At 56.2% G+C, this 57,671-nt stretch carries 43 protein-coding genes, 1 other RNA gene and 1 pseudogene (2 of these 45 cut by a window edge); 21 read left to right on the forward strand and 24 right to left on the reverse strand.

The features are described from left to right. Positions 1-710, forward strand: partial view of a tellurite resistance/C4-dicarboxylate transporter family protein gene (locus tag EU557_RS00195; RefSeq protein ID WP_135528413.1) — the 3' portion only. 334 nt of this gene lie to the left of the window's left edge; 710 of the gene's 1,044 nt are visible here — the last part of the coding sequence; the start codon falls outside the window, past its left edge; it ends in the stop codon at positions 708-710. Positions 711-793: 83 nt separating this feature from the next. Here EU557_RS00195 and EU557_RS00200 read toward each other — a convergent pair whose 3' ends face one another. The 5 genes from EU557_RS00200 to EU557_RS00220 form a co-directional block, all read right to left on the reverse strand. After that, positions 794-1,252, reverse strand: coding sequence for a molybdopterin oxidoreductase (locus EU557_RS00200; RefSeq protein ID WP_135528414.1), 459 nt, complete (start codon positions 1,250-1,252; stop codon positions 794-796). Positions 1,253-1,263: 11 nt separating this feature from the next. Next, entirely contained in the window at positions 1,264-3,567 is a 2,304-nt protein-coding gene (locus EU557_RS00205; RefSeq protein ID WP_135528415.1) for a molybdopterin oxidoreductase family protein, read from the reverse strand. Between the two features lie 403 nt (positions 3,568-3,970). Continuing rightward, positions 3,971-5,011 carry a Gfo/Idh/MocA family protein gene (locus tag EU557_RS00210; RefSeq protein ID WP_135528416.1) on the reverse strand — a complete coding sequence of 347 codons (1,041 nt, stop codon included), beginning with the start codon at positions 5,009-5,011 and terminating at the stop codon, positions 3,971-3,973. 145 nt (positions 5,012-5,156) lie between these two features. Then, complete coding sequence (locus EU557_RS00215; protein ID WP_135528417.1) at positions 5,157-5,963, reverse strand: M48 family metalloprotease; 807 nt, start codon at positions 5,961-5,963, stop codon at positions 5,157-5,159. Between the two features lie 155 nt (positions 5,964-6,118). After that, entirely contained in the window at positions 6,119-7,270 is a 1,152-nt protein-coding gene (locus EU557_RS00220) for a DegT/DnrJ/EryC1/StrS family aminotransferase (RefSeq protein ID WP_245326130.1), read from the reverse strand. 155 nt (positions 7,271-7,425) lie between these two features. Here EU557_RS00220 and EU557_RS00225 point away from each other — a divergent pair, with 155 nt between their 5' ends. After that, on the forward strand, positions 7,426-8,337 hold the full coding sequence (locus EU557_RS00225) for a hypothetical protein (RefSeq protein WP_135528418.1): 912 nt from the start codon (positions 7,426-7,428) through the stop codon (positions 8,335-8,337). 95 nt (positions 8,338-8,432) lie between these two features. Here the strand turns inward: EU557_RS00225 and EU557_RS00230 are convergent, their stop codons facing one another. From EU557_RS00230 to EU557_RS00255, 6 genes are all read right to left on the reverse strand, one after another. Then, positions 8,433-9,332, reverse strand: a complete 900-nt coding sequence (locus EU557_RS00230) for a glycosyltransferase family 2 protein (RefSeq protein ID WP_167855036.1) — start codon at positions 9,330-9,332, stop codon at positions 8,433-8,435. A 48-nt stretch (positions 9,333-9,380) separates the two neighbouring features. Beyond that, complete coding sequence (locus tag EU557_RS00235; RefSeq protein WP_135528420.1) at positions 9,381-10,094, reverse strand: cell division ATP-binding protein FtsE; 714 nt, start codon at positions 10,092-10,094, stop codon at positions 9,381-9,383. 127 nt (positions 10,095-10,221) lie between these two features. Beyond that, a complete protein-coding gene (locus EU557_RS00240) occupies positions 10,222-10,425 on the reverse strand; it encodes a fructose-6-phosphate aldolase (RefSeq protein ID WP_135528421.1) in 204 nt (67 codons plus the stop codon). A 168-nt stretch (positions 10,426-10,593) separates the two neighbouring features. Next, positions 10,594-11,250 (reverse strand): fructose-6-phosphate aldolase, encoded by a 657-nt coding sequence (gene fsa / locus EU557_RS00245; RefSeq protein WP_135528422.1) that lies wholly within the window; start codon positions 11,248-11,250, stop codon positions 10,594-10,596. 205 nt (positions 11,251-11,455) lie between these two features. Further along, an RNA gene (gene ffs / locus EU557_RS00250) (signal recognition particle sRNA small type) lies at positions 11,456-11,552 on the reverse strand. A gap of 172 nt (positions 11,553-11,724) precedes the next feature. After that, positions 11,725-12,150, reverse strand: a complete 426-nt coding sequence (locus tag EU557_RS00255; protein WP_135528423.1) for a carboxypeptidase-like regulatory domain-containing protein — start codon at positions 12,148-12,150, stop codon at positions 11,725-11,727. Positions 12,151-12,386: 236 nt separating this feature from the next. On the opposite strand from EU557_RS00255, the gene guaA reads away from it, so the two are divergent. From guaA to EU557_RS00275, 4 genes are all read left to right on the forward strand, one after another. Next, a complete protein-coding gene (gene guaA / locus EU557_RS00260; protein ID WP_135528424.1) occupies positions 12,387-13,919 on the forward strand; it encodes a glutamine-hydrolyzing GMP synthase in 1,533 nt (510 codons plus the stop codon). Positions 13,920-14,021: 102 nt separating this feature from the next. Continuing rightward, positions 14,022-14,732, forward strand: coding sequence for a type 1 glutamine amidotransferase (locus tag EU557_RS00265; RefSeq protein ID WP_135528425.1), 711 nt, complete (start codon positions 14,022-14,024; stop codon positions 14,730-14,732). A gap of 97 nt (positions 14,733-14,829) precedes the next feature. Next, on the forward strand, positions 14,830-18,060 hold the full coding sequence (locus EU557_RS00270; protein WP_135528426.1) for an AsmA-like C-terminal region-containing protein: 3,231 nt from the start codon (positions 14,830-14,832) through the stop codon (positions 18,058-18,060). A gap of 94 nt (positions 18,061-18,154) precedes the next feature. Then, positions 18,155-19,408, forward strand: a complete 1,254-nt coding sequence (locus EU557_RS00275; RefSeq protein ID WP_135528427.1) for a M1 family aminopeptidase — start codon at positions 18,155-18,157, stop codon at positions 19,406-19,408. Positions 19,409-19,449: 41 nt separating this feature from the next. Here the strand turns inward: EU557_RS00275 and EU557_RS00280 are convergent, their stop codons facing one another. Continuing rightward, positions 19,450-20,469, reverse strand: a complete 1,020-nt coding sequence (locus EU557_RS00280) for a LacI family DNA-binding transcriptional regulator (protein ID WP_135528428.1) — start codon at positions 20,467-20,469, stop codon at positions 19,450-19,452. Between the two features lie 509 nt (positions 20,470-20,978). Between EU557_RS00280 and EU557_RS00285 the strand changes: the two genes are divergently transcribed. Continuing rightward, the gene (locus EU557_RS00285; protein ID WP_135528429.1) at positions 20,979-22,805 is read left to right on the forward strand and encodes a glycoside hydrolase family 2 protein; all 1,827 of its coding nucleotides are present in this window, start codon (positions 20,979-20,981) and stop codon (positions 22,803-22,805) included. Positions 22,806-22,883: 78 nt separating this feature from the next. Then, entirely contained in the window at positions 22,884-23,744 is an 861-nt protein-coding gene (locus EU557_RS00290) for a sialate O-acetylesterase (RefSeq protein ID WP_135528430.1), read from the forward strand. 3 nt (positions 23,745-23,747) lie between these two features. On the opposite strand, the gene EU557_RS00295 is transcribed toward EU557_RS00290, so the two are convergent. Both EU557_RS00295 and EU557_RS00300 read right to left on the reverse strand, forming a co-directional pair. Then, a complete protein-coding gene (locus tag EU557_RS00295) occupies positions 23,748-24,353 on the reverse strand; it encodes a DUF6134 family protein (RefSeq protein ID WP_135528431.1) in 606 nt (201 codons plus the stop codon). Between the two features lie 112 nt (positions 24,354-24,465). Further along, positions 24,466-25,266: a DUF547 domain-containing protein gene (locus EU557_RS00300; protein ID WP_135528432.1), complete on the reverse strand. Its 801-nt coding sequence runs from the start codon at positions 25,264-25,266 to the stop codon at positions 24,466-24,468. A gap of 227 nt (positions 25,267-25,493) precedes the next feature. On the opposite strand from EU557_RS00300, the gene EU557_RS00305 reads away from it, so the two are divergent. Genes EU557_RS00305 through EU557_RS00315 form a run of 3 tightly spaced genes read left to right on the forward strand, consistent with a single transcriptional unit; the run spans position 25,494 to position 28,070 of the window. Then, positions 25,494-26,180, forward strand: a complete 687-nt coding sequence (locus tag EU557_RS00305; RefSeq protein ID WP_135528433.1) for a TIGR04283 family arsenosugar biosynthesis glycosyltransferase — start codon at positions 25,494-25,496, stop codon at positions 26,178-26,180. A 5-nt stretch (positions 26,181-26,185) separates the two neighbouring features. Continuing rightward, complete coding sequence (locus EU557_RS00310; protein WP_135528434.1) at positions 26,186-27,190, forward strand: NAD-dependent epimerase/dehydratase family protein; 1,005 nt, start codon at positions 26,186-26,188, stop codon at positions 27,188-27,190. Next, the gene (locus tag EU557_RS00315) at positions 27,183-28,070 is read left to right on the forward strand and encodes an SDR family oxidoreductase (protein WP_135528435.1); all 888 of its coding nucleotides are present in this window, start codon (positions 27,183-27,185) and stop codon (positions 28,068-28,070) included. The genes EU557_RS00310 and EU557_RS00315 overlap by 8 nt, the downstream gene beginning before the upstream one ends. Positions 28,071-28,105: 35 nt before the next feature. Here EU557_RS00315 and EU557_RS00320 read toward each other — a convergent pair whose 3' ends face one another. Further along, positions 28,106-29,188, reverse strand: a complete 1,083-nt coding sequence (locus EU557_RS00320) for a LacI family DNA-binding transcriptional regulator (RefSeq protein WP_167855037.1) — start codon at positions 29,186-29,188, stop codon at positions 28,106-28,108. Between the two features lie 389 nt (positions 29,189-29,577). Between EU557_RS00320 and EU557_RS00325 the strand changes: the two genes are divergently transcribed. The 10 genes from EU557_RS00325 to EU557_RS00370 all read left to right on the forward strand — a co-directional run bounded on the left by EU557_RS00325 (position 29,578) and on the right by EU557_RS00370 (position 44,052). Continuing rightward, positions 29,578-31,689, forward strand: coding sequence for an alpha-L-arabinofuranosidase C-terminal domain-containing protein (locus tag EU557_RS00325; protein WP_135528437.1), 2,112 nt, complete (start codon positions 29,578-29,580; stop codon positions 31,687-31,689). A gap of 12 nt (positions 31,690-31,701) precedes the next feature. Beyond that, entirely contained in the window at positions 31,702-32,709 is a 1,008-nt protein-coding gene (locus EU557_RS00330; protein WP_135528438.1) for a glycoside hydrolase family 43 protein, read from the forward strand. 219 nt (positions 32,710-32,928) lie between these two features. After that, on the forward strand, positions 32,929-33,924 hold the full coding sequence (locus tag EU557_RS00335; RefSeq protein ID WP_135528439.1) for an arabinan endo-1,5-alpha-L-arabinosidase: 996 nt from the start codon (positions 32,929-32,931) through the stop codon (positions 33,922-33,924). A gap of 245 nt (positions 33,925-34,169) precedes the next feature. Further along, a complete protein-coding gene (gene tkt, locus EU557_RS00340; RefSeq protein ID WP_281062592.1) occupies positions 34,170-36,185 on the forward strand; it encodes a transketolase in 2,016 nt (671 codons plus the stop codon). A gap of 300 nt (positions 36,186-36,485) precedes the next feature. Then, positions 36,486-37,649: an MFS transporter gene (locus tag EU557_RS00345; RefSeq protein WP_135528441.1), complete on the forward strand. Its 1,164-nt coding sequence runs from the start codon at positions 36,486-36,488 to the stop codon at positions 37,647-37,649. 359 nt (positions 37,650-38,008) lie between these two features. After that, positions 38,009-38,581, forward strand: coding sequence for an RNA polymerase sigma factor (locus EU557_RS00350; RefSeq protein ID WP_425351899.1), 573 nt, complete (start codon positions 38,009-38,011; stop codon positions 38,579-38,581). Then, positions 38,556-39,488, forward strand: coding sequence for a zf-HC2 domain-containing protein (locus tag EU557_RS00355; RefSeq protein WP_135528442.1), 933 nt, complete (start codon positions 38,556-38,558; stop codon positions 39,486-39,488). Before EU557_RS00350 ends, EU557_RS00355 begins: the two co-directional genes overlap by 26 nt. Further along, positions 39,436-40,335 (forward strand): DUF4097 family beta strand repeat-containing protein, encoded by a 900-nt coding sequence (locus EU557_RS00360; RefSeq protein WP_135528443.1) that lies wholly within the window; start codon positions 39,436-39,438, stop codon positions 40,333-40,335. Before EU557_RS00355 ends, EU557_RS00360 begins: the two co-directional genes overlap by 53 nt. Further along, positions 40,332-41,165 carry a DUF4097 family beta strand repeat-containing protein gene (locus EU557_RS00365; RefSeq protein WP_135528444.1) on the forward strand — a complete coding sequence of 278 codons (834 nt, stop codon included), beginning with the start codon at positions 40,332-40,334 and terminating at the stop codon, positions 41,163-41,165. Before EU557_RS00360 ends, EU557_RS00365 begins: the two co-directional genes overlap by 4 nt. Before the next feature lie 334 nt (positions 41,166-41,499). Next, positions 41,500-44,052, forward strand: coding sequence for a DUF5916 domain-containing protein (locus EU557_RS00370; protein ID WP_135528445.1), 2,553 nt, complete (start codon positions 41,500-41,502; stop codon positions 44,050-44,052). 109 nt (positions 44,053-44,161) lie between these two features. On the opposite strand, the gene EU557_RS25355 is transcribed toward EU557_RS00370, so the two are convergent. From EU557_RS25355 to EU557_RS00415, 9 genes and pseudogenes are all read right to left on the reverse strand, one after another. Then, the gene (locus tag EU557_RS25355; protein WP_167855038.1) at positions 44,162-47,296 is read right to left on the reverse strand and encodes a T9SS type A sorting domain-containing protein; all 3,135 of its coding nucleotides are present in this window, start codon (positions 47,294-47,296) and stop codon (positions 44,162-44,164) included. Between the two features lie 3,098 nt (positions 47,297-50,394). Continuing rightward, positions 50,395-50,820: a hypothetical protein gene (locus EU557_RS00380; protein WP_342588206.1), complete on the reverse strand. Its 426-nt coding sequence runs from the start codon at positions 50,818-50,820 to the stop codon at positions 50,395-50,397. Continuing rightward, a pseudogene (locus EU557_RS26070) lies at positions 50,792-50,980 on the reverse strand (beta-L-arabinofuranosidase domain-containing protein); the annotation flags it as partial. The pseudogene EU557_RS26070 and the gene EU557_RS00380, both read right to left, overlap by 29 nt. A 204-nt stretch (positions 50,981-51,184) precedes the next feature. Beyond that, a complete protein-coding gene (locus EU557_RS00390; RefSeq protein WP_135528448.1) occupies positions 51,185-51,421 on the reverse strand; it encodes a hypothetical protein in 237 nt (78 codons plus the stop codon). 63 nt (positions 51,422-51,484) lie between these two features. Continuing rightward, on the reverse strand, positions 51,485-53,038 hold the full coding sequence (locus tag EU557_RS00395; protein WP_135528449.1) for an NPCBM/NEW2 domain-containing protein: 1,554 nt from the start codon (positions 53,036-53,038) through the stop codon (positions 51,485-51,487). Between the two features lie 99 nt (positions 53,039-53,137). Then, positions 53,138-54,838 (reverse strand): sodium:solute symporter family transporter, encoded by a 1,701-nt coding sequence (locus EU557_RS00400; protein ID WP_135528450.1) that lies wholly within the window; start codon positions 54,836-54,838, stop codon positions 53,138-53,140. A gap of 186 nt (positions 54,839-55,024) precedes the next feature. After that, entirely contained in the window at positions 55,025-56,515 is a 1,491-nt protein-coding gene (gene araA, locus EU557_RS00405; RefSeq protein WP_135528451.1) for an L-arabinose isomerase, read from the reverse strand. A 115-nt stretch (positions 56,516-56,630) separates the two neighbouring features. Further along, entirely contained in the window at positions 56,631-57,332 is a 702-nt protein-coding gene (locus EU557_RS00410) for an L-ribulose-5-phosphate 4-epimerase (protein ID WP_135528452.1), read from the reverse strand. Then, positions 57,329-57,671 carry the final stretch of a ribulokinase gene (locus EU557_RS00415; protein ID WP_135528453.1) on the reverse strand. Its footprint extends 1,364 nt past the window's final position, so only the last 343 of its 1,707 coding nucleotides appear in the window; its start codon lies off the right edge, out of view; the stop codon is at positions 57,329-57,331. Before EU557_RS00415 ends, EU557_RS00410 begins: the two co-directional genes overlap by 4 nt.

Consider the following 57,671-nt stretch of genomic DNA (forward strand, 5'->3'; position numbering starts at 1 on the left):
GCTGGATAGTGCTGCTTTATGTATTCCTGATTAGCGTAACGCTACGTCGCGAGAAACCACCGCTGGAAACTGGCCTAGGCGGTAACTGGCTGCTACTGGCAGTGTCTACCCAAGCGTTAGCCATTTTGGGAGCCGTTTTGCTGCCCTCAACTCCTCCTGGCACCGCCGATGTAGGCCAGTTCACTGTTTTGGGCTTGTTTCTGCTCGGCAGCTTGTTTTATATAGTTGTTAGTACGCTGCTGTTTTACCGCCTAACCTTTGTGCGCGTGGAGGAACAGGAAGTTGGAGCGCCTTATTGGATTAGTGTGGGAGGCAGCGCCATTACCGTTATGGCTGGGGCTACGTTACTTAGCTCCCTGTCCCAGGCTCCGGCCCTGGCCGATATAGCTGGGTTTGTGAAAGCTTGGTGCGTGCTGTTCTGGGTGGTAGGCACGTGGTGGCTTCCCTTTGTGGCCGCATTACGTGCGTGGCACCACCTGCGGGCCCGGCCGGCCTTCTCGTATAAACCGGCTTACTGGAGTATGGTCTTTCCGCTGGGTATGTACACAGCCTCTACAGGGCGGCTTGCCCAAGCCTTGCCGCTACCGGCGTTGCGTTCTATATCGGCTGGCTTTATTTGGATAGCTGTGCTAGCTTGGGCAGTTACGCTCATTGGTATGTTGGTGCACCTTTTCACCCCAGCCAAGAGTACAGATCCAGTGCTGGCTTAGCACTTACCCCAACAAACGGCCGGGTGGCCCCTGCTACATCAGGGGCCACCCGGCCGTTTGCTTTTATCTCAATGAATGTTGTTTTATTCAGCTACCAATAGCGTTTGGGGCGCGGCTTGCTTAATACGACTTAGCAGCCAATCGGCTTGGCGCTGCGTGCGGGCGTTGCAGAACTCATAGCAAGCCTTCAGGTCTTCGTCGCGTAGGCCTAGCGCTGCCTGCCGAATAACTACCCAGCACAGGTGCACCTCCTGGGTCAGCAGCCACAGGTCGTGCAGGTCGCGCAGTAACGCCAGGCTCCCCTTGCGCTTCTTCGCAAATAACTCGCGCTTTAGCTTATCGGGCTCGTCTTCTTTTTCTTCCGAGTACTTCGCCACGAATGCCTGGGTACGGCCGTGGTGCTCCCGCGACCAGGCGGAAAGCTTCTGGCACATTTGCTCAATATCGGGTTCGTCTTTGTGCTTATCGGCGACGTACTCAAACGCCTCCATGAGTTGCTTTTCGCTGTTCTCGAGCAGGCCTAGATAGTGAGGGAGTTGCATGGCGAGCAGGGTTAGGCATTGACTTTGCGAATGTGTACGGCGGCGTACTTATAGTGCGGCTGCTTGCTTACGGGGTCCCACTCGGTAAGAGTTAACTCGTTAACCGCGCGCGGACGGTCGGCCTTATCCCAGTAGCCGTAGTGGAAGGGAATAAATATCAGCCCCGGCTCAATGTCGCCCACCCGGGCGGGCTCCAGCACCTTGCCGCGGCGTGATACTACTTCTACCATGTCGCCATCGGCAATACCATAGCAGGCCGCGTCTTCGGTTGAAAGCTGCACGTAGCTATCCGGGGCGGCTTCTTGCAGCGCTTTAGAGCGGCCAGTTTTGGTGCGCGTGTGAAAGTGGAATACCACCCGGCCCGTGGTCAGCCACAGCGGATATTGTTTATCGGGTACTTCATGGGGTGGCTCGTAATCAATACCCTTCAGAAATGCCTTCCCCTTAGGGTCGATGAGCTTATAGTCGTCCTGATTGCGCGCTGCCCCGGTTTCCAGGTCGTGGCCATACGTCTCGCAATAGTCGATGTTGGTATTAAAAACGCCGTCTTCGTAGAGGTGCTTCTTGCCATCGGGGTACTGCTCGTTGCAGGGCCACTGAATACCCGAGCCGCCGGTAAGCTTGGCGTAGCTCAGACCGGTATAATCGCAGGGGCGGCCGCGGGTACACTCACGCCAGGCGTTAAAGGCGTCCTCCGTGGTTTGCCAGGTGCTGGTGAGCAGAGAGTTACCGTCTTGGTCGCGGAAATCCATGCGCCGGGAATAGTCCACGAAGATGTCGAAATCGGAACGCGCCTCGCCGGGTGGGTCAATGGCTTTGTGGGAGATGTGCACCGTGCGGCCTACGTTCGTGAAGCAGCCCGTTTTTTCACCCCAAATAGCGGCCGGCAGCACCACATCGGCTAAAGCTGTGGTTTCAGTAGGAAATGCATCCTGCACGATTACAAACAGGTCCTCCTTCGCCGGAATTTTGCGCGCCCGGTCCAAGTCAGGCAATGACACAAGCGGGTTGGTGCCGCTGATCCAGAGCAGCTTAATAGAGCCTTGCTCACAGTAGCGCCAGATTTGCATGGCGTGGGTGGGCGGCGCCCAGTGCGGTATTTGGTCGGGGTGTAGATTCCAAAGCGCGGCCAGTTCCTTAATATGGTCCTCGTTGCCCCAGTTGCGGAAACCCGGCAGGTCGCCGTCGGCCCCACACTCGCGCGTATTCTGGGCCGTAGGCTGCCCGTTCATCTGATAAATGCCGCTACCCGGGTGGCCTAGAAGCCCGCGCAGCAGGTGCAAGTTGTTTACCTGCACGGCCGCTGCCGTAGCCTGCATCGACTGATATACGCCCTGCAGGGCAGTAGATACGAGCGTTTTGCAGGTGCCCAGAATGTGCGCCGCTTCACGCAGTTTAGCTGCTGGCACCCCTGAAAGGTGCTCTACTCGCTCGGGTGTCCATTTAGCTACAATCTGCTTCAGTTCCTCGAAGCCAACCGTGTGCGCCTCAATGTACTCTTGGTTAATCTGCCCAGCCTGAATGATGAGGTTCAGAATCCCGTTCATCACCGGCACGTTGGTGCCCACGCGAGGAGCCAGGTGCACAGTAGCTTTTTCAGCTGTGTACGTGGCGCGTGGATCAATCACCACCAGCTTAGGCGGGTTAGGGCCAGCCAGCCGGTCGAGCACCCGCATCCATAGCACTGTTTGCTGGGAGGCAATATTGTGGCCTACGTGCAGAATGGCCTCGGTGGTATCCAGGTCGGAGTAGGAGCCGGGCTGCCCATCGGAGCCGAAGGATACTTTTAAGGCTGCCGCCGCTGTAGCTGTGCAGAGGCGGGTGTTGCCGTCCATGTGTGGTGTGCCTAGGCCCGCTTTACCCACAATGCCGAGCGCGTAGTATTCTTCCAGAAATAGCTGGCCGGAAGTGTAAAACCCAATGGAGCTGGCGGTGTGCTTCTCCACCAACTCTTTGGACTTCTGCACAATCAGGTCCATCGCCTCGTTCCAAGAGGCCTCTTCCAGCTTGCCGTTGCGGCGGATAAGTGGCCTAGTCAGCCGGTCTTGGCTGTTGTTGGCTACCCAGCCGTGCAGGCCCTTTGGCCCAAGCCGGCCGTGGTTAACACTATCCACTGCCCGACCGCGCACCCCCACAATACGCCCATCCTTCACGCCGATATCCATGCCGCAGCCGTTGGAGCACAACACGCAGGCCGATTGCACCCAGTGGTCGGGTTCTTCCTCAATACGTTCATCAACGCGCACGGGCCAGTCGCCTTCGTAACCAGTGCGCTGCCCCCAGATGTCTTGAATACTGTCGCGGGTTTCTTTCATAGCTCGCAGGAAAACGGGAGAATACTAGGCTAGTCGGTAGCTACCAAGGCCTACTCATAAGCAGCCATGAAGCTCACCTACTGCCCTACAGACTGCCTTACCCTACGGAAGTTGAGGCCACTAAGTCGAACTTATTTTAATCTTATCTTAATTTAAAAACCTGCTTTACGGCTCAGAAAGCCTGTTTATTGAGGAGCTTACCCGTCAGCGTAAGCTCCTTTGGCAACTTGCAGGTCAACGGGTTGGAAGAGAAAAAATGAAGACACTGTATCTGCTTTGCTAGGCCTATGCACTAGCACTCACGTGAATGCCACATCCTCTGCCAACAACTTCTGTAAGTAAGTTGGGTAGCCGCAAGCAGCGCCTTGGCAAAAAGCAGCTATTTTTCTGTGTGCCGTATTGGCTAAGCGTTAGCAGAAGCCCCTTTTAAACTGTAAATCCGCTCGATAATCTCAACTACTTTCAGGCCTTCTAGCGCGTTGGTAGTGGCATGGCTGCGCTTCTGCACGGTTTCCACCACGTTTTCAATTACCTGCACGTGGTTGGCGGCGCTGCCTTGGTAGGGGCCATAGTCGTTGGCGGGGTTGGTGGGCGGCAGTGCGGGGAGGGCGTAGTTACGCAGGTGGCAGTACTCCACTTTATCCATGTACTGCCCACCTATTTTGAGGCTGCCGTGCTCCGCAATGAGTGTTAGGGAGCTTTCGAGGTTCCGGTCCCAGACGGCAGTGCTATACTGCAAGGTGCCGCTGCCACCGCGCACCAGATCGAAGGTAACGAGGCCGGAATCTTCGAACTCTGTTGTTTCCCCGTGGTTGAAGTCACGGAAACGGGCTGAGATATTAGTGATGTCGCCGAAGACCCAATAGAGCAAATCCACAAAGTGACTAAACTGGGTGAAGAGAGTGCCGCCATCTTGCTGCTGAGTACCTTTCCAGCCACCGGCGTGATAATAGCGTGCGTCGCGGTTCCAGAAACAGTTGATCTGCACCAGATACACCTGGCCTAGCTGCCCTCCCTCCACGAGCTGCTTTAGCCAGGCGGCAGGCGGTGAGTATCGGTTTTGCATCACTCCAAATACCAGGCGGCCGGTTTGCTCAGCCATGCGCACTACGGCTTCGGCGTCGCGTGTGCGAAGAGCAATGGGCTTTTCAATTACTACATGTAAACCATGCGCCAAGCCAGCTATAGCTTGTGGAGTATGCTGGTCATTTGGTGTAGCTATAGTTAACACATCTGCCTCACAGTTAGCTAAAAAGCACGCTTCCAGTGAAGAAAAGAAAGGAATACCTGGAAATTCTAGGCTTAGCGCTGCGGCCAACTCCGTATTTGTATCTACTAAGCCAACCAGTTGAGCTCCGGGGTAACGCGCTACTAGCGTCGCGTGCCGGCGGCCGATGTGGCCTACACCGCAGATGACGAAACGAACGGGAAGGGAATCGGGCAAGGTGGCTTATAGTAAGGCAGGGAGCACAACCGCAAGCTCCGAAAAAATGCGCGTTTCTCCTGCACAAAACAAAACCCGTAACCTCCTCTTAGGAAGCTACGGGTCCGTTTATATGCTAGCCTTCTCGGCCAGAAGCGGTTATTGGTTACAGAAGCCTTTTCAGCTCTTCGAAGTTGGAATTGCTCACGTTGCGGTTGGTGCATCCAAGCTGCTGCGCGCTCTTCTGGATGTTGGCAATGCGTGAACCAGGGTTGGGGTGGGTGCTCAAGAATTCGGGCGTGCCCCCACTTCCCTGCTTCTCAGCCTTGATGAAAAAGCCGGCGGCTCCGTCGCAGGCATAGTAGCGGGTGCCATTGAGGTAGATAGTGGAATACTTATCGGCTTCCGTTTCGTAGCTGCGGCTGAATTTGAGCTGCCCTAAACCAGCGGCAATCTGCACGAGCTGGTTGGAGTTGTTGCCCAGCACAATGCCCGCCAGCAGGCTGATACCATACTGCTGCTGCAGCATTTGGGTGCTGTGGCGGCGGTCGGCGTGGGCAATTTCGTGGCCTAGCACGCCGGCCAGCTGATTTTCATTGTCCAGAAACTTAATCAAACCAGTAAACACATAAATGTGGCCGCCGGGAGTGGCAAAGGCGTTCTGGGTCTGGTCGTCTTTGATAATCTGCACATCCCAGGGGAATTGGGTGCGGTATTTCAGGTTGCCATTATCAAGCACGCGTTTCACTACCCCATTCAGCAAGGTATAAGCGCGGGCATTGCTGGATTTTTCAAGCAGCTGACCCTTGGCACGATATAATGAGTCGGTCTGGCGGGCTACTTGCGCACCCAGGGCAATATCCTGGTTAATAGAAAAGAGGTTGAAGCCCTGACGGGGGGCATTGATGGCTGCGGTAGTAACAACCGACACTACAGCCAAGGGCAGAAAGAGGGTTAAAAAGGGACGGCGCATATGCAGTAAAGAGAACAAGTAAGAGGGGAGTAATACGGCTCCAAGAAAAAACAGTGCCAGCAAAAGCAGCTTCCTGCACTTCTTGCCCCCAGAAGCGCCAGAAGATTAGCCATTCCGTAAGCTGCTCATGCAAGCCCAACGTGCTATTAACTGGCCTAGGCCCACGCTTGCAACACTTGGCAGATGTAGGCCACTTGCGCCATCGTGAGCATGGGGTGCATGGGCAGAGAAAGCACCGTGCGCGAGAGGCGTTCCGCCACCGGAAACTCTCCCAATTGGTGGCCTAGATAGGCATACGCTGGCTGCAGATGATTGGGCAGCGGATAGTATACTGCACTTGGAATACCGTGCGCCCCCAGGTATTGCTGCAGCTGCTCACGCTGACCAGGCAAATCGGGGCCTTGCACTGTGTATTGATGGAAAACGTGCGTGCTGCGTGGGTCTCGGCCTGGGGGCCGCAGGCTGGGGTGGCCTAGTAGGGCAGCATCGTACTGGGTTGCAATGTGCTGGCGGGCGGCGGTCCAGGCATCCAGATAGGGCAGCTTCACGCGCAAGAGAGCTGCCTGCAGGGTATCAAGGCGCGAGTTCAGGCCGATGAGTTCGTGGTGGTACTTGCGGGTTTGGCCATGGTTGGCAAGCTGGCGCAGTGTGTGGGCCCGCGCTGCATCTCGCGTAAAAAGAGCCCCACCATCACCAAAGCCCCCTAGGTTTTTGCTGGGAAAGAACGACGTGGTGCCTACCTCCCCCACTGTACCAGCCGCCCACACCTGCCCCGTAGAGAATGTAAACGTGGCTCCGATAGCTTGAGCATTGTCTTCCAACAAAGGCACATTGTGCTGGTTGGCCAGCAGGCGGAGAACCTCCAAATCGGCACACTGCCCAAATAAATGCACCGCCAGAATAGCGCCCGTGCGGGAGGTTACAGCCGCCGCCACGGCTGCCGGATCCAGATTATATGTATCAGGGGCAACATCAACGGGCACAGGCACCAGGCCTAGCACAGCGGCCGCCTCCCATGTGGCCACGTAGGTAAATGCGGGCACCAGAATTTCGGTGCCGCGTGGTAGGCCTAGGCTCATGAGCGCCAATTGAAGCGCATCGGTGCCATTGGCGCAGGGAACTACGTGGGCACCACCCACATACTGGCCTAGCTCCGCAGCAAACTGCTGCACGGCACCGCCCTGAATAAAGGCGGCTTCGTGGAAGGTAGTGCGCACGGCTGCATCTAATTCAGGCTGAATGGGCGCATGCTGGGCACGCAGGTCCAGGAGCTGAATAGGCTGGGGCGGAAGCAGCGGAGCAGACAACAATGTAGAGCAAAAGATGGAGGAGCTTCAAAGATAGAATGCCTTGCAGAACCTGCCGCTGAGGCGTACGTAACCCGCTATATAGCCCTACCGTTAAGTAGGCTACTCCCCTCCCGCATAGTACTCTCTCTTTTTCCCGCCTATTCCCTACTGCCATGTTCAGGAAAACCCTAACTATCAACGCCCTTGCTGCCGTGCTTATGGCTGGCGGCCTCACCTTCACGCAGACTAGCTGCTCCAATGCCGACAAAAAAGAAGTGTCGGCGGAAAGCGACGAGGCCTACAATGATTTTAAAACCTTCGTATCGAATACTGAAGCTAAAGCCGAGAATGTAGCGGACGAAGCAGAAGCCGATTACGAAGCAGAGACCAACCAGCTGAAATCGGACTTTGACGCCAAAGTAGCAGCAGTAGACAAGTACTCGGATCAGTACGATGACACGCGCCGCCAAGAAATTGAGCAGTTGCGCACTCGTTACACCACGGCGTACGACAAGCGCGATATGGCTTGGAAAAACCGTCCTAATGCCGTTGCTACTACTAGCACTAGCTCTGCGAACCTGAAGCCCGGCAAATACTACAAGCCCATGTCGCCGGCGGCAAACATTACGGCGGCAAATGCCCGCGCTACTTACGAGTCGTTCGTGAAAAACATCAAGCAAAACGAAGACCGTTACGACATCGACGACTGGCGCTATATCAACTCAGAGTGGCGCGCGCTAGATGAGGCCTACGATAAGGTTAAGAAAGATATTCCGGCCCGTGACTTAGCTGAAATTCAGAAAGAGAAACTGAAGTACGCAGCCTTCAAATCGTTTGACAAGGCGGAAGCTCGCGCAGCACAGGGTGCTGATGCTGTGAGTGGTGAAGCTCAGGATGTAAAGGCTGGCACGGCTGATGAGCGCAGCAAAGTTGGGCAAGCGGCTAGCAATACAGCCCAAGATGTTAAAGAAGCCGGCAAAGACGTAGGCCAAGGTGCCGCTAAGGTTGGCAAGAAAGTAGGAGGCGCTGTAAAAGGTGCTTACAAAGAAGTGAAGTCAGAAGTAAAGAACACCGACAACGATTAGTCGCTTCCTTTCCAAAAATAGCAAAACCCGGCTCCTGCACAGGAGTCGGGTTTTTTGTTGCTCAACTTATGCCATAGCAACCCTCCAGCTCTGTACTAGGCTGTCAATTCGCGGAGTAGCCAGTAAAGCTTCAGAGCATCTAACTGACGGAGGCTGGGGCGTGTTGAGAGCAGATTCCGGCGCACTTGCTGCTGCCGCAACTTGAAGGCAACGCAAACCGGTTCGGCTAGCCCCCACCGCTGGAGCCGTAGTGCCGCTTGCAGCAGCTTCGTATCAGTACCAAGTCCCTCAGCACGGTACAGCTGCACCAGGTTACGGACGGCATCATGGGTTTTCTGCAGGAAGATGGCCGCTGGCTCCAGCCCATCGTGTAGCACGGGGTTGTCAAGGTGTAGTAAGGAGATGCCCGCCCGCCGCAGCAGCCACCCAAATTTTGTATCCTCGTGTCCGTAGCGTGTCAGACTTTCATCGAGGCCTAGCTGCCGAAATATCTCAGCCCGAATAAGCAGATTGTTGAGCGTGAGCTGCCCGTGCGGGGCGCGTTGTCGCACGGCGGCGGGTCGGGCTTCGCGGCGGCGGCCATACATCCAGCGTAAGAGCAAACCAGGACTGCTGGGCGGAGTGGCTTCGTAAGCAGTACCACCCACTAGTACTGGCGCCAGGTGGCAAGCCGCCGCGTAGCGTGCTAAGAATTGCGAGTCTGGCAATTGGCTGTCGTTATCAAGCAAAAGCAGCCACTCGTGCTGGGCCTGGGCTGCCAGTACGTTGCGAATAGCTGCCCGACCAATGTTCTGCGGTAACTCTTGGTAATGCACTGCCGCTAGGCCTGCCAGCGCCCGATTCTGCTTGCGCACTTCTTCTGAGGAGCCATCATCCAAACACCGGATTTCCACAGGGCCTCCCCAACTTGGCACTTGCTCTAGCAGCGCCCGTACCAGCGGCGTAACGTCGCGGTTGAAGACGGGAATCAGCACGGAAAGTGCGGGCGCGTTCAAGGTGATTGTGGTAGATTGCAGGTCAGGGCGCGGTACGTACTGGTGCCGTTAATACTCCATTTTCAGGTCGAAAGGCGTCCGCACGGAATCTACCAGGTTCCCTTGCTCGCACTTGAGCACCCGCTTAGGGTATTGCTTGATAATCTGGTAATTGTGCGTAGCCATTAGCACGGCTGTACCAGAGTTATTAATTTCTACGAACAGACGCATAATGCTATCGGCCACGTCGGGGTCGAGGTTACCCGTAGGCTCATCGGCGAGCAGCAGCAAGGGTTCGTTCAACAGCGCCCGCGCAATTACCACGCGCTGCTGCTCGCCACCCGACAGCTGATGAGGCATTTTGCTGGCCGAGTTAGCTAGGCCTACACGCATGAGCACTTCTGAAATTCGCTGCTGCTTGCGCGCTTTGCCTTTCCAACCGGTGGCATTCAGCACGAATAGCAGGTTATCCGCTACGGAGCGGTCAAAGAGCAGCTGAAAGTCTTGAAAGATGATGCCCAACTTCCGCCGCAGGTACGGTACCTTACTTCCTCCAGCCAGCTTAGGCAACGGAAAGCCTACTACAGTCCCGGAGCCGGCGGGCAGCGGCAAATCAGCGTAAAGCGTTTTAAGCAAGGAACTTTTGCCCGAGCCTGTGCGACCCACCAAGTAGGCAAACTCACCTTTCTCCAACGTAAACGTGACCTTTTGCAGCACGGTGTTTACGTCCTGCATAATGTAGGCGTCGTGCAGCTCAATAACCGGGGCGGACGAGGTAGGCATAGAAGCGAAGATACGGGCGGCGGGCAGTTCAAAAAAATAGCATTCCGAACGGAGTAAGAAGCCAAGTAGTGCCCAAGGGCAAACCACAGCTTCTCACTCCGTTCGGAATGACAGCAAACAAGACGGTTTAGATTTCCAGCTTCTGCAGCTTACCGAACTCTAGGCCTAGAATAACCCCAGCCAGCTCGGTCTCCTTGTTCTCCAGCCCATAACGGTGTAAATCCTTCAGGGGGCGGTCGGCGCGGAAGTAGGCAATGAGCACAAAGTTCTCATCGCGCAGCTGAATGTAATCGGGAATCTTGGCCTTGCCTTTTACTTTGATGATGTACATAGACGATGTGGGGATTGTTGATAGCCAGATGTGCCAGCTCCAAAACGCAGATTATAAAATAGGTTGCTATTCACAACTGCGAGTGCCCCTTGTAACGTCAGCAGCGCAGTCATTAACCTATCCTAAAATCAACTGATCAGCACACCTGCTCATCAGCACATCAAGTGACTAGCCGTTTACCTTTTTATGGTCGGCCAAGAACGTAGCCAGACCTTTATCTGTGAGGGGGTGGTTGAGTAGGCCGTTAATCACGCTCAGCGGGCAGGTCACTACATCGGCGCCCAACTCAGCGCACTGCAGCAGGTGCGGTACGTGGCGCACAGAAGCCGCTAGTACTTGCGTAGGATAGCCGTAGTTGGAGAAGATATCCACGATTTGCTGCACGAGCTGCAAACCATCCTGTCCGATATCATCGAGGCGGCCTACGAACGGCGACACGTATGTGGCACCGGCTTTAGCAGCCAGCAGTGCTTGTCCGGCCGAGAAGATGAGGGTGCAGTTGGTTTTAATGCCTTTCTCCGAGAAATATTTAATAGCCTTTACGCCGTCCTTGATCATGGGCACCTTCACCACAATGTTAGGGTGCAAGTCGGCCAGGGCTTCCCCCTCCCGGATGATTTCGTCGAACTCCGTAGCAATTACTTCCGCCGATACGTCGCCATCTACTATCTCGCAGATCTGGCGGTAATGGTTCATTACGGCGTCTAAGCCCTTGATGCCCTCTTTGGCCATCAGCGAAGGGTTAGTAGTTACACCATCAAGCACACCAAGCTCTACGGCTTCCTGAATTTCGGCAAGGTTAGCGGTATCGAGAAAGAATTTCATGCGAACAAGTTGAAAAGAAGATGCTCAAAGCTAATCACGGATTAGCCGGATTTGTCGGATTAACCAGATTTTATGGCTCTGGGTTAGGCACAGACTGGAAAGGGAATTACCTAAAATGCAAAAAGCGGCCCAAAGAGCCGCTTTTATATGCTAAGTAGGCTAGCCGATCCGGTTAACCAGATCCAGCTGTCTACATACGAGACAAAAAAAAGCGAGCCAAAATCGCACCGCTCAACCACCTACCCTTGCTACCTTCCGGTCCTGGGGGAGTTCAGCAGGAGCTGGTCGTTCTGACTCGCCGGGTGCAAAGATACAAAGCACTTCTGGCCAATCATCAACTCGCACCGCATTTTTCTGTCTTTTGTGGCCTAACGACAGATAATCAGCAAGATTTATTTTTTTATCAACTGCTGCTACTGCCATTTGGTCAACCTTCTTCTTGCTCTGTCAGCTACTAAACTGCCAAGGCATTTACTAGTTCTTGTATGCCTTCTCAGCAGCTTTGCTGCGCTTCTTAAGATCACGCTTATAATTCGCTACGGCCTCTAGCGTGAAAGACGTGGGCTGGGTGGCACTAACCGTCTGCTCCATGTCTTTATAGCCCGCGTAGGTTATGCGCAGTACCGGTTTTGCGGTTGTGGTGCGCAGTACGTACCCACCCACAGAATTGGTAGTAATTGTATTATTTTTATCTCCAACTACCGACACATTGGCACCAGCTAGTGGTTCTCCCATATCATTAAAAACAGTTCCGGTTAGAACTTTCACAGGTAACGACTCTGCCTTGGTTTCTTTGGGGTAAACAGGTTCTTGCATGCCTCCGGAAGTGGTTTGGGCATATAATGAAAACGCTGGAAGGATGCCTAGTAAGCTGAGCAGGATACGAACGAATGCTTTCATATGCGTGGGCGATTTGTGGTACACAAGGAGGGTTTGCCACTAGTTAGTGGGCACTAAATACTTTGTTCAAAGATATGATTTTACAAGTAAGCTGTTTTTATGCATTTGGGTTCATTTCTTTTGTCAAACTAAAAACGCCGCCATTTGAATTACCCTTATCCCTCGTTGAAATAACAAACCGGCCGAGATAGTGGCCACCGATTTTGTGCTCCACGGCGGGGTTCTTACCTTTGCCCATGCCTCAACAAATCCTGATTCTAGACTTTGGGTCGCAGTACACACAGCTCATTGCCCGGCGCATCCGGGAACTGAACGTTTACTGCGAAATCCATCCGTATAATCACGCCCCGGACCTCACTGAGGACATCCGGGGCGTTGTGCTTTCAGGCTCGCCGTGCTCCGTGCGGGACCCCGAAGCCCCCAACCCCGACCTCTCCAAGTACCTGGGCCACGTGCCGGTGCTGGGCGTTTGCTACGGCGCACAGCTGCTGGCCCACCAGCAGGGTGGCGAGGTAATGCCCGCTACCATTCGGGAGTATGGCCGGGCTCGCCTCAGCCACGTGCTCCACGCCTCGCCCCTGCTGCACGGCGTACCCACGGAGTCGCAGGTGTGGATGTCACACGGCGACACCATCAAGGACCTGCCTGCTGGGTTCGAGATTATTGCCGGTACGCCGGAAGTGGCCGTAGCTGCTTTCCACATTCAGGGGCAGCCTACCTATGGCATCCAGTTCCACCCCGAAGTAACGCACTCCACCGACGGCAAAACGCTGCTCCAGAACTTCGTGGTTACCATCTGTGGCCTAGACCAAAGCTGGACACCCGAGCACTTCGTGGATTCGATGGTGGAGACCCTCCAACGCACAATTGGTGAGGAAGACCAGGTGATTCTAGGCCTGTCGGGCGGGGTAGATTCTTCGGTGGCTGCCCTGCTGCTCCATCGCGCCATTGGCAAGCGTTTGCACGGCATTTTCGTGAACAATGGCTTGTTGCGCAAGGATGAGTACGAAGACGTTCTGCACTCCTACAAAGACCTCGGCCTGAACGTGCGTGGCGTAGATGCCTCGGATGAGTTCTATGCGGCTCTCACCGGCCTCACCGACCCCGAGCAGAAGCGCAAAGCCATTGGCCGCACATTTATCGAGGTTTTTGACCGCGAAGCCCAGAAAGTAGACGGCGCCCGTTGGCTGGCACAGGGCACCATTTACCCCGATGTAATCGAATCGGTGTCAGTGAAAGGCCCGGCCGTAACTATCAAGAGCCACCACAACGTGGGTGGCCTGCCGGAGAAAATGAACCTGCGTATTGTAGAGCCGCTGCGCGCTCTGTTCAAAGATGAAGTGCGCGAAGTAGGCCATACGCTAGGCCTGCCTACCAACATCTTGCACCGCCACCCCTTCCCCGGACCTGGCCTAGGCATCCGCATCCTCGGCGACATTACGCCCGAGAAGGTGGATTTGCTGCAGCGCGCCGACGCTATTTTCATCAATGGCCTGAAAAACTTCGGGCTCTACGACAAAGTATGGCAGGCAGGCGTGATGCTACTGCCCGTGCAAAGCGTGGGCGTGATGGGCGATGAGCGGACGTACGAGCGGGTAGTTGCCCTGCGCGCCGTAACCAGCGTTGACGGCATGACCGCCGACTGGGCACACCTTCCCTACGAGTTCCTGGCCGACGTTTCAAACCGCATTATCAACCAAGTGCGCGGCATCAACCGCGTGGTGTACGATATTAGCTCTAAGCCACCAGCAACTATTGAGTGGGAATAACTCCTCGCGCAACCAGTAGTAAGAAAGAGCCACTGAAGTAATTTGGTGGCTCTTTTTAGTGTTACCTAAAGTACCTTCCGGCCTTCTCATATTTCGCCGTTCATGCAGATCCATTGCTTTCAACATATGCCCGACGAGGGGCCGGGCCACATTGCTGCTTGGGCCACCGCTCGGGGCCATACCCTAATCATTACCTCTTGGGATGCTCCCGGCGTTGTGCCGCCAGACCTGACGCACGCTGACTTATTAGTGGTATTAGGCGGTGCCATGGGCGTGCACGATGAGGCGGAGTTTCCATGGCTGCGAAAAGAAAAGGCTGCCATTAAGGCCACCCTTGAGGCGGGAGTACCCGTGCTAGGCCTATGCCTGGGCTCCCAGCTGGTAGCGCAGCAGTTGGGTGGCACCGTGGGCCGCAACGCCCAGCCAGAAGTGGGGTTCTGGCCGGTTCAGTTTACTGCTGAGGCGCGCCAACACCCGCTTTTCCAGCACGTGCCTGAATTCGTTCCTGCGCTGCATTGGCATTATGATGCCTTTACCTTGCCGCCCGGCGCACAGTTGGTGGCCTACTCCCCTCCTACCAGTTGCCAGGGCTTTCTGTGGCGGGAGCGGGTAGTAGGCCTGCAGTTTCACCCGGAGGCAGATGCAGCGTGGTTGGCCTCAATAGTAGAGGCCGAAGGGCACTTGCTGAAGCCAGCGGCTTACGTGCAAACGGCGGAAGCTATTCAGGCCAAAGCGGCAACCGTAGATACTTCACCAGCCTTCCTCTATCCCCTTCTGGATGCCCTACTAGCTACAGTTGCTGATGGGGCCTAAAATCTGCCCTGCAACCGTAGACCGGCGCACTATATCACTGTCGTGTTTTCTGCGTAGATAGGATACTCCTTACTTTTCTGTCTCCCTTACCCACTGCATGAAACGCCCATCTCTCCGTCAGTTCCTGGCCATTGCTGCGCTAGGACTACTGCTGGCGGTTGGGGTGGCCGTATATTTCCTGGGTTCGGCCTGGGGGCGAAGGGAGTTGACCCGCAGGGCGCGCGAGCGTATTGCTCGCAACTCCGATCTGGTGCTGGCTCCTTTTGAGGTGGAGTTTTCCTGGCTGCGCGATTTCCCCCACATAACGGCTTCGCTGAGCCACTTCAGTCTTACTGATACGGCCTTTCACCAAGCGGTGCCCGTGCTACAGATTGGCCGCGCCGATGTACGCCTGCAAGCCAGCGAGCTACTGAGGGGGCGCCTGGTAATTAAGCACGTGGCGCTGCATGATGTGAGCTTTCGGCAGTTCACCGACTCCGTAGGCCACAACTGGGGATTGCACGGGAAGGGGCCACACCGGTCCGCCGCCTTCTCTCCCCCTGATTTTCAACTCAACTCCTTGCGCATCCACAACCTGCGCGTTACTGACCGGAACGAGTTACAAAACAGTGGCTTTTCGGCCTTTGTGCGGGAAGGTGAGCTGGCGGTGCAGGGCCGTGGGGGCGTAGGCCACGTGCGAGGCACGCTGCAGGGGCAACTAGAATACCTGCGCAGTGGCCGGGGGAATTTGTTTGAGCAAGAGCCCGTTACCGCCTGGGTGCGCTACCAATACGATTTCCGGCAGCGCCAAGGCACCTTTTTGCGCACCCACGCCACCCTCAACGGCGACACCGTGCTGATAAATGGCACGCACCAGGCCGCCGCTCCCGGCAAACCGCAGGGCACTACGCTCAACCTGCACTTTCAGGGAAAGCAGCCATTGGTGGAGGTGCTACACGTGGCCCTGCCCAGCAGTTTGCATCGCTATTTAAACGGGGCGGTAAGCACCAGCCGCGCCCGCATCGACTACACCATTCGGGGGTTGAGCGGCCCGTTAGCGCGCCCCCGGACCGTGCTTCGGTTTGGCTTGCAGAATGCCCAGATGCGGTGGCCAGGCTCGGAGCGCCAGATTAGGCGCTGGGATGCCCGCGGGGTGTTTGATAATGGTCCTGACCACTCTGCCAAGACCACTTACCTGGCGTTTGAGCAGTGCCGGCTGTTCTCAACGGCGGGTGAGCTAAATGCCACCGTTAAAGTGACCAACTTCACCCGCCCGGTGCTTACGGGGCATGTGCAGGGACGTACGGAACTGCAAACGCTGGCCACTGTGGTAGTGCCCGACCTGTGGCACGCCCGGTCGGGGCAGGCGGCCTTGGATATTGACTTGAACGGCCCATTACCCGAAATTCCTGAGCGAGCCGCCCGGCAGGCAGGCCATGCTACTACCCTGCCGCCGTTGGCCGTGCGGGGCACTATTACTCTGCAAAATGCCTCCTTCACCGTACCCAGCCGCCAGGCAGATATGTCGGGGCTGAACGTGCGAGTGCGCTTACGAGACAGTTTGTGGATGCTGGAGAACCTAGCTGGCCGGCTCAATGGTATGCAAGTACAGGCCAACGCCACCACCACATACTTACTGGCCTATTTTACCGGTCAGCATCCCTCTACCACCATCAAAGGCACATTTGAGGTGGATGAATTGCACCTGCGGCGGCTGCGGCAGTTACTCTCGCCCCCCGTGCCAGCCGTAGGCCAGGTGCCTACTCGGGGGCGGCGGAGAAACGCGGCACCCAAGCAGGAAATAGCCGCCCGCGCCATGAATCTATTTCCGCCTGGCCTACGGCTAAATATTGGGTTGCGCTGCCAGCGCTTAGTACTGCGCTCCGACACCCTGCACCACTTAGCCGCCACAGTTCGCCACGATGGCCACCAGGTGCAGCTATCCAACCTGCGGGTACAAGTGTGGGACGGCCAAGTGAAGGGTGCTGTCAGCTGGCCTACGGACACCCTGCGTAACCAACCGGTAGCGGCCCGCTTAGCTGTTACATTTAACACCCTGAAGTACCGGCGCTTTCTAGCCCTACTGGCCCGCCCACCGCGCCGCACTTCTTCGGCCCGTACTCCCGACGCCAGCATCCGCGACATGCTTTTGCATACCAACGGTCAGGTAGAAGCTACTATCAAAACGGTCTTGCTGCCGGCAGGCGAGAACCTTACTAACCTACGCTTACGGCTCGATAAAACCGGTCCTTCTTTCAACGTTCCCTACCTCACCTTTGCTACCAGTGCTGGCGGCACCGGCCGCGTGAGTGCTTCTGCCCAACTTAATGGCTCAGAGCTACAAGGGGCGCAAGCCGACATTCGGCTACGTTATCAGACCCTCGATATTCAACGGCTTTTCCAACTTCTGGCTTCTCTCACTCCCCCAGCTAAAAAAGCCACTCCTTCACCTCCCAAATCCGCTAGCAGCATCTCTCCGTTACTAGATGGCACCGTTACGGCCCGCGTAGAGGTTACCGCCGACCACATTGTATACTCCATGCTGAAGGGGAGCGACTTCCGCCTGCGCAGTAAGCTGGCAGAGGGGTGGGCCACGCTGGAGCAATGCTCGTTGCACACCTTTGGGGGCTCTATGGCGCTGCGGGGCAAGGTGCAGATGGATGCCGAGCAAGGCGCTCTGCACCCACTACACGCCCAGGTTCGGTTGCAGGAAATCAACCTGCCGGAGCTGTTCGGGCTTGCGGAGGCACTGCGTTTCGACGTGATGGGGCCCGCTAATATCCGTGGCTCTATGCATTGCGAGGCCGATCTGCATACTACCCTCGACGCTGCCTTTCTGCCCCTACTATCTCAAACCCACGCTTACCTGAAAACAGACCTGCGCAATTTGGAGCTACTAGATGTTACTGCACTGCAGGAAGCCTTGAAGTTTTTGCGCGAGAAGCGGACCAGTCACCTCTACTTTGAGCCGGTGAGTCCGCAGTTTGTGCTGGACGGTAATCGGGTACTTATTCCGAGCCTGCCGCTCAACAGCAACCTGACCGATATGGCCGTCAGTGGGGAGTACCACCTTGATGGCCGCGCCAACTTGTACGTTGGCCTCAGTCCTATGCAAACCCTGTTTGGCAACAATGAAAAGCGCATTGAGCGCATCAAGAGCGGTGAAGCAGCTGAGCGGCGCAGCCGGGGCCTGATCTACTTAAGTCTCAGCCGCACGCCGGGGAGCAAATACAAGGTAGGTCTGTTTAAGAAGCAAGATCAGCGCCAGCAACAAGCCCGCCTGCAGCAGGAGTTTCGGCGGCTCCTGCTCAAGCAGCCGCTCGATACTACGTTGCGCCTGTTACAATAACGGGCTGGTGCTGCGGCAGTGGCCTAGGGCACAAAATCTGCTTGCTTTGCGCCTACTTTTACCCAGCTTTGCTATATCGCCTATTCCTACAAACGTGAAATATCTACTCGTACTTATCACCATTATTGCCTTCTGCAGCCCTTTCACCAGTCTGGCATCGCCTAATCAGGCGCATATTGAAGTGAAGCTAGAGCCCGCCAAAAAGCAGTTTTGGTGTCGCTACACACTCACGGTGCCAGCCGATGCCGCCGAATCGAGCGTTCAGCTCTACCTGAATAAGGCCTTCACCATACTTGAGCTGAAAAGCGCAGGCGCTGTTCAAAAAAAGGTAAGTCCGGTTCTCTATTCCTTGGCGCAGGATACAGTGCAGGCAATTCAGCTAACGTATAGCCCCAGTAAGCATCGACGGCAAGTGGTGGTTACCTACCGCGGCACGCTCCCGCCTAAGTATGCTTCACCCGAGGTAATGGAGCTCAGTGGGCATAGTAACTGGCTGCCGACCCGTCCGTTTCAGGAATATGAGCTGATCGATTACGTGCTAGAGGCGGAGGCCCCAGCATCTTACCACATCATCAGTTCTAGCCCACCTACCCGGCATACCAAAACACAGTCTACTTTCCGGGGCCGCACCTCGGCCATTGAACCGACGGTGATAGCCGCGCAGCACATGTATCAAGCATCCACAGGCACTCAGATTCCAGTGCATGTGTTCAAGGCAGCTACTCCCCTCCAGCATGCCGACAGCCTACTGCTCACGGAAACCGAACAGGTGGTGGCATATTATAATGGCTCCATCGGGAAGCAAGATCCTATTCAACGGTTTTCTATTCTGCTGACGGGTTTCGACCGTGATGCCTTTGGCCTGCTTGACAATGCTACCGTAATAACCTACCCTGATTATGACATCAGGAAGCGTACCGACCGGTTAACGCTGGCCCATGAAATCAGCCACAAATGGTGGGCCTATGGCTCGTTTAGCGACTATAACGACTGGCTAAACGAGGCGTTTGCCACGTACTCTAGCCTGCTCTACCTGCGAGCTACTGCTGACACGGCGGGGTATCGGCAGGAACTAGCCAAGCGGGTTGCATCGGCCGCGGGTGCCCCCGCCATTATAGGGTTCATCAAGGCCGAGCATTCTTACCCTATGTACCGGCGTGTGATTTATGATAAAGGCACCACCGTTTTAGCAGCTCTGCACGCGCGCCTTGGGGATGCTCCTTTTCTGGCCATTCTCGCTACTACCGCCGCCCGCAAGACTACCACTACCCAAGAGTTTCTGACCATTGTGGAGCAAGCCGCTGGCCTAGACACCCGCCAGTGGCTGGAGAAGCTGCTAACCACCTGACTAGACCGTTCTAGGCCAGTATCACCCGCGCCACGAGTGGCCTAGCCGCAGGGCTCGGTTGACTTCCGCTGAAAAAGCTCAGACTTCAGCACCAGGCTCTGGCTCGGCAGAATGGCTTTCTTCTTCTCAATGGCCCGCAGCAGAATCTTGGCGGCCTCCTTCCCTATCTCGTAGGCTGGCTGCGTGATAGTGGTGAGTGCCGGCGCCAGCAGTGAGGCTACCCCCAGATTGGAGAAACCAATGATTTTGATGTCTTGAGGAATTGCGCGGCCCAGGGCTTGACAGGCCTGATAACTACTAATTACCAGCCGCTCTACAGAAGCAAATATGCCGTCCACTTCGGGGCGGCTGCGGAGCAGGTTCTTAAGTAGCTCGGTATTGCTCTCATCATCTCCATTACCGTCTATCACCAGCGTTTCGTCGAAGGCGATGCCAGCGGCCTGCAGCGCCGCTTGGTAGCCCTGCATCCGCATCCGCCCGATAGAGAGATTACCCGATACCAGCAGGTGCGCAATGTGGGTACAGCCAGCTTCAATCAGGTGCTGCGTAGCGAGGTAGCCACTTTCGTAGTCGTTAGTAGTAACGTTAGCCGTATGTATGGCCTCGCACACCCGGTCGAAAAACACGATGGCCGGCTTGCTCGCGTAGAGCTTCTCCAGGTGCGAAAACTCCTGACTCCCGCTGGCCACCGACATCAGTAGGCCATCTACCCGCCCACCCGTCAGGTACTGCGTTATGGCTACTTCACGCTCGTAGTCATCGTGGGTGAGGTAAATCAATACGTGGTAGCCACTCTGGCGGGCTACCTCTTCAATGCCATTGATGGCCAGGGAAAAGAAGTGGTTGTTGACTTCCGGAATAACCACGCCAATAGTTTTACTGATGTTTCGGCGCAGGCTACTGGCGTAAGCGTTCGGCTCATAGTTCAGCTCAGCTGCCAACGCCCGCACCCGCTCCTTCGTCTGCGACGACACCTCGTAGCTGTCTTGCAGCGCCCGCGACACCGTGGCAATAGACAGGTTCAGCTCTTGGGCAAGCCGTTTTAAATTAACTGAATTCATGTACTACTTGTGTGCTACAACCGAAAAGGTGAGTAGGAAGAATTGTAGCCGAGCTTGGTAAAGCTAACGCATTTTAAGCAATGCTAAATGGCCATTCACCGCGTGTTTTAGCTGGCTCAGCCGTAGTTACACGGGTTCGTACCCGAGTTTTCGGCCCAGATATCGTAAACGTTTGCGTAGATAAACCCAACCGGCCGTGCCGGAATCGGGGGCGAGTGTGTCGTACTTGACAGGAGCACAAAGTGCCAAGCAATAGACTGCTTGTGGCTAACTGCCTACTGCTATTCTGTTTTGCGCATCATGCCCGCTTGCTTAAAAGCAGCTCTAGCCCATCGGCACTGACTGCGTTGCTAAAGATTTGCCCCTAGGCCTCTGCCTCACTTGCCTCGCAAGCAACATTGTCTTGGGCTCAATGTCTATTTTACGCAATAGAAACTGCCTCTCTGCCTTTCCATCTACCTGCTCGCTTAATGAACTCCCACTCTCTGCTGAAATCTCTCCTCATCCTTATGCTTCTGGTTGGCGGCGTCACAGGCCATACGCTACGTGCCCAGTCACCCGTGCTCCAGAATGCTCCTGCCCGCCGGGTACTCAGTCTTAATGGTAGTTGGAACTACATTATCGACCCCTACGAAAACGGCTTTTACGACTACCGCCGCGAAGCCTTCGACCAATCTAAGTCGGGCAAGGGGGGGTACTACGACAACCAGAAGCCCAGCAGCAAACAGGAGCCAGAATTAATTGAGTACGACTTCGACAAATCGGCGGCGCTGCAGGTGCCCGGCGACTGGAACTCTCAGGACCCCAAGCTGCTCTACTACGAGGGCACTATCTGGTACAAAAAGAGCTTCACTCTAGCTCCCAAGGCCGGGAAGCGCTACTTCCTGTACTTCGGAGCCATCAACTATGAGTCGCACATCTACCTGAACGGCAAGAAGCTGGGCATGCACAAGGGCGGCTTCACGCCTATTCAATACGACATCACCAGCCAGCTCAGCCCCAGCGGCGACAACTTTGTGGTGGTGAAGGCCGACAATACGCGCCGCCCCAACGAAGTGCCCACCATCAACACCGACTGGTGGAACTACGGCGGTATTACGCGCGACGTGTTTATTGCCGAAACGCCTGACACGTACATCAGCGACTACAAAGTGCAGTTGGCCAAAAACGACCCGAATACCGTGGCCGGCTACGTGCAGGTTACGGGCACTGGCCGCGCTAACCAATCGGTAACGCTCAGCATTAGTGAGGCAGGCATCAAGCAAAGCCTGAAGACCGATGCGGAAGGCCGGGCCACCTTCCGCCTGCCCGCAAAGAAGCTCGTGCGCTGGTCGCCGCAAACCCCCAAGCTCTACGCCGTGACTCTAAGCAGCGGCAGCGACGCGGTGCAGGACCGCATTGGGTTTCGCACCATTCAAACGCGCGGTGCGGATATTCTGCTAAATGGAAAATCAACCTACATGCGGGGCATTTCTATTCATGATGAGAACCCACTAATTCCGGGGCGGGCCCGCGGGGAGGGCGACCTACGCATGCTGCTTACCTGGGCCAAGGAGCTGGGCTGCAACTATGTGCGCCTGGCCCACTACCCGCATAATGAAACCATGCTGAAGCTAGCCGATGAAATGGGCCTGCTGGTGTGGGCCGAGGTGCCTGTGTACTGGACTATTGCTTGGGAAAACGAGGCTACTTATCAGAACGCAGAAACGCAGCTTTCGGACCTGATTTCCATGGGAAAGAACCGCGCCAGTATTGTGGTATGGTCGGTGGGCAACGAAACGCCGCTGGGCGAGGCGCGCCTGAAGTTCATGACTAATCTGGCCAATAAGGCCCGCTCCATTGATGACACTCGCCTGATTTCGGCAGCCCTGGAACTGCACCGCACCCCCGATAACGTAGTGCACGTAGACGATCCGCTGGGCGAAGTCCTTGACCTGACCACCTTCAACGAATATGCCGGCTGGTACTGGGGAGGCAGCCCCAGCGAAATCACCAAGTACACCTTCGATATAAAGTACAACAAGCCCGTGATGATTAGCGAGTTTGGCGGCGACGCGCTAGCTGGCTACCACGGCGATGCCGAAACGCGCTGGAGCGAGGAGTACCAGGAGGCTCTGTATGTGAACCAGCTGAAGATGCTAGGCACCATTAAGAACCTACGCGGCATGACACCCTGGATTCTCGCTGACTTTAGGGCCACCCGCCGCCAGCACCCGGTGTATCAGAACGGCTTCAACCGCAAAGGCCTGATTTCGAGCACCGGCACCAAGAAGAAAGCCTTTTATGTGCTGCAGGAGTACTACCGCCAGATGGCGCAGAAGTACGACGGCAAGTAACTCCCACATAAACAGGCGATGCCACTGAGCTTGCGGAAACGTTGAACAGTTTTCCCGTTCAACACCCGCCTTTACTGTATGAAGTATAAAGCGCTTACACTCTTGATTCTGTTAACCGTGCTGGCTACGCTGGTACGGGCACAGAATCTGGTGCCCGTAGCCCGCCACTTGAAGTCGCCGCCCGCGCGCAAGGAGAAGTTTCAATTGTACCTGCTGGTAGGCCAGTCGAACATGGCTGGGCGCGGCCGGGTTGAGGCCCAGGACACCGTGCCAAACCCGCGGGTGTTGCGGCTGAACAAGGCTGGGCAGTGGGAAGTAGCCCAAGATCCTATCCACTTCGATAAGCCAGTAGCCGGCGTGGGGCCCGGCCTGACGTTTGGGCGCGATATGGCGGCGCTAGATACCAGTGTGGTTATTGGCCTGATTCCGTGCGCCGTGGGGGGCTCAGGCATTGACGTGTGGCAGCCGGGGGCGTACTTCCCTGATACGCAGGTTAAGCCCTACGAAGAAGCCCTGGCACGCGCCCGCCACGCCATGCAGCAGGGCACACTGGCCGGCATCATTTGGCACCAGGGTGAGACTGATAGCACCCCTGAGAAAAGCGCAGCGTACCGAGAGAACTTGCGGGCTCTGATTGCCCGCTTTCGTCAGGAATTACAAGCGCCTGCCGTGCCTTTCGTGGCCGGGCAGTTGCCGGCATTTCAGCGCACCAAAACCGAACCTAACGGCAAACCGAAGCCCAACCCCAGTCTCAAACGCATCAACAAAGCCCTCGCCCAACTCCGGCACGACGTAGGCCACTACAGCTACATCAGCAGCAAAGGCACTCATGACCGCGGCGACCAGCTCCACTTTGATGCTGCCTCGGCCAGGTTGCTAGGCCACCGCTACGCGCAAGCCATGCACAAGCTGCAACGGGCGGCCAGCCCTAGCAAGTAGCCCTTACTTGGCACCAGCGTTTTTAGCCCCTTCCGCAGGCAGGAGCCGGATGATAAAGTTTTTCAGCGGGTTGGTTTTGACGATAGTAAGTAGGCGTCCGTTAGTGTAGTGATACTGGTCTTCGCGCCCATCGCGCACGGCCCGGTAGGTGTTGTGGCCCGTGGCGGTCAGCGTAAAATAGTCGCCAAAATACTCGGCGTAGGCTTTGGAGTGGCCTAGTGGCTCGCCAAAGAACATATCGGTTACGGTGTAAGTAATGGGCTGGCTTTCAGTGGCGCGGTGCTGATACTTATACTGGTTGGCTACGATGTCGTAATGGTCGCCTTTCCACTCAGTGCGGGAGGCAAAGTTGCCCTGGTTGGTGTGGGCCGCCACCGTAGACAACATCAGCTGCCCGTTCCGAACTTGGTTTACCACCTGGTAGTAAACCTTCAAGTGGTACACCAGAAAGTTGACCTGCACGTCGCTGGTGAGGGTGTACGTGATAGTGTTGCCCGCCTGGGCCTGGCGCGTAGCCGTCATGGTGCCCACCCGCAGGCCTGCAACTTCGATGGAATACCGGCGAGTGTCTACGGGGCTGTTTGCCTGCCCACGCGCGCAGAGGGGCATAACGCAACTCAGAAGCCCGGCTGCCAGCAAGGTCCGGTGTAGGTGGCCGCGCTGCATTTAGTGGCCTAGGGCAGTAGGTCCTTCCTGAGCTGACTGCTGGGCGGCGTGGGACTTACTGCGCATTGAGGTTCCAATTGTAGTCGAGGTACGTCACCTTGGCGTTGGGGTCCATTTTGGTGGTGGAGTACTTGTTCACCCAGCTTGCCACCGACTGTCCATTATCGGTCCAGTCGCCCTTATACCAGTCAAAATACTTTGAGAGCTGGGCTTCATTCTTCCCGACTTTGTTTTTACCCGGGTTGTTCAGGAAGTCGCGGCCCTGGTCGTCGAGTTGGCGGTCGAGCTGCTCGGCGGTGTAGGCCTCATTGCGCAGGCGCGGGCACGAGATAGACGCGCACACCAGAGCAAAATGAATGCGCGGGTCATTATACTTTTTGCGCAGCGTGCCGTGCTCAATCTCATCGAGGCTCATCTTAGCGCCCCCAATTGTAAAGAACTTCGCGGCCCAAGGCGTCGTCACGAAGGGAATTTTGATTTTAGAGCCAATATCCTTGATGCTTTGCACGGGGTAGTGGTCCAGAATCAGGCGGATGGTGTAGGCGTTGTAGGCGTTGATCCAGTAGGCCATCTGCTCCTGCTTGCTCCAGCTGGCTGCGGGCGGATTTTTGCTTAGCAGCTGCAGGTACTGGTTAAATTCCTTCTGGTTTGCTTTCAGCCCCTTATAATTCACCAGACCTTTCTCATTGACATACTTTTTCAGCAGCCGGTCGTAGCCCGAGTGGTCAACGGCCGTAGGTGCGGTTGCCGCCGGAGCAGATGTGGGGGCAGAAGCTGGCTCAGGAGAAGTAAATGCGGCCACGGCCGCCAGGGCCCCTAGGAATAGCGGTAAAGCGAAGAAGCGATTCAATTGCATGCGGAGAGTGTATGGGAGGATATACGGAGCCAAGCGGCCGGTAAGATTTATACGAGGTCAATCTATACTCCTCCATATTTTCGTAAGATGCAGAAATACTCGTTGTGGAGCTTCACAGCTAGTGGCCTAGCGTGAGTAAACAGGCCTACAAAATTGCGCTGCTGTTTGCCCCTGCAACTTTATCCATTATCCCTCGGCGCCCTCCCCCTTTCCTCTCCAAGTAGCTTATGCGTCTTAGCGTTATCATTCCCACGTACCAGGAGGCCGGCACCATTGCGCGGCTGGTGCGGGAGCTACGGCTGTATGCGGCTCATCACCCGGTCGAGATTTTGGTGGTAGATGCGCACAGCCCCGATAATACCGCCGCAGTCGCTCGCGAAGCCGGCGCTACCGTGCTGCTGGCTCCCAAACCAGGGCGTGCGGCGCAAATGAATTATGGGGCTGAGCACGCCACCGGCGACGTCCTGTACTTCGTGCACGCCGATGTGAGCATTCACCCCAACTTCTTTCAAAATATTCAGCAGGCCATAGCTGAAGGCCACGAAGCGGGCTGCTACCGGTTTCGGTTCGATTCCGCTCACCCCTTGCTGCGGATCAACAGCTTCGGCACCCGGTTTAAGGGCCTGATGAGCCGGGGCGGCGACCAAACGCTGTTTATCACCCGCTCGTTGTTTAGGCGGCTCGGGGGGTTTGATGAGCACTTCGTTATCATGGAGGACTTCGACATCATCGTTCGGATTCGCAAAGTAGCCTCCTTTAAAATCATCCCGGAAGATGTGCTGGTTTCAGCGCGCAAGTACGCAGCCAACAGCTGGCTGCGCGTGCAGATAGCCAACCTGACGGCCTTCTCCCTGTTCTTCCTGAAGGTGTCGCCGGTGCGCATTGCCCGCACCTACAAAGCCATGCTTAACTAACCCCGATGCCGCCCACCGTACTCGTTACCGGTGCCAATGGCTTTCTGGGCCGCCACATCATGGCCGAGCTACTGCGCCGTAACTACGGCGTTCGGGCCCTGTTGCGGCCAGCCAGTGTTGGCAGTACGGCGGTGCTGCCGCCTTTGTCGGAGCTACCCGTAGAGTGCTGGGAAGGCGATATTTGCCAGCCCGCTACCATTGCTGGCGCGGCCACTGGCTGTGCAGCCATCATTCATGTGGCGGCGCTGGCCCAGGTAAACCCAGCCCGAAACCCCGCCGTGTGGGCCGTGAATGATGCTGGGACCGAGCACATGCTGGCCCTGGCCCGTCAGGCCCAGGTTGAGCGATTTATATACGTGGGCACGGCCAACGTTTTCGGGTTTGGCAGCCGCCAGCACCCCGGCGACGAAACCCGCCCCTTCGCCGGTCACCGCTATGGCCTCGACTACATGGACAGCAAGGTAGCCGCCACGGCACGCGTGCTGCGGGCGGTGCGGGAGCGGCAGCTACCCGGCGTGCTGGTGCACCCCACCTTCATGCTGGGGCCCGGCGACGCTAAACCTACTTCCAACGCCCTACTACTAGAGCTGTACCGGGGCCGGGTGGCAGGCTACCCGGCGGGTGGAAAAAATTACGTGCACGTGCAGGACGTGGCCTACGCCACGGTGCAGGCCCTAACGCAGGGCCGCATTGGGGAGTCGTACATTCTAGGCCACCTTAATCTCAGCTACCGCGAGGCTTTTCGCCTTATTGCCGACACGCTGGACGTACAGCCTCCGCGCTGGCCCGTGCCGGCTCCACTGGCCCGCCTTGTAGGGGCCGCAAGCGACCTGCAGGCTACGCTCACCAAACGGCCAGCGCTGCTCAATTCGGCCATGACGGCCGTAGCCAACGATGGGCATTACTTCAGCTGCCAGAAAGCTCTCACGGAGCTAGACTTGCCCCAAACTCCTATTGAACACGCCATTGCGGAAGCCTTCGCCTGGTTTAAGGCCCACCACTATGTCTGATTTACACGTGCCTGATAGCTCTACCCTGTTGCAGCAGCCAACGAGGGCCAAGGCCACGGCGGCTCAGCCGGGGCACTTTGCCGGTAAAGTAGCCATTGTTACGGGCTCAGAGTCGGGCATTGGGCGTGAAACAGCGCGTGCACTGTGTGAGCAGGGCGCTAGCGTGGTGCTAAACGGCCGGAACCCCGTTCGCCTGGAGCAAACCTGCTCCTCGCTGCGGGAGGCAGGCTTCCTAGTAACCAGCTGCGTAGCCGACGTGACTGACTACGCCGACTGCCAACGACTCATAAGCACCGCCCTGCACGCTTTTGGGCAGCTAGATATCCTGGTTACAAATGCCAGCATTTCTATGCGGGCTTATTTCGCCGATATGGAGCCCGAGGTATTCCGACAGGTGCTCGACAGCAACGTGTACGGCTCGGTGTACCCGCTGAAAGCTGCCCTGCCGCACCTCATCCAAAGCCGGGGAAGCGTGACGTTTATTTCTTCAATTTCGGCGCTCAATGGCATGCCCAGTGGCTCGGCCTATTGCGCGGGAAAAGCGGCCCTTTCCAACCTAGCCCATACGTTGCGGCTAGAGTTGCTTGATACAGGCATTCACCTGGGGGTGGTGCACATTGGGTTCACCCAGAACGATGCCGATAAGCGCGTGCTAGATGCCACCGGCCAGCCCGTGCAGATTGCGCACCGGCCGCCGCGCTGGCAGAAAACACAGGTGCAGGTAGCGCACATTATCCTGCGCCATATTCGGCGGCGGCGACAGCGCACCGTTATTTCGGCCCTAGGCCACCTCATTCTGCTGGTACACACCTACCTGCCCCGCCTCGGCGATTGGGTGGTGCGCACCACTCTTCGCCGCATGCGTCATTTCTACGAATAGCCTGCAGAAAGGCGCCCTTTCGTTTGCGCTAACAATTAGGCAAGCTTGCTTGCTTTGGCGGCAGCTTCTACCAGGCGCTCCCCTTCTGGGTGGCGAACCAAGGAGTTACGCACGGAGGAGTTACGCACCGAGGAATTACGCACCAGCAACTCGGGGCGCAGTGCCACCTGGCGAGGCGCAAATGGGCGGCCATCGGCTTCAATCAATTCTAGCAGCAACCGTACGGCAGCCTGGCCCATTTCTTCACAACGCTGATCAATAGTAGTGATTGAGGGCTCCGTGACCACAGTAAATGTTTCGTTACTGAAGCCGGCAATGGCTACGTCTTGCGGCACGCGCAGCCCTTGGCGGTGCACCTCCTGCAGGGCTCCTAACGCGCCGTAGTCGCCGGCGGCAAATACTCCATCTGGCGGAATGGGGCTGGCAAGCAGGTCGCGCATGGCGTCAATGGCCTGGCTTTGTATCATGTCGGTGTACACAATCAGGCTTTCGTCTTCGGGTAGGCCTGCTTCCCGAAGCGCATCAAGGTAGCCCTGCCGCCGGTTTTTATAGATATTCAAGTGCTGCGGCCCCGCAATGTGGGCAATGCGGCGGCAGCCTTGTTCAATGAGATGGCGCGTAGAAACGTAGCCGCCTTCCTGATCATCGAGCACCACGGCATTTACGTTGTCGCCTTCCACAATGCGGTCGAAGAACACGAGCGGCATGCCGCGGCTGCGCAACTTCTCAAAATGCCGGAAGTCACGGGTGGTGCGCGATAAAGAGACCAGCACCCCGGCTACCTGAGCGCTGAGCAGGATATCTAGGTTGCGCCGCTCCTGGGCTACGTCTTCGTTTGATTGGCAGATAATAACATTGTACCCCGCTTTGCTGGCCGCCGACTCAATACCATGTACTACCGAGGGAAAGAAACGCCCTTCTATGTAGGGCACTACAATGCCCAGCAGCTGACTTTTGCCTTTGCGCAGAGCCGAGGCCAGGCGGTTGGGCTGGTAGTTGTACTTTTTGGCCAGCTTCAGCACCTTCTGCTTCATGGCCGGGCCAATACTATAATGGTCACTAAGCGCCCGCGAAATAGTAGTCATCGACACCCCTAGCTCCCGAGCTAGGTCGGCCATGGAGACGGGGATAGTAGTATTTGGTTCGGGAGCTTGCTTTTTTCGAGGCGCCATATTGCGGGATGCTGCACAATGCTTTGTGTAAAGATATAATTATCTGAGGTCAGAACGCAGTTTAGGCTATCAGGAGTTTGGTTTCCGGCTGTATTCTATCGTTTGCGGAGGTTTGGGTAGCAGAACCGTATGGGATAAAACTCGGCCTTTATTTTCTAAAAACAACCCACATATTCTGATTTTCTTTTTACTTTACACAATCGATTGTGTCGATCAAGCATAGGTATTGCCTCTCCTTCCCGGCTCCGTTACCTAAAAAATGACGCTGTCAGCATTATCGATGTACGATTTGTGCCTTTCTGATTTCGGTGTCATCCGCTCATTTCATCAACTACATGCCCACATCTTCTCCCACCCGCTTCACGCCGCTCGTTACTGGCCTAGCCTTTCTAGGCACACTGGGTTTAGGCTCTGCTTTTGCTCAGACTTCCCCTACCGCCGCTAACACCATTACCGTACAGGTAAACAAGCCCGGTGCCTCCATCCAGAAAACCATGTACGGCCTGTTCTTCGAGGACATCAACTTTGCCGCCGACGGCGGGCTGTACCCCGAGCTGGTCAAGAACAAGTCGTTTGAGTTGGATGAGCACCTCATTGGCTGGCGCGGCATTCGGGGCGCGGCGGCGCTTTCCACCTACACAGTATCGAGCCAGCAGCCCATCAGTGCTCAGAACAATCACTTCCTGCGCATGACGGCCACTACGGCCAGCCCCGATGCCGGTTTCATCAACGAAGGCTTCCGGGGTATGGGCGTGAAGCAGGGCGGCGAGTACACGTTCTCCGTGTACCTGCGGAAGGGCCCCGGCAGCGTGAGCGGCCTGAACGTAACGCTGGAGGAAGAAGGCCGCGGCGCTGGCGCTGGTCCCGAAGCCGGCCCCTCGGGCAAAGTACTGGCTCAAACTACCATTACGGGCCTCACGGGTGAGTGGAAGAAGTACACGGCGGTGTTAAAGTCGTCGGGCACGGCGCAACGGGCACGTCTCAAGCTGACCATGGAAGGAGCCGGCACCCTCGACCTCGATGTGGTATCACTGTTCCCAAAGGACACCTATAAGAACCGCGAGAATGGCCTGCGCACCGACTTGGTGCAACTGCTAAAGGACATGAACCCCGGCTTTCTGCGCTTCCCTGGCGGCTGCATTGTGGAGGGCCGTAACCTTACCGAGCGGTATCAGTGGAAAGAAACCATTGGCGACGTGGCCAGCCGCGTGCCGCTGGTAAACCGCTGGAACATGGAGTTCAAGCATCGCTCTACCCCCGACTACTACCAGTCGTTTGGCCTGGGCTTCTTTGAGTACTTCCAGCTTTCCGAAGACATTGGCGCCGAGCCCGTGCCGATTCTGAACGTGGGCATGGCCTGCCAGTTCAACTCCGCTGAGTTGGCCCCGGTTTCGGGGGTAGCAGCTAGCGGCCCGAATGCCGGTTCCTCGCACAACCACGAAGACGACGACCCGACGCTGGAAACCTTCATTCAGGATGCGCTGGATTTGATTGAGTTTGCCAACGGCCCCGCCAGCAGCCCCTGGGGCGCCAAGCGCGCGGCTATGGGCCACGCCGCACCCTTCAACCTAAAGTACATCGGCATTGGCAACGAGCAGTGGGGCCCCCAGTACCTGGAGCGCTACGAGCCGTTTATGAAAGCCATCAAGGCCAAGTACCCCAAGATGAACATCGTATCCAGCGCGGGCCCGAGCCCCGATGGGGAGCTGTTCAATAAGGCTACGCAGCGCCTGCGCGAGCTGAACGCCGAGGTGATTGACGAGCACTACTACGCCAAGCCGGAATGGTTCCGCCAGAACGTGGGCCGCTACGACAACTACCCCACCACGGGCTCCAAGATTTTCGCGGGCGAGTATGCCGCCCAAAGCGTAGCCATCGGTAGCCCCGACAACAAGAACAGCTGGGACTGCGCCATCTCGGAAGCAGCCTTCATGACTGGCCTAGAGCGCAACGCTGATAAGGTGGTAATGGCTTCCTACGCACCGCTGTTTGCCCACGTGGATGCCTGGCAGTGGACGCCCGATATGATCTGGTTCGACAACCTAAAGTCGTACGGCACGCCCAACTACTACGTGCAGAAGATGTACTCCACCAACCCTGGCACCACCATGCTGCCCGTGCAGCGCGGCGGCAATGCCAAGAATGGCGAAGACAACCTGTTTAGCAGCGCCACGGCCGACGACAAAACCGGCGAAATCATTGTGAAGCTGGTGAACTACTCCACGGCGGCACGCCCGGTTACCATCAACCTGCAGGGCGTGAAGAAGCTGGGTAAAGCCGGCAAAGCCACCGTGCTGGCCAGCAACGACCTGAACGCCGTGAATAGCTTGGAGCAACCCATGAACATTGCCCCCAAGGACGAGTCGTTCAAGGTAAAGTCCTCGAACGTTACTTATACGCTGGCCCCGAACTCGTTCACGGTGCTACGTATCCCCGGCAAGCGTTAATCAGCCGCAGCTATGACCATAAATTTCTCTCTGCTGCCCGCTACGCGCACCCTGCTGACTGGCCTAGCACTGGCGGTAACTGCACCTACCCTAGCGCCCACCGCGGCGCTGGGGCAGGCCCTGCCGGAACCCGTAGTGGGCAACCCCATCATAAAAGACAAGTACACCGCCGACCCCGCCGCTATGGTGTACAAAGGCACGGTGTACCTTTACACGGGGCATGATGAGGCGCCTGCCCGGCAGGAGCGCTACGTGATGAATGACTGGCTGTGCTACTCCTCCACCGACATGGTGAACTGGAAGGAGCACCCTTCGCCGCTGAGCGTGAAAGCATTTACCTGGGCCAAGGGCGACGCCTGGGCCTCGCAGGTGATTGAGCGCAACGGCAAGTTTTACTGGTACGTGGCGGTAGAGCACGGTTCGATTCCGGGTAAGTCTATTGGCGTAGCCGTGTCGGATAGCCCCACGGGGCCGTTCAAGGACGCCCGCGGCTCGGCCATCATCACCAATAACATGACCGAGAGTCCCATCTCTTGGGACGACATCGACCCAACCGTTTTCATCGACGACAAGGGACAGGCCTACCTCTACTGGGGCAACACCAACTGCTACTGGGCTAAGCTGAAACCCAACATGACGGAGCTGGATGGCCCCATCAACAAGGTTACCAACCTGCCGAAATTCACGGAAGCCCCCTGGATTCATAAGCACAATGGCTGGTACTACCTCAGCTACGCCTACCAGTTCCCGGAAAAGATTGCCTACGCTATGAGCCGCAGCATTGAGGGCCCATGGGAATTCAAGGGCATTCTGAACGAAGTGGCCGGCAACTCCAACACCAACCATCAGGCCATTATTGACTTCAAGGGGCAGTCGTACTTCATCTACCACAACGGTAGCATCCCGACCGATGGCGGCAGCTTCCGCCGCTCGGTCTGCATCGACCAGCTGTACTACAACAAGGACGGCACGATGAAGCGCGTCGTGATGACTACCGAAGGCATCAAGCCCGTCAAGTAGTGGCCTAGAACGATCTGCACTGAACGTCATGCTGAGCGGAGTCGAAGCATCTCTACTGCTTCGTTGCTATCTTCTGATTAGCCAGAGGTAGAGATGCTTCGACAAGCTCAGCATGACAGTTAGTTTAGTAACATCTGCATGCGAAATACCTTAATCAGCTAGGCATCACTTTCCATTAAGGTCTACCGAAATCTACCCACCCGTTTTACACAATCGTTTATGTGCTCTACCCTTCGGCGTATATTGGTGCTGGCGTTCCTGCTAGGCCACTTGGGCGCATCGGCCCAGACTTCCCCGGCGCTTATCGCGGCCCATGACCCCGTGATGGCGCAACAGAACGGCACTTATTACATGTTCTGCACTGGGCCGGGTATTGCGGTGTGGTCGTCGAAGGACCGGAAGAACTGGACGCGGGAGCAACCTATATTTGCTACCGCGCCCACTTGGGCTACGCAGGCGGTACCGGGTTTTAAAGGCAACCACATCTGGGCGCCTGACATTTCCTACCACAACGGGGTGTACTCGCTGTTCTACTCCATTTCGGCATTCGGAAAAAACACCTCCTGCATAGGCCTGGTCACCAACAAAACCCTCGACCCTAAGTCTAAGGACTTCAAATGGGTAGATCATGGGCGGGTGATTCAGTCGGTGCCGGGGCGCGACATGTGGAACGCCATCGACCCCAACCTGATCCGGGATGAAAAAGGCACTCCGTGGCTTTCCTTTGGCTCTTTCTGGGAAGGCATTAAGCTGGTCAAGCTCACGCCCGACTTAACAGCTCCAGCTCAGCCCGAGCAGTGGCGTACCATTGCCAAGCGCCCTCGCTCTCCCCAGCTCAACGACTCCCTGCCCGGCGACGGGGCCATTGAAGCGCCCTTCATTTTTAAGAAAGGCGACTATTACTACCTGTTTACTTCCTTCGACTACTGCTGCCGCGGCCCCCAGAGCACCTACAAGATTATGGTAGGCCGCGCGAAAAACGTGCAGGGTCCGTACGTAGACAAGGCGGGCAAAGCCCTCGACCAGGGCGGCGGAACCGAGGTGCTGGCCGGCGACAAAAACTGGTTTGGGCTGGGTCACAACTCGGTTTACACCTTCGACAAAGCCGATTACCTGGTGTTTCATGGCTACGATGCCGCCGACCAGGGCCGCTCTAAACTGCGCATTGAAAAGCTTGCCTGGGATGCCGCCGGCTGGCCGGTAGTACAGCCCTAGTCACCGCCAAGCGGCCTCGGTACGCTCAACAGATAGGGAGAAAACAGTGCTTTTTCTTCCTTTCCAGCCTGGAAGGAGTGCCTCTCCTACCGGCACCGATTTCGGTATCGTTTCCGGTCCTTTTTCTCGTATACAGCCAATTTGAAAGATGGCCTACCGCTTTCTGAAGCCGTAGCTTAGCATCTTTCCCACCTTTTTTATAACGACTCGTGACTAAGCCGAATCCTTCTCTCGCTGAATTGAGTGTGAATACCATCCGCCTGCTATCGGTGGATATGGTACAGGCCGCTAACTCGGGCCATCCGGGTCTGCCCATGGGCGCCGCACCGATGGCGTACGTGCTGTTCTCACGCTTCCTGCGCTTCAACCCCCAAGACCCCGCCTGGCCGAACCGCGACCGGTTTGTGCTGTCGGCTGGTCACGGCTCGGCGCTGCTCTACAGCTTGCTGCACCTCTACGGCTACGACTTGTCGCTTGACGACGTGAAGAGCTTCCGACAGCTGCACTCCAAAACGCCCGGCCACCCCGAGTCGAACCTGACGCCCGGCGTGGAGGTAACAACGGGTCCGTTAGGCCAGGGCTTCGCCAACGGCGTGGGCATGGCCATGGCCGAGGCGCACCTGGGGGCGGTCTACAACAAGCCCGGCCACGAGCTGATGGACCACTACACTTACTCTATTGTGAGTGATGGGGACCTGATGGAGGGCATTGCCTCGGAAGCCGCTTCTTTGGCGGGCCACCTCAAGCTTGGCAAGCTCATCTACCTCTACGACGACAACGACATCAGCCTCGACGGGCCGACCAGCCTGGCCTACACCGAGGATGCCCTGGCTCGCTTTGAGGCCTACGGCTGGCACACCCAGCGCGTGATGGACGGCAACGACCTCGACGGCATTGAGGCCGCCATTAAAGCGGCTCAACAGGAAACCGAGCGGCCTTCCATCATCTCGGTGAAGACCATTATTGGCTACGGTAGCCCGCAGGAAGGCACCAGCAAAGTCCACGGCTCCCCCCTCGGCCCCGACAATGTCAAGAAGGCCAAGGAGTTCTTCGGCTTCGACCCCGAGGCCACGTTTGTAATACCGGAAGAAGTGCGCACCCACCTGGCCGAGGCCGGGCAGCGCGGCGCGCAGCTTCAGGCTGAATGGCAGCAGAAATCAGAGGCGTACCAGCAGGAGTTTGGAACGGAGTGGGAACTGTTCCGGGCTTCGTTTGCGGGAGAGCTCCCCGCAGGCTGGGACGCCTCGCTGCCCGTTTTCACGCCCGCCGATGGGGCCATGGCTACCCGCCAGGCATCCGGCAAGGCGCTTACCGCGCTTAAGAAAAGCGTACCCTTCATGTTTGGGGGCTCCGCCGACCTGGCCAGCTCCAACGAGATGCCCACCGGCGGCGACGCCAGCTTCCAGCCCGGCGCCTACGAGCACAACAACATCTGGTTTGGAGTACGTGAGCACGCCATGGGCGCGGCCATGAACGGCATGGCCCAACACGGCGGCGTGCGCACCTATGGCGGCACCTTCCTCACCTTCTCCGACTACATGCGCGGCGCCATCCGCCTCACGGCCTTGGCCGAGTCGGCCGCTACGTTCGTGTTCACCCACGACAGCATTGGCCTGGGAGAAGATGGCCCCACCCACCAGCCGGTGGAGCAGGTAGCCGCCCTGCGCACCATCCCGAACATTGTAGTAATTCGACCGGCCGACGCAAACGAGACTGTGGAAGCCTGGCGCATTGCCCTGACCACGCCAAAGTCGCCGGTAGTACTGATTCTTTCGCGCCAGAAGCTGCCCACGCTCGATCAGGAGAAGTACGGCTCTGCCCGCGAAGGCGTAGCCAAAGGCGGCTACATCCTCAGCGAAGCCGAGGGCGGCAAGCCCCAGCTGATTCTGCTGGCTACCGGCTCGGAAGTATCCTTGGTGATGCAGGCCCAGGAGCAACTGCAACAGCAGGGCGTGCCTACCCGCGTGGTGAGCCTGCCCTCCTGGGAGCTATTCGAGAAGCAGGATAAGGCCTACCAGCAGCAGGTACTTCCCTCCGATGTGCGCAAGCGCGTAGCCGTGGAAGCTGGCTCGCCCATGGGCTGGCACAAGTACGTGACCGACGAGGGCACCGTTATTGCCATGAACCGCTTCGGCGAGTCGGGCCCCGGCGAGGCCGTAATGGCATACTTCGGCTTCACGGTAGAAAACGTAGTGAAGCAGGCCAATTGGGTGCTGCAAGGCCAACCAGCCGATATTGAGAAGAAGGAAGTCCTGTCGTAGGCCAGTAGAACGTCATGTCGAGCTTGCCGAGACATCTCGCGTGCTGACGTTGTTTTAGTACTTCGCACGTCATCCTGACGTAGGAAGGATCTTGTCACGATAGAACGACTGGGCCTAGCACATCGTGCTGACGTGGTATGGTCCTTCGCAAGCTCAGGATGACGTGCTGTTGTAATAAGTTAGCATGGCAACGTCAGCACGCGAGATGTCTCGGCAAGCTCGACATGACGTTTTTCATTGACACAGATAAAATCAGCGGGGAGCCACAAGATGGCTCCCCGTTTTATTTACCGCATTTCTATGGCTGAAATTACGCCTGCCCAGCGGCGCGTAGCCGTTAGTGCCCTGTTCTTTGTGGCGGGGCTGTGCTTTGCCTCCTGGGCCTCCCGCATCCCAGATATTCGCCTGAAGCTCGGGCTCAGTGAAGGTGAGCTAGGCCAGTTGCTGCTGGCGTTGCCGGTGGGCTCCATGCTGGCGCTGCCCGTGGCGGGGTGGCTGGTGCATAACTACGGCAGCCGGGTGGTAGTGCTGCTAGCTACCAGCTTGTACGCCATCTTTCTGCCCCTGCTGGGGTGGGCGCCGGGGTTCTGGAGCTTGGCGGCCAGCCTCGTGCTGTTCGGATTTGCCGGCAACCTGCTCAATATTTCCGTCAACACCCAGGCCATTGGCGTGCAACAGGCCTACGGCAAACCCATCATGGGGTCATTTCACGGGCTATGGAGCTTGGCTGGCTTCCTGGGCGGCGCGCTGGGCACCTTGCTGATCCGGTGGCAGCAAACCCCGCTCTGGCATTTCCTGCTGGTAATGGCGCTAGGCCTGTTGCTCACCGTACTGGCTCACCAACGCACCCTACCCCAGGATACCGGCACCGAGGCCGGCGGCTCCGGTCTGCGCCGCCCCGAGCCCTACTTGCTGCGCATCGGGCTGATTGCGTTCTGCGGGATGCTCTGCGAGGGCTGCATGTTCGACTGGAGTGGCGTGTACTTCCAGAAAGTAGTGCGCCCCGATGCCACACTAGTTACGGCCGGCTACGTGGCCTGCATGAGCACCATGGCCTTCGGCCGCTTCATCTCCGATTACTTCACCCACCGCTTCGGTACCAACCGCATGTTGCAAATCAGCAGCGCCCTCATTGCGCTAGGCCTGCTCACGGCCGTAGTGTGGCCGGCATTTGTGCCGTCGGTGGTGGGGTTCCTGCTGGTAGGGTTTGGTATTGCTTCCGTTACGCCCCTGGCCTACAGCGCCGCCGGGCAATCCACCACCGTCTCGCCGGGCGTGGCGCTGGCCATGGTATCCACCATCGGCTACTTCGGCTTTCTGCTGGGCCCGCCCCTGATTGGCTTCATTGCCGAGGTTTCCAGCTTGCGCGTTTCGTTTGCGCTGGTAGCGGGCCTGGGCGCGGCTATTGGGGCGCTGGCCGCACTCCCCGCTCCCACCGCAAAGCCAGCTAAACAAGTGGCCTAGCGCCTATTCGTTTTACATTTCCTGATCGAAGCTGCCGCTTCAGTTTACGCCAATTTTCGCGTGAGCTGAAGCGGCAGTTTGCTTTCAGTGCCAGACTAGATCCATGTTCTCAAACGTGGACCCCACCCCCGGCCCCTCCCCTCCGGGAGAGGGGTGCCAGACGACCTGAATTAAAATAGTAGGACAACACGAGTTGCACTTTGCCTCCAGAACGCACCCCTCTCCCGGAGGGGAGGGGACGGGGGTGGGGTCAGCCAGCAAAATGAAATCAAAAAAATATTTCACCAGAACCTGTAACCTTACCCAAAAGGCGAAGTTTCCACCGCCGAATACGCTCCCACACCTCACCGACCAACCGCTTGAACTCGCTCACTGATAATTCGCTCATGCTGCAAGTGAAGGCCGGCCAGGTCGACAAGATGGGCCTGCTGTTCGAGCGCTACCATCGGCCGTTGTTTGCGTTTTTCTACCACTCAAACGGTAACGCCACGGCCAGTGAGGATCTGGTGCAGAACGTATTCTACCGGATGCTGAAATACCGCCACACCTTCACCGGGGAAGGCGAGTTCAGAACCTGGATGTACCACTTGGCGCGCAACGTGCTAGCCGACGCCGCCAAGAAAGACAAACCCTCGCTCCACCACAAAGACGTGGCCGACTTAGCCGAGAAGATTGCCGGAGGCACCCCCGCCGATGGCAGTCTTCAGAAGTCGCAGGATGTGGAGCTGCTCCACCGGGCCATGGCCCGGCTAAGCCCCGACCAACGGGAAGTGCTCGTGCTGAGCCGCTTTCAGGAGCTGAAATACGAGCAGATAGCACAGCTGCTCGACACCACGGTAGGAGCCGTAAAGGTGCGCGCGCACCGGGCCCTCTGCCAACTCAAGGATATTTATTTGAAACTGGAAAATGGAAGCAAAGTTCGTGAACTGTGAGGGTGTGCAAGAGGAGCTGATGGATTGGTTGGCGGGCACTTTACCAGAAGCCCAACGCCAAGCCGTAGAAGCTCACTTAACCCAATGCCCGGGTTGCCAGCAGGAGCTGGCCACCGTGCGGGCCCTCTGGACCAACATGGGCGAGCTGCCCGTGCCCGACCCCAGCGAGCAGATGCGCCCCCGCTTCTACTCCATGCTGGCCGAGTTTCAGGTGGAAGAGCAGCGCAAGCAACGCTGGTCGGTGAGTGGCCTGCTGGAGCGGGTACGCGAGTGGTGGCAGCCCGCCTACGGGGTGCGCCTGGCCTACAGCCTCGCCCTGCTGATTGTAGGCTTGGTAGCAGGTTACGGATTGAAAGGCCGCCCGGAGACGTCCGAGCTGGCCGTGCAACAACCCGCCGCTGGTATGCCCGCCGCCTCTGAGGATGACGTGCATCAGACCAACGTGTTGGCCCTGCTGAACAACCCCTCGGCCGTGCAGCGCCTGCGGGCAGTGAGCTACGCTGAGGAAGTGGCACCCTCTAATGAGCGGGTGGTAGCTGCCCTGCTCAGCACCCTTAACCAAGACCCGAATGTGAACGTGCGTCTCGCTTCGCTAGAAGTGTTGGCAGGTCTCAGCCAAGACCCTATGGTGCGCCAAGGCCTCGTTCGCTCCCTTCCCCTGCAGGAGTCGCCCCTGGTACAATCGGCGCTGGCCGATGTGATGGTGCGCTTGCAGGAGCGCCGCTCGGTGCGCCCCCTGCGCAAGTTGCTCCAGCAGGACAACCTGAATGAGCAGGTGAAAGATAAAATCGAGCAAAGCATTGAGTCCTTGTCGAATGGCCAGGCTCCCCAACCTTCTACTCCCTCGACCTACCATGAAACGCCCCCTCCTACTCAGCCTGATCTGGGCCCTTCTGTGGCTGCCTAGCTGCTTCCTACACGCCCAGAACCGCGAGGCCACCGAGAAAATCAACAAAGAATTCACGCTCACGGGTAGCGCCGGCAGCAGCACGCTGGCCCTCTACAACATCTTCGGCTCCGTAACGGTGCAGGGCTACAGCGGCAAGACCGTAGTGGTAGAAATCACCAAGACCATTAAAGCCCCCAGCGCCGACTTGCTGGAGCAGGGCAAGAAAGAAGCCCAGCCTGGTTTTGAGCAGCATGGCGACAGCGTTCTGCTGTACGTAGCCGGCCCCCAAGACTCTAGGCCTAACCGCGACCGGCAGCGGAATGGCCGCTTCCAGGACAACTGGAACAACAACAATGAGCGCCCTCACTACACCTATCAGTTTGATTTTGTAGTGAAAGTGCCGGCCGGTATGGAAGTGCGCGCTTCCACCGTGAACGGGGGCAAAATGCTGGTGCAGGATGTAACCGGCCCGCTGCAAGCCCGCAATGTGAACGGCCCCGTTACCATCAAAAACGCCCAGCAGGCCACCGTGGCGCACACCGTGAATGGTGACGTAGACGTGACCTACGCCGTGGCGCCTACTAAGGCAGCCTCTTACCACACCATCAACGGCAACATTCTGGTGAGTTACCCCGCCAACGTATCCGGCGACTTGTACTTCAAGAGCATGCACGGGGAGATGTTCACCGATTTCCCGAAAGCCGAAGTACTCCCGGCCCGCGTGACGCAAAACCAGCAGGCCGACGGAAAGAATACCAAATACAAACTCAGCAAAGAGACGGCCGTGCGCCTGGGCAAGGGCGGAACCGATTTCCGCTTCGAAACCATCAACGGAAACGTCACCATCAAACAGCAACCCCGATGAACAAGCTCCTGTATAGAACCCTACTGACCCTACTCGCTTTGGCGTGGGTCCGGCCCACCGTGGCGCAACAAGCCGGTAAAGAACAACTCACCGTAGCCCTGAGCTCACCCGGCAAGCCCGGCACGCTCCACCTGAAACTGGTGGGCGGCTCCATTAAGGTAGAAGGCACCACCGGCAAGGAAGTGGTAATTGATGTAACCAACCGCGAAGGTCGGCGCGCCTCCAGCTCCTCCGATGAGCCCGGCCCCAATGGCATGCGCCGCATTTCCCGAGTGAATGGCCTCGACGTGACGGCTCAGGAAAAGGACAACCATGTGTACATCAAAACGCAGTCGTGGCAGAACCCGGTTGACTTCGTGATTAAGGTACCCCGGCAGTTTTCCCTCCAGATTGGCACCGTAAACGACGGTAACATCTCGGTGCAAAACGTGGCTGGCGAGCTAGAAATTTCCAACGTCAATGGCTCTATTCGGCTGGATGACGTGGCGGGCTCGGCAGTACTGAACACCGTAAATGGTGATATCATCACTGATTTCAAAGACATCACCAGCGGCGTGCCCATGGCCTTCTCCAGCGTGAATGGCAAGATTGACGTTAGCCTGCCGGCCAAAGCCAAGGCCAATATGAAGTTGAAATCAGACCGCGGCGAAATCTACAGCGACTTCGACCTGGCCGTGGACAACAACGCGCCCAAAGTAACCCGCACCGCCAAAGATGGTACCTACCGCGTGAGCGTGGATAGCTGGACCAGCGGTAAGATCAACGGTGGCGGCGCGGAGTTTATGATGAAAACCCTCAACGGCAACATCTACATCAGGAAGGCGAAGTGAGTGAAGCCGCCTGCGGGGCCTCTAGCTGCAACTGGAGGCCCCACTTTTTTCAAGGGCAGATTATTCTGATATCCTATTTATAAAACTCTACTAAGCTCAAGTAAGCTGAAGCTTTTTACAGGCCAGCGCTTCACTCTACTTCGTGGCTAGGCCAGTCAGAACAGCATATTTCGCTTAGGTTCTCTGCCGGCTGTAACGAATAGCCTTTTAGCAAGTACTCCCCCAGCTTCCGGACTTAAACCCGTAGCGCGGCTTTGCCGCTGCCAGCCCTCGTCTTGCCCAAACTTTCGGGTTTCACATCCCCCTTGATCTTACTTCCCACTCCACTAGGCCTATGTATCCCACCTCTATTCTGCGTTTTACCTTGGTACTGCTTGGGCTTGTCGGTGGCCTAGGAGTAGCCCAAGCTCAGGCACCAGCGCCTACTACGGCCGCTTCCGCCCCTGCCCCAAAGCGCCAGCTCCAGACCTTACGTATCACCGAACCCATTAAGCTGGATGGCTTACTCGATGAGGCCGTGTGGCAGCAAGCGCCCGTTGCCACAGGCTTTACGCAGCAGCGCCCCAACCCCGGTGTGCCGGAAAAGCAGAAAACAGAGGTGCGCGTGCTCTACGATGATGCCAGCCTCTACATCGGGGCCATCATGCACGATGTCTCCCCCGACTCCATCCCACGGGAGTTAACGGCGCGCGACAACACGGGCAACTCCGATTTCTTCGGCATCTTCCTCGACACCTACAACGACCACCTGAATGGCTACGGCTTCATCGTGACCAGCAGCGGCGTGCAGCTCGATTCGCGCTACTCCCCTGCTGGCGGCGAAGACTTCAACTGGAACGCCGTGTGGGAAAGTAGCACCACGTTGCAGGGCACCGATTGGGTAGCAGAAATGCGCATTCCGTACTCGGCTATCCGTTTCAGCAACGCCCAGGAACAGCTTTGGGGCCTCAACTTCATGCGCCAGCGCAAGCGCGACAACGCCTCTTATTTCTGGAATGAGGTGAAGCCCGCCGCCAACGGTTTCGTGAACCAATGGGGCGAGCTGCGCGGTGTGCGCGACATCAAGCCGCCGTTGCGTCTCTCGCTCACGCCCTACGTGAGCAGCTACGTAAACCACAACCCGTTGAACGCGGAGGGCACGCGCCGCACTACCACCAGCTTCAACGGCGGTGCCGATATCAAGTGGGGCATCAATGAAAGCTTCACCCTTGATGCTACCCTGGTTCCGGATTTCGGGCAGGTGCAGAGCGACAATCAAGTGCTCAACCTCTCTCCCTTCGAAGTGCAGTTCAACGAAAACCGCCAGTTTTTCACAGAGGGCACCGAGCTGTTTAATAAGGGCAATCTGTTTTACTCGCGCCGGGTGGGTGCCACGCCCATCGGCTTCTACGGCGTGAAGGCGGGCGCCACAGAGAAGGTTATTCGCAACCCCGCCGAAACCCGTCTGCTCAACGCCACCAAAGTATCGGGCCGCACCAAGAGGGGCCTAGGCATCGGGTTTTTCAACGCGCTCAGCAATGATGTGTACGCCATGCTGCGCGACACCGAAACCGGCCAGGAGCGCGAGGTAAAAACGCAGCCGTTCAGCAACTACAACATCATGGTGCTGGACCAGTCGCTGAAGAACAACTCCTATGTCTCACTCATTAACACCAACGTAACCCGCGCCGGCAGTACCTACGACGCCAACGTAACGGGCGGCTTGTTTCGCTTCGCCAACAAGAAGAATGCCTACGCCGTGGATGGCAGCCTGATCTACTCGCGCCGCCGCGGCACCGCCTTCGGCTCCGATAGGCCCATCGACGACCAGGATGGCTACAAGTACACGCTGGGCGTAGGCAAAATCAGCGGCAACTTCACCTGGGGCCTGAACCACGGCATTGAGTCGGCTTCCTACAACCCCAATGACTTGGGCATTTTGTTCGGCAACAACAACATCACGCAGTCCTTGGACGTGGCCTACCGCAAGTACAAGCCCTTCTGGAAGGTCAATAACATGTCCTTCTTCGCGCAGGCCAGCCACTCGTTGCTGTACAGGCCTACGCTCTACCAAAAGATGAGCTTCTACCACGGCTTCAATACCACCTTCACCAAGAGCTTCCTGCAAATTGGCTACGACTTCGACACAAACCCCATCACGCATGACTTCTACGAGCCGCGCACGTTTCCGCTAGGCCAGTACTACGTGCGCGTACCCGGCAACACGGGCCTTGTGCTGTTCGCTAATGCCGATACCCGCAAGAAATTTTCGTACGGCTGGAATGTCGGCCAGCGCGTGTACGCCCTTGATGATCGGCTGCCCCGTGCCCGCCGGATGCAGTACAGCGCCGGCCTCTACCCCCGCTACCGCGTCAACGACCACCTCACCTTCCGCTATAGCCTCGACTGGAGCCTGGCTAAGAACCAGATCGGCTACGTGAACGGCGGCATGAGCACCAGCGAGCCGCTCGATGAGCCCTTCCTAGGCCAGGTCATCCTCGGCCGCCGCGACGTAGCCACCGTTTCCAATGTGGTGTCCATGGCCTACACATTCACCAATCGCATGTCGTTTACGCTGCGCACGCGCCACTACACCAGCAACGTCCGCTACGCCGACTTCTCCCAGCTCGGCCCCAACGGCGAGGAGAAACTAGTGGCCTACCAGCGCAACCGCGACAACACTTACAACGCATTCAACGTGGACGCGGTGTATTCATGGTGGTTCGCGCCCGGCTCGCAAGTGAGCATCGTGTGGAAGAATGCCGGCTCCACCTACCTGCTGGCCGAGCAAGCCACGCCCCTCTATTTTGACAACTTCAACAACACCATCAACACTCCCCACAATAATTCCCTCTCCGTGAAGGTACTCTACTACCTCGACTATCTGAGCTTCAGGAAAAAGCGGTAGCCATTAGGCATCCTGCTTACTGGCCTAGCATATGCTACCCATAAAGAAAGCCCCTGCTGAAACAGCAAGGGCTTTTTGTTGCAACATGTAAAGTGTGTGAGAAATTAGGCTAGTTGGCGATGGTGATGCGCTTGTTCTCCACCTTCCCATCCGTCAGCAAACGGAAGAAGTAGAAACCATTCGGTAGGTTTTTGCGGTCAAATTCCACGTTCTGCTCTTCGCCGGCACCTACAACCCCATCATACAGCGTAGCTACCTGACGGCCCAGGCCATCAAACACTACTACTTGTACCTTGCCGGCCTTCTGAGCCCGGAAGTGAACAGTACCACGGTCTACTAACGGCATTGGATAGACTTCCAGCAGGTTGCTGGCATCCTTTACCAATAAAGTATTTGGGTCAGTACTCACAATTGAACTAACGCTAACTGCTGTTATCGGGGTAGTCGTGGAGCTAGTGCCAGTGACACAAACTACATCCTTGGGACCTTCTAGATCCCTTAAGACTGTTTTGGTTTCATTCCATTTGCTTGAATACCAAATACCACCATTGCTACGGTACACAGTAATTGCAAGTCTGTCGACTTGATCAGTAGCTACGGTTGGGTTGTCTTTTCCGTCATACATTTCAAGCTGCATGGTGCAGTTGCCTTCTAGGCTTTGGGCTACCCCGTCAACAATCTCAGAGATATTAGCCTTGCTGCTGAACTGAGCTGTTGGATTCTTGGTAGCAAGAACTGAAATGGCATTACTCTTCAGCTGATAAGTATGCGGGACATCAGTCAGATTACCATTGCGGTCATACTTACTGTATACCGTAATCTCAGCACCACCCTGCGGGTTCTTCAAACTCTTATTGTATTGGACGTAGAAAGCAAAGTTTGACGATCCTTTAATGTAGCCTGACGAGCCCTCATTGCTGAATTTGCCGCCACCCACAATCTGACCACCAGGCGTAGGTACTGCTACCGTTACCGGCTTATCAGTCGATTGGTCATTCACGCTTTTGTAGTTACCACTTACAACCACCGCAATATTCAGAATAGTGGTAGAGCCACTAATGCTGTACTGCACATTAGTTGCTGCAGTACCTGTTGTCAGATCACTCGGATCAACTAATCCAACAGGCAGGTTTTGGGCACCGTTAATCGGAGTAAGCGTGGCGCTGGTGCCTGTACCAGTACGAATGAAGAACGACACTCTTGCTGTCCGGATATCACCATCATAGTTGGAGTTGGTCTTCAAAGTGGAGACAAGATTCAGAGTAGTAGTGTTGCTGGCTGAACTTGTCGTCCAATAGAAGCTTGACCCAGTGTAGTACGTATCAGCAAGTGGGTTAATAGTTTGTTTGTTCACCGTCAAGCTCACCGTTGCTACAGCTTCCTTATAGTTGTCGGTAGCAGCGGCTGTAACCGACAAGACACGAGTGCCGGCATCCAGTACAGTGCCTGTTCCAGGCGTGTAGGTCAGCGCACCTGGAGCGGAGCCGCCAGACACACCGGCTACTGTAGCATTGAGTTGCGCATCACTCAGCTTGGTGCCATAAGTGATGGCGGCTGGAGCACTCCAGCTGATCAGCTGATCAGCTTTGTTCACCATTAAGCTCACGGTCTTAACAGCTTGATTGTAGTTGGGAGTTTCGGCGGCGGTTACTGTTAGCGTGTACTTTCCTACATTAAGCAATGTGCTGGCTGCCGGATCATAGCTCAGAGTCCCGGTAGAAGCACCACCGTTTACTCCACTTACTGTAGCGTTCAACTGGATCGTGCTCAGCTTAGTACCATAGGTGATAGCCGCTGGATCACTCCAGCTAATGGTCTGCGTGCCTTTGGCTACTGCGAAAGAGCGGACCACAGCCTCGGCCGCCTGGTAATTAGCGGTGCCGGCTTGGGAAGCGGTAACCGTAACCGTGCCTGCACCCGTTAGGTGCAGCGTGCTGCCGCTGAGCGTAGCCGGACCCGCAACCGAGAAGCTCACCGTACCGGCGGGTGCAGTTGCTGTCAAGTTGAAGTCGGCATCTCCATACGTCTTATCAGTCACTTCCGAGAAGCTGATGGTCTGCGGTGCCTGGTTCACCGTTAAGTTGACGGTTTTCTCGGCTTTGTTGTAGTTGTCAGTTGCTGCTGCCGTAACCTTCAGAGTGCGCGTGCCGGCATCCAGCAAGGTGCCGATGGCTGGGTCGTAGCTCAATACTCCATTGCCCGTAGTAAGGCTGGCGTTGAGTTGCACATCACTTAGCTTAGTGCCGTAGGTGATGGCGGTAGGATCATTCCAGCTGATCACCTGATCGGCTTTGTTGACCGTCAAAGACACAGTTTTTACTGCTTTGTTGTAGTTACCAGTAGCAGCTGCTGTAACAGTTAAGGTGCGTGTACCTGCGTCCAGAAGAGTTCCAACTTCAGGATCATATGTCAGCGCACCTACTGCTGATCCCTCATCTACTCCGGCCACAGTAGCATTCAATTGAGCATCACTCAGCTTAGCGCCGTAAGTGATAGGAGTAGGCGCAGTCCAGCTAATGATCTGATTAGCTTTGTCTACAATTAGAGTGACAGTTTTGACAGCTGCGTTGTAGTTGTCGGTTTGAGCAGCGTTTACTGTCAGCGTGTAAGTGCCTGCATCAAGTAAAGTGCCCGCGACAGGCTCGTAAGTGAGGGCACCGGCGGGAGCCCCATTTACTACTCCGGCCAGGGTGGCATTGAGCTGCGTCGTGCTCAGCTTGGTGCCGTAAGTGATGGCTGCTGGTGTCGTCCAGCTAATGGTTTGCGTGCCTTTTGCTACCGCAAAAGAACGTTCCACCTCATCGGCCGCAGTGTAGTTGCTGTTGCCCGCTTGCGTGGCTGTAACCGTGACGGTGCCAGCGCCGGTCAGGTGCAGCGTGCTGCCACTCAGCGTAGCCGGACCCTTAACTGTGAAGCTCACCGCTCCCGCTGGAGCGCTAGCCGCCAAGCTAAAGTCAGCATCTCCATATGTTTTGTTCGCTAGTTCCGAGAAGCTGATGGTCTGTGGCGCCTTGTCTACTGTCAACGACACCGTTTCGACTGCTTTATTATAGTTGTCAGTTGCAGCAGCCGTAACCTTTAGAGTGTGGGTACCGGCATCGAGCAAGGTGCCGACGGTTGGGTCGTAGCTCAATGCTCCATTGCCGGTGGTGAGTGTGGCATTGAGCTGAGCGTCGCTCAGCCTAGCTCCATAAATTATGGCGGTAGGATCACTCCAGCTAATCACCTGATCGGCTTTGTTCACTAGCAGCACACCGTTTGGTGTTGTGCTGCTAATACCGTAAGCTTCATAGCCAAGGAAAACAGCTTTTATGCTATGGCTGATCGTAGCACTGGATGCGTTCAGGGCACTAGGGTTATACGTGTAGGTAGCATTTCCATCAGCGTTCAATGCTCCAGATCCTACTAGGGTGTTATCAACATAGAAGTCAACAGAGCCACCACCTGGGTACGGAGTAACTTTCGCTGCTAGCACAACAGCTGTAGAGCCATAAATAGTCTGAGCGTCAGCAACCGTTGTGGCAGTTGCAATCTGGTCTAGGTTAATTACCACTTCTGATGCTGATGACCCACACGAAGCAGTGCTGATAGTCCAACGAAGCGTATAGCTTTTACCTGCAATTCCGCTGAAGGTTGAAGTTGGGTTTGATGGCTCGTCAATGATACCTCCATCGCCATTAACAACAGACCAAGCACCTGTGCCAACTGAGGGAACATTAGCTGCTAGCGTTGCAGACGATCCTGCAACGGTTTGAGTAGAACCAGCATCCGCCACGGTTGGCGTAGGGTTGACGGTTACTGACACCGCCTTAATATCAGAACAGTCGTTGTTTGTTGCCTTGATATAATAAGTGCCGCTTGCAGCTACAGCGCTCGGATTGCTGAGAGCAGTAGTAGCATCTGAGTTAATCCAGTAAGTCAGGGCAGAGCCACTAGGTAGCGTACTACCTGACGTGACGGCAGCAGTTGTAAGATCAACGGTAGCCGGGGCACATATGGCCACTGGATTAGTAATAGTTAATAGAGGCGTCGGAGTTACAGTGACCTTAGTAACGGGGGAAGTAGCTATACAGCCACTTGCATTCCTAATCGTAACGGAATAGTTGCCGCCGGTACTTACCGTAATGGCTTGCGTAGTTGCGCCATTGCTCCACTCGTAGCTTACACCTGCAGAAGCGGTTAGTGTTACTGAACCACCAGTACAGAAAATAGTTGAGCTATTGGCGCTTATTAAGGCAGTTGAGGCGGTGGGCTGTGCCTGTAGGGAACCGGTGGTGGCCACAGAGGAGCAGCCTGTACCAATCTTATACGTGATGCTGTAAGAACTACCGGCAACTAGGTTACTGAAGGTCGGACTGTTCTGGTATACACCACCATTTAGGCTATAAGTGTAGCCTTGACCTGTAGGGGAGCTGACAGTAATGCTACCCGTGCTGGTCGTGCACGTCGGCTGCGTTACATTTACAGTTGGCGCTGTGGGGGCGGTGGGCTGTGCCTGTAGCGTACCACTGGTTGCCACAGAGGGACAACCTGTACCGATCTTATAGGTGATACTGTAGGTACTGTTAGCAGCTAGGCCAGAAAATACACCTGTTGTGTTGTTGTAGTTGACGCCGTCGTTGCTGTAGGTGACGCCTGTAGCCGGAGCCGGTGTGCTGACAGTAACGCTGCCTGTGCTGGTCGTGCACGTTGGCTGCGTTACATTTACAGTTGGCGCCGTGGGGGCGGTGGGCTGTGCCTCTAAGGTACCGGAGGCGGCTACAGAAGGACAGCCCCCGTTGATTTTGTAGGTGACGCTGTAAGAACTACCGGCAACTAGGTTATTGAAGGTCGGACTGTTCTGGTATACACCACCATTTAGGCTATAAGTGTAGCCTTGACCTGTAGGGGAGCTGACAGTAATGCTACCCGTGCTGGTCGTGCACGTCGGCTGCGTTACATTTACAGTTGGCGCTGTGGGGGTCGCGTTGATAGTGTAGCTGCTTGCAGTTTGACGACCTGTAATGGAGGGGGAAGTACTGATTACCCGAAAAAGATAAGAGCCAGTAGCTACATCTGATGGGAGAGTAACCGTAATCTTTAGTGTAGAGGAAGCATTATTTTGAGTAGAAATGTCATTTGGGAATGACGTTGTACTCGAAGCTATGTTTTTGAAAATTGGGGTGCCAGATGAAACTGCTAGTGCGATTTGTACAGTAAATGTTGAAGTACCACTAAACTTGGAGTTACCTGTTCCATTTATAGCTGTAAACGGCACATCAACGTTAGTTCCTGCGCAGAAGGGGCTACCTACAACAGCGTTTGTAGTAATCGTCTGGGCCGAAACCTGAGCGGCTAGGAGCAGCAGGAACAACAAGAACCCGTAGGCCTTAAAATGTATCCCGCGTTTTTGAGGATGTAAGAGTTTTTGCATAAGTGTGCTGAGTGGAAATGTATAATACTTTACTGCTGAAAAATCCAAAAATCAGTTAGTACTCATTACTACTCAGCTTCACACATATGAAGATTAGAGCTTCATGACACAACTATCATGAAGGCAATTTATTATAATTTTTCTCATATAAAATATCATAATAAATTATTTTATTGTTTTATATCAAGTTTTAATTCGCTTTATTATGGAATATAATTGGTTTGACCACAATATGATTATAACGCTATGGAAACGGTTCAAACGTGAGTTCTCAGGCTCAGATTCAGCTTCTCCAGTTATAAAAGTTATATTCTCACATTAAACAGCATACTGTTCAGCTTGCATTACTTTTACACCTCATTTCTAGGTCTTATGAGAAATAATAGGCCGTAGCCAGTTCTCTCCTCTTCACTGTAGCCCTTGCTTAAACCAAACCTGTGAAACATTTATATAATTATATTTAATGATACTGGGTACGCCCTTTGTCATTGAATGTACACGCATATCTTTTCACCTGTTAGCCTGTAACACTCCTGTTTCCTATACCTTGTAAGCATGTATATTCCAATAGTTGTAGCACACTGAAGATCAAGTTGGAAGGAATTTTACTAGGCAAAAATGTCATATTACTCGATCGTTCAATTCTTCGTTTTTCTTTGTCATTGTGTTTTAATCAGCTGCAGGGGGAAACACTCAAAGACTATGTGAGCAGAGGCCACAAAACAGTAGGGCCACGAGCACACGAAAGTGCACAAGTGGCCCCGTGATTTCCAGAAAGTGAAATTTATACAGTTGAGCTAATAAACACGTCAAAACTGAACTATTCAGTCATCCGACTGCTTAGATGACATGTTCATTAGGTTTTCAACGCACCTTCCCTAAATTTTTTGAAAGAAAATTTAGCTTTTTATTACTCCCTTATTTCAGTCCTACTTTCCAACAGTGACTTCTGAGGCTTTGCGGGAGATTAATTCTACATCTGTCAACTGCTGGGGAAACCATACTGTCATTTCACCTTTATCACGGTTTGCCCAGGTATAATAGGGTATGGCGCGCATCATGTAGGGTGTAGTACTAATGGAGTTGTTAGCTGCATCAACCTGTACGGCGTGCACCATGGCCTCAAGCTGCATAATGCCATTGAGTACCTCGGGCTGGTAGCTACTGGTGAAGTTAATAGCGGCCGGTACAATGATGTTGCTGGCTTTGCCGTTGTTATTTGCCCACTCAGCGCAATACACCACTGGGCCACGCTGCAGGGCTACTTTGTCTAGATCGTCCCTTACTTTGGGATTGCTACTACATGGCGTACCTCTATGGGCTGCTTCACTTCTTGGCCACTGACTGAGGCGCACGTTTCGTTGTAGGAGGTGATGTTGGGCAGCTCATAGTTTCCCCGAACCGCTCGCCGCCGGGCATGGCGCCGGTGCCACCCGTTACATATAGCTTCTTGCTTACCATATTTTGCCAGATGCTGTTCGCGGCGGACAGCATCTTCTGGTCTCCGGTAAGGGCGGCTACGTCGGCCTAGGTGCTCGGCGCGTACCGCGTCGCCTACGGCTTCCTTTTGGTCTAACTACGGGCTTATGATCTTGCCAGTAAAAGCCGTTTCTCCAAGCATCCTGACTTTTAGGGACACTATGGTATAGCTTGTGGAGTAGTTGCGCAGATGGGCATTACCCTTCCCGACCTCCTGCTGAGCCAAAAAGCAAAGAACTTCTATTTCTTGACCTTCGAAATGCGGTACAGCTTGGCCCCGTGCCGCCGGACATACGGGGCAAACTCGCCGGCAACCTGGCCTAGTTCCTTCCCCGTCCACAGGTCGCGGACGGTGCAGGGGCCCGAGAGGCCTAGCTGGGCAAAATTTATGGACACCTTAGCCGAGTCGGCCGGTATGGGACGGTATGGATTTTTGGTATAGACCAGGAACTGGATAGTACCGCCGGTATTCTGCACGGCCCCAGCATTATCGAGGCCTACGGTAGCCTGAAAGCGGGTATAGCCAGCGGGCAGGTCATATTAAATCATGGAATTGGAGTGGGTGCCAATGCCGCGCTCGTAGATCTTCCCCGCCACCATCAAATCAGCCCCCGACACGCTTTTGTTGGCCGTGACGCTCCCCCACCCCGCCGATGCGGTTTTCCAGGGCAGCGAGCTTAGCGAAACTGTGTTGCTGCCTTTGCTTACTACAGGATTGAGCCAGTCGGCATGGTCCCAGGCAATATCGTCACCGCCGTCGCGCACATTGAGGTAGAGCTTGGTGGCGCCTGTGATATCTACGTCTACAGTCTGGCTTTGGCCGGGTGTTTGGCGGGTAATGATGGAGCTGGCCCAAGCTGCTTCGTTAGATGGAGCCAGTTCTTGGTCTTGGGCGTTGAATAGGGCTAGGAATTTGTCACCGGTTTTAGGGTCGTCGGCGGTCCAGGCAATGAGGTTACCCTGGCGGAAAAGCTGGCGGTTGTGGGTGCTGTTGTGGTGCAGGGCCAGCACATCTTTGTTGGTAAGTAGGGAGAGCGTGAAAGCATCGTTGCTGGGCAGGTCGCCGCCGAACATGAGCGGGGAGCGGAAGATGCTCCACAGGCTCATGAGTGTGTACTGCTCGTCGCGGGTGAAGCGGGTCATGCGGTCGTCAACGCGCTCAGCCCGAAGTCCCAGGCGACCCAGCGGCAGCATGTCGGCATCGGGGAAGGCACCCTGCCGGATGTAGGGCGACCAGCGGTTGCACACCTCAAAGTGTTCCTTCAGTTGCTCCCAGCTGTCCCAGAAGTCGCCGACTGTCCGCCAAATATTCGCGTTGGCCTGTACGTGCTTGGCTTCGGCAATAGGCGTTTCGCCGGGAGAGGTGCTGAGCACAATCTTGCGGCCCGAAAGGTCAATGGCCTTGCGGATCATCTCCACCTCGGGCTTGTGGTACGGCGACGACAGATCATCGACCTTCACGAAATCAACGCCCCAGGAAGCGTAAAGCTTGAACAAAGAGTTGTAGTAATCTTGGGCCCCTGGCCTACCGGCTACCACCGTGTACATATCGTGGAGCCAGCCGGCCTGCGCTTCCTTGGAGTAAATATCGGCGGCCGTGGCCTTGCTCCCCAAAACGGGTAGCTTGCGCTGCACCGCCACTACCGGCACCCCGCGCATAATGTGGATGCCAAACTTCAGGCCTTTAGCGTGCATGTAGTCAGCCAGCGGCTTGAAGCCCTTCCCTCCTGCCGCCGATGGAAAACGGTTTACCGCTGGTATAAATCGTCCGTAGGCATCGAGGTTAAAAGCGGGGTCTTTCTCGTTGTAGCCGTGGGCGGTATCGTTGCCCACGTACCACCGGATATCTACCACCACATACTCCCAGCCACTGCTTTTGAGGTAACGGGCCATGTAGTCGGCGTTGGCTTTCACCTCGGCTTCCGTCACGGTGGGGCCGTAGCAGTCCCAGCTGTTCCAACCCATGGGCGGTGTGAGAGTCCACTCGTGGAAGTCGGATGTGGCTGGAGCTTTCTGGGCGGCTACGGGTAGCCCTGCTAGGCCACTCAGCAGGGCCAGCCCCAGCAACGAGGTACGGGATGATAGAGACAGCATGGTAGTAGATAAAAAGACAAACGGGAGCGAGACTATGTGTCTGCGCTCCCGTTTGCGTAGCGTTTGTGAGCTGCTCGACACCCAGCAGCTAGGCCACTGTTACCAGAACTTCACGTACAAAGCCGTTAGCATCAGCATCGTAATCACGATAAGGGACATGGTTTGGGCGCTCACCCGGAACATGCCGGGGTTAAGCTGAATGGCCCGGGGGTTAACCACTGGCCCGGCCAAGCTCACGCCCACCATCAATACCATGGTAATGGCGAAGGATAGGCCCATGCAAATCAGGAAGGGAATCTCGTAGGCCCCTCTCCCATTTGGGAAAGCCGTGTACAACAGGGTTTCCGTGCCGAGCACCGTGGGTGCGTAGTTGTTGAAGAACACCGACAACACGAAGCCCGCCAGAATACCCACAATACCGGCCGTGGCTGTGGTCCGCTTCCAGAACATACCCAGCAGGAACACCGCTAGAATACCGGGCGAGATAAAGCCAGTGTACTTCTGAATAAACTGGAAGCCGCCCTCACCGCCAATGCCCAGCAGATCTTTCCAAGTCATGGCCACACTCAGCACCACGGCGGCCAGAATGGTTAGGCGGCCTACCCATACCTGCTTCTTCTCGGTAGCGTCCTTGTTCAGGTAGCGCTTGTAGATATCGAGGGTGAAGATGGTGGAGATGGAGTTTACCTTGCCCGCCAGCGAGGCCACAATAGCCGCCGTCAGGGCCGCCATGCTCAAGCCCTTCAGGCCATTGGGCAGAAAGGTGAGAATAGCTGAGTAAGCGTTATCGGAGTTAAATGCCCCCGTGGAGGACATTTCTGCCTGCAGGCTGCCGTTTTTGTAGAGCACATAGGCTGCAATGCCGGGCAGCATCACAATCACGGGCATCATCAGCTTCAGCATTCCCGCGAACAGGATGCCAGTGCGCGCTGTGTGCAGGTCGGCCCCGAGGGCACGCTGGGTAATGTACTGGTTACAGCCCCAGTAGTTGAGATTCACAATCCACTGGCCGGCGAAGTACATGGCAATGCCGGGCAGGGCCAGGTACTTGTCTATTTCCACCTGCGGAGTAGCTTGGGTGGGCTTGTCGAAAATCATTTTAAAGTGGTCGGGGGCTTTATCCATCAGGGCATTGAAACCCGTTAGGGCGCCACCGCCCAAGCCGAATTTTTCGCTTACCAGCGTCAGAGCGATGTAGGTTGTCACTAGTCCACCCACTACCAGCACTATCACCTGAATCACGTCGGTGTAGCCCACCACCTTCATACCGCCGATGGAAATCAGCAGCGAGAAAATGGCCAGCAGCACAATGATGATGTGGAAGGTGTCGCCGCCAATGAGGTTGCTCAAGGCCAGCGCGCCCAGGTACAGAATAGAGGTCAGGTTAACCAGCACGTACAGAAACAGCCAGAAAATGCTCATAATCAGGCTGAGCGTGGAGTTGTAGCGCTGCTCCAGAAACTGCGGCATCGTGAAGATTTTGTTCTTCAGATACACCGGCATAAAGAACACGGCCACAATAATCAGCACCACTGCCGCCACCCACTCGTAGGCGGCCACGGCCACGCCCACTTTAAAGCCGGAGCCAGACATACCGATAAACTGCTCGGCGGAAATGTTGGAGGCAATCATACTTGCCCCAATGGCCCACCACGTCAGGGAGCCTTCGGCCAGAAAGTAGTCTTTGGTGCTTTGCTCGGCCTTTTGCTTGCTCTTATAGATGTAAAACCCGTAGGACGAAACCCCAATCAGGTACACGAAAAAGACAATCAGGTCGAGCGTAGTAAGGTTATTACGCATGGAGTAGAGGTGGGAAGCGCTACGTGGGAAGCGGGTTGACTGTGGTTGGAGGGAGCCGAAAGTAACGGCATGCGGGTGCCCACCGAGGTAGCTCGCGTGCGGCCGTTGCAGCGGTCCTTGGATTGCACGCGAGCTACTTCAGAAGCACTCAATCAGAAAGTTGCAGACTTGGATGCCTTTACTGGCCTAGCGCTGGCTAAAGGCCACGTCGTTATAGCGCAGCTCGTTTTTGAAGGTGCGCAGCTTGGTTTCGTCGTCGATGATTACGTATTCGATACCGGCCATTTCCGCGAAGTCCTCGAGGTACTCGGCGGTCAGGTTCTGGCTGTAGCCGGTGTGGTGAGCACCGCCGGCGTAAATCCAGGCAGCGGCACCCACGCTCAGGCTGGGCTTCACTTTCCAGAGTACGCGGGCTACGGGCAGCTTGGGCAAATCCTGCTCCGGCGCCACGGCTTCCACTTCATTTACAATCATGCGGAAGCGGTGGCCTAGATCCACGATGGTCGCGTTTAGAGCCGGGCCAGCGGGGCAGTTAAACACTAAGCGGGCTGGGTCGGCCTTACCGCCAATGCCCAGGGGGTGCACTTCTACTTTCGCTTTGCCTTCGGCGATGGTGGGGCAGATTTCCAGCATGTGCGAGCCGAGTACCTGCTCGTTGCCGGGCTGGAAGTGGTAGGTGTAGTCTTCCATAAAGGAATTACCGCCGGGTAGGCCACTGCCCATCACTTTCATGGCGCGCACCAGGGCCGAGGTTTTCCAGTCGCCTTCGCCGCCGAAACCGTAGCCCTCGGCCATCAGGCGCTGGGTAGCAATGCCGGGCAATTGGGCCATGCCGTGCAGGTCCTCGAAGGTATCGGTGAACCCGATGGCCTTGGTGTCCTGCAGGAACTTGCGCAAGCCTGCTTCAATCTTGGCGGCTTCGCGCAAAGACTCGCGCTGGCTGCCACCTTCTTTCAGGTCAGCGGCCAACTCGTATTCCTGCTCATAAGTGGCCAGCAGCTCGTTTACCTGCTCGTCGCTTACCTCATTGATAACGGCCACCAGGTCGCCGATGCCATAGGTGTTCACCGAGTAGCCAAACTTCAGCTCGGCTTCTACTTTGTCGCCTTCGGTTACGGCTACGTAGCGCATGTTGTCGCCGAAACGGATGATGCGGGCACCCTGCCAGTCGGCCCAGGCGCTGGCCGCGCGGGCCCAGATGCTGAGGCGCTCGTGTACGTCGGCACTCTGCCAGTGGCCTACCACCACCTTACGCTTCAGGCGCATGCGGGCCCCAATAAACCCAAACTCCCGGTCGCCGTGCGCCGACTGGTTGGTGTTCATGAAGTCCATGTCGATGTCGCCCCACGGAATGTCGCGGTTAAACTGGGTGTGCAGGTGAGCCAGGGGCTTTTGCAGAATCTTCAGGCCGTTGATCCACATTTTGGCCGGCGAGAAAGTGTGCATCCAGGCAATCAGGCCCACGCAGTTGGGCGTAGTATTAGCTTCCTGCACCAGCTTGGTAATGCCATCGGGGCCAGTCAGCACATCCTTGTAGACGATTTTGATGGGCAGCGCCTGGCCTAGCGCCTCGGCAATCTGCTGAGAGTGCTGGGCTACTTGCTCCAGTGTTTCGGGGCCGTACAGGTGCTGGCTGCCTGTGATAAACCAGGCTTCGTAGTTCGAAATGTCAATCATGATATCGGAGGTAAAAACCTTGAGGAGGTTTAGAAAATCGATTGTGAAGATGAGCACATAAAAATGCAGTGTTAGTGCCCGTCCTCAGCTGAGGACGGGCACTAACACTGCATTTTTAGCTTTGTCCGTAATAGGAATTTGCACCGTGCTTGCGCTCATAGTGCTTCTGAATAAGGGCTTCTTTCAGGCGCGGCACATCGGGGCGGAGAGTGCAGCTGAGGTAGGCCATGCGGGCCACCTCTTCCAGCACAGCGCTGTGGTAGACGGCTTTTTCCACGGTCTTGCCCCAGGTGAAGGGCGCATGGTTGCTGAGCAGTACCATCTCCACTTCCTCGGGCGAGAGGCCGCGGCGCTGAAACTCGTTGATGATCTGCCAGCCAGTTTGGTGCTCATAGTCGCCCGCAATCATGTCGTCGGACATGGGCGGCGCGCACGGAATGTCGGCGGTGAGGTGGTCGGCGTGGGTGGTCCCCAGAATCGGGATATCCAGTTGCGCCTGTGCCCAAGCCGTGGCATAGGTAGAGTGCGTGTGCACAATGCCGCCAATGTGCTCCCAGTGGCTGTAGAGCACGGCGTGGGTTTTGGTATCCGACGAGGGGCGTTTCGAGCCTTCTACAATGTTGTTGGCGAAGTCAACGATAACGATATCCTCGGGCTTGAGTGTGGCGTAGGGCACACCGCTGGGCTTAATGGCAAACACCCGCCGCTCCCGGTCTACCACGCTGGCATTACCGAAGGTAAAAAGTACTAACCCCAGCTCGGGCAGCTGCATATTGGCCTGGTAGCAGGCCTGCTTTAATTCCTGAAACTGGCTCATGCTTGGTTTACCAATTCTGTTTCGGCTACTTCTCCGCCCCGCAGTTCGGTAGCGTGTTCAACATACTGCCCAAAGGCTTGGTACTGCTCGTAGCGGCGCTGGTAATCGGCCACGCGAGCCGGGTTGGGTTCATAGCTCTCAGCAAAACCGTTGCCCATAGCCTTCTGAGCCGTTACCACATCGGGGTGGATGCCGGCGGCTACGGCAGCGTACATGGCCGCACCCAACGCAGGCGCTTGATCCGACTCAGCCACCTTGATGGGGCGGTTCAGCACGTCGGCCAGGGTTTGCATCATGAAGGCCGACTTCTTGGCGACGCCGCCTAGGCCAATCACTTGC

Source organism: Hymenobacter wooponensis (assembly GCF_004745865.1).
GTDB lineage: Bacteria > Bacteroidota > Bacteroidia > Cytophagales > Hymenobacteraceae > Hymenobacter > Hymenobacter wooponensis.

Bases quoted from the DNA above. Each gene is read 5' to 3' on its own strand.
- EU557_RS00200 (WP_135528414.1), bottom strand. From the start codon at position 1,252: ATGCAACTCCCTCACTATCTAGGCCTGCTCGAGAACAGCGAAAAGCAA.
- EU557_RS00205 (WP_135528415.1), bottom strand. From the start codon at position 3,567: ATGAAAGAAACCCGCGACAGTATTCAAGACATCTGGGGGCAGCGCACT.
- EU557_RS00215 (WP_135528417.1), bottom strand. From the start codon at position 5,963: ATGCGCCGTCCCTTTTTAACCCTCTTTCTGCCCTTGGCTGTAGTGTCG.
- EU557_RS00225 (WP_135528418.1), top strand. From the start codon at position 7,426: ATGTTCAGGAAAACCCTAACTATCAACGCCCTTGCTGCCGTGCTTATG.
- EU557_RS00235 (WP_135528420.1), bottom strand. From the start codon at position 10,094: ATGCCTACCTCGTCCGCCCCGGTTATTGAGCTGCACGACGCCTACATT.
- EU557_RS00240 (WP_135528421.1), bottom strand. From the start codon at position 10,425: ATGTACATCATCAAAGTAAAAGGCAAGGCCAAGATTCCCGATTACATT.
- fsa (WP_135528422.1), bottom strand. From the start codon at position 11,250: ATGAAATTCTTTCTCGATACCGCTAACCTTGCCGAAATTCAGGAAGCC.
- EU557_RS00255 (WP_135528423.1), bottom strand. From the start codon at position 12,150: ATGAAAGCATTCGTTCGTATCCTGCTCAGCTTACTAGGCATCCTTCCA.
- guaA (WP_135528424.1), top strand. From the start codon at position 12,387: ATGCCTCAACAAATCCTGATTCTAGACTTTGGGTCGCAGTACACACAG.
- EU557_RS00265 (WP_135528425.1), top strand. From the start codon at position 14,022: ATGCAGATCCATTGCTTTCAACATATGCCCGACGAGGGGCCGGGCCAC.
- EU557_RS00270 (WP_135528426.1), top strand. From the start codon at position 14,830: ATGAAACGCCCATCTCTCCGTCAGTTCCTGGCCATTGCTGCGCTAGGA.
- EU557_RS00280 (WP_135528428.1), bottom strand. From the start codon at position 20,469: ATGAATTCAGTTAATTTAAAACGGCTTGCCCAAGAGCTGAACCTGTCT.
- EU557_RS00285 (WP_135528429.1), top strand. From the start codon at position 20,979: ATGCTTCTGGTTGGCGGCGTCACAGGCCATACGCTACGTGCCCAGTCA.
- EU557_RS00290 (WP_135528430.1), top strand. From the start codon at position 22,884: ATGAAGTATAAAGCGCTTACACTCTTGATTCTGTTAACCGTGCTGGCT.
- EU557_RS00295 (WP_135528431.1), bottom strand. From the start codon at position 24,353: ATGCCCCTCTGCGCGCGTGGGCAGGCAAACAGCCCCGTAGACACTCGC.
- EU557_RS00300 (WP_135528432.1), bottom strand. From the start codon at position 25,266: ATGCAATTGAATCGCTTCTTCGCTTTACCGCTATTCCTAGGGGCCCTG.
- EU557_RS00305 (WP_135528433.1), top strand. From the start codon at position 25,494: ATGCGTCTTAGCGTTATCATTCCCACGTACCAGGAGGCCGGCACCATT.
- EU557_RS00310 (WP_135528434.1), top strand. From the start codon at position 26,186: ATGCCGCCCACCGTACTCGTTACCGGTGCCAATGGCTTTCTGGGCCGC.
- EU557_RS00315 (WP_135528435.1), top strand. From the start codon at position 27,183: ATGTCTGATTTACACGTGCCTGATAGCTCTACCCTGTTGCAGCAGCCA.
- EU557_RS00320 (WP_167855037.1), bottom strand. From the start codon at position 29,188: ATGGCCGACCTAGCTCGGGAGCTAGGGGTGTCGATGACTACTATTTCG.
- EU557_RS00325 (WP_135528437.1), top strand. From the start codon at position 29,578: ATGCCCACATCTTCTCCCACCCGCTTCACGCCGCTCGTTACTGGCCTA.
- EU557_RS00330 (WP_135528438.1), top strand. From the start codon at position 31,702: ATGACCATAAATTTCTCTCTGCTGCCCGCTACGCGCACCCTGCTGACT.
- EU557_RS00335 (WP_135528439.1), top strand. From the start codon at position 32,929: ATGTGCTCTACCCTTCGGCGTATATTGGTGCTGGCGTTCCTGCTAGGC.
- EU557_RS00345 (WP_135528441.1), top strand. From the start codon at position 36,486: ATGGCTGAAATTACGCCTGCCCAGCGGCGCGTAGCCGTTAGTGCCCTG.
- EU557_RS00355 (WP_135528442.1), top strand. From the start codon at position 38,556: ATGGAAGCAAAGTTCGTGAACTGTGAGGGTGTGCAAGAGGAGCTGATG.
- EU557_RS00360 (WP_135528443.1), top strand. From the start codon at position 39,436: ATGAAACGCCCCCTCCTACTCAGCCTGATCTGGGCCCTTCTGTGGCTG.
- EU557_RS00365 (WP_135528444.1), top strand. From the start codon at position 40,332: ATGAACAAGCTCCTGTATAGAACCCTACTGACCCTACTCGCTTTGGCG.
- EU557_RS00370 (WP_135528445.1), top strand. From the start codon at position 41,500: ATGTATCCCACCTCTATTCTGCGTTTTACCTTGGTACTGCTTGGGCTT.
- EU557_RS00395 (WP_135528449.1), bottom strand. From the start codon at position 53,038: ATGCTGTCTCTATCATCCCGTACCTCGTTGCTGGGGCTGGCCCTGCTG.
- EU557_RS00400 (WP_135528450.1), bottom strand. From the start codon at position 54,838: ATGCGTAATAACCTTACTACGCTCGACCTGATTGTCTTTTTCGTGTAC.
- araA (WP_135528451.1), bottom strand. From the start codon at position 56,515: ATGATTGACATTTCGAACTACGAAGCCTGGTTTATCACAGGCAGCCAG.
- EU557_RS00410 (WP_135528452.1), bottom strand. From the start codon at position 57,332: ATGAGCCAGTTTCAGGAATTAAAGCAGGCCTGCTACCAGGCCAATATG.